A 57,671-nucleotide genomic window follows, 5' to 3' on the forward strand; every position below is an offset into this window, starting at 1 on the left:
TATTCACCGTAGCATTCTGATCTACGATTACTAGCGATTCCGACTTCATGGAGTCGAGTTGCAGACTCCAATCCGGACTACGACATACTTTATGAGGTCCGCTTGCTCTCGCGAGGTCGCTTCTCTTTGTATATGCCATTGTAGCACGTGTGTAGCCCTACTCGTAAGGGCCATGATGACTTGACGTCATCCCCACCTTCCTCCAGTTTATCACTGGCAGTCTCCTTTGAGTTCCCGGCCGAACCGCTGGCAACAAAGGATAAGGGTTGCGCTCGTTGCGGGACTTAACCCAACATTTCACAACACGAGCTGACGACAGCCATGCAGCACCTGTCTCAGAGTTCCCGAAGGCACCAATCCATCTCTGGAAAGTTCTCTGGATGTCAAGAGTAGGTAAGGTTCTTCGCGTTGCATCGAATTAAACCACATGCTCCACCGCTTGTGCGGGCCCCCGTCAATTCATTTGAGTTTTAACCTTGCGGCCGTACTCCCCAGGCGGTCGACTTAACGCGTTAGCTCCGGAAGCCACTCCTCAAGGGAACAACCTCCAAGTCGACATCGTTTACGGCGTGGACTACCAGGGTATCTAATCCTGTTTGCTCCCCACGCTTTCGCACCTGAGCGTCAGTCTTTGTCCAGGGGGCCGCCTTCGCCACCGGTATTCCTCCAGATCTCTACGCATTTCACCGCTACACCTGGAATTCTACCCCCCTCTACAAGACTCTAGCCTGCCAGTTTCGAATGCAGTTCCCAGGTTGAGCCCGGGGATTTCACATCCGACTTGACAGACCGCCTGCGTGCGCTTTACGCCCAGTAATTCCGATTAACGCTTGCACCCTCCGTATTACCGCGGCTGCTGGCACGGAGTTAGCCGGTGCTTCTTCTGCGAGTAACGTCAATCACCAAGGTTATTAACCTTAATGCCTTCCTCCTCGCTGAAAGTACTTTACAACCCGAAGGCCTTCTTCATACACGCGGCATGGCTGCATCAGGCTTGCGCCCATTGTGCAATATTCCCCACTGCTGCCTCCCGTAGGAGTCTGGACCGTGTCTCAGTTCCAGTGTGGCTGGTCATCCTCTCAGACCAGCTAGGGATCGTCGCCTAGGTGAGCCGTTACCCCACCTACTAGCTAATCCCATCTGGGCACATCTGATGGCAAGAGGCCCGAAGGTCCCCCTCTTTGGTCTTGCGACGTTATGCGGTATTAGCTACCGTTTCCAGTAGTTATCCCCCTCCATCAGGCAGTTTCCCAGACATTACTCACCCGTCCGCCGCTCGTCACCCAGGAGCAAGCTCCCTGTGTTACCGCTCGACTTGCATGTGTTAGGCCTGCCGCCAGCGTTCAATCTGAGCCATGATCAAACTCTTCAATTTAAGTTTGATGCTCGTGAATTAAACTTCGTAATGAATTACGTATGTTCACTCAGAGACTTGGTATTCATTTTTCGTCTTGCGACGTTAAGAATCCATGTCACTTTGAGTGCCCACACAGATTGTCTGATAAATTGTTAAAGAGCAGTGCCGCTTCGTTTTCGCTGCGGCGCGGGGTGTGCATATTACGCTTTCCCGCCACAGAGTCAAGCATTTATTTTCGCTTTTCTCCGGGATTCTTCAGCGGCTTTCGCCGGAGAACCCTGCTGACCCGGCGGCTTGCTTGCCGTTGTTCCGTGTCAGTGGAGGCGCATTATAGGGAGTTATTCTGAAGTGACAAGCATAAAATTCAAAAAACTTTTCGTTCGCTCACTTTTCAAACTTTGCGCTTATTTTACCTTCGAATTGACCGTTAATTGTGCGATTTCACGCGCAAAACTGGCAACCTGCGCCCAGTCGGTATAGACCACTTCTTTACGGGTATCCGTTTCACCGCCAGTCATCTTCATAATTAGACGGATCATAAAGCGGTCATACCAGCGATAACGTGGGTAACGCAGCGCACCGGCGAATACGGCACACAGATCTGGCTGCCACGGAGAGCCCAGCAAAAACTTACGCGTGTAGCTGTTCGTCTGTGGTGTGCGTTTCTCAGCTTTACGCGCAACCAGGTTTACGGAATAGAAAGCGCCCGGCAATGCATTCAGCACCGCCGTATGCTTTTTCACAAAGCTATCCAACGCAGGATGGAAATGCCCGTAACGAATAGACGCTCCAATGACCACGCGATCGTAGTCTTGCCAGCTAATCTCTTCTGTACGGTTCAGGTTCACGACATCTGCGTAAACCCCCAGCTCTTTTAATTCAGAAGCCAGATAAGAGGCAATCTCACGCGTTTGCCCGTCACGTGTGGAGAATAGAATAAGTGTTTTCAACAATGACTCCCTTACTCGCGCCAGAATGTTGGGGTAAACAGCACCAGCAGCGTAAAGACCTCAAGACGCCCGAACAACATGTTGGCAATTAAGATCCATTTTGCCACCGGGTTCATACTGGCAAAGTTATCCGCCACTACGCCCAGCCCTGGCCCCAGGTTATTAAGCGTTGCCACCACGGACGCGAATGCAGAGAAATCATCCACACCGGTTGCAATAATGGCGAGCATACTGACGATAAAGACCAGCGCATAGGCAGAGAAGAACCCCCACACCGCTTCGAGGATACGTTCCGGTAGCGCGCGGTTCCCCAGTTTGATGCTGTAAACCGCGTTCGGGTGCACCAGGCGTTTCAGCTCACGGTTCCCCTGCTTAAACAGCAGCAGGATACGAATGACCTTCAGACCACCGCCCGTAGACCCGGCACAACCACCAATAAATGCAGAACAGAGCAACAGCACAGGCAGGAACAACGGCCAGCGCGCAATGCTGTCGGTTGTGAAGCCCGCCGTTGTCGCCATCGATACAACCTGGAAGAAGGCCTGATTGAGCGTGGTGATTGCCGAGTTATAGACATCATGAAGCCACAGCACCAGGGTGCAGATGACGACCAGGGTAAGCTGGACGCCAATAAACATGCGGAATTCCGGGTCGCGCCAGTAAACCTTCAGGCTACGCCCGCTCAGTAAAGAGAAGTGCAAACCATAGTTACAACCGGAGATCAGCAGGAAGATGGCAATAATGGTGTTGATTGTCGGGCTGTCGAAGTAGCCCACACTGGCGTCATGCGTAGAGAAACCGCCAATGGCGATTGTGGCAAAGCTATGGCCAATGGCATCAAAGGCAGGCATCCCGGCAAACCACAGCGCCAGTGCGCAGGCAATCGTCAGTAAGACGTAGATAAGCCACAGCGTTTTCGCCGTTTCGGCAATACGCGGGCGCATCTTATTATCTTTCAGCGGACCAGGCATTTCGGCGCGATACAACTGCATCCCACCGACACCCAGAATCGGCAGAATGGCCACGGCCAGGACAATGATCCCCATGCCGCCGAACCATTGCAGCATTTGCCGGTAGAAGAGAATAGCGTGAGGTAATGAATCCAGCCCCACCAGCGTGGTTGCCCCGGTGGTGGTTAAGCCTGAGAACGATTCAAAGAAAGCGTCCGTGATGGTCAGATTCGGTTGCTCAGCAAAGATGAAAGGTAGCGCACCCACGCTCCCCAGCACCGTCCAGAACAAGACGACAATCAAAAACCCTTCGCGGGATTTCAGTTCACCTTTCTCACGACGGTTAGGCCACCAGAGCATCGAACCGATCATCAATGCGACAAAGAACGTCTGGGTAAACGCACGCCCCGCACCGTCCCGGTAGATAAGTGCCACCAGTCCAGGGAGAATCATCGTCCCGGAAAAGAGTATGACCAGCAGTCCAACGATTCGGGTAATGGCACGAAAATGCATCTCTGCCGCTTCCTTAGGTATTCAAAAAGTAAGGTGGGGATTATTCTTCAATCGGCAGCAATTGCAACGAACCACGACTAAAATCAGCCAGCTTTGCTGAAAAAGCATCCAGTTCTGCCTGAGGAAGCGCCACACGCAACTGTACTGTCGCCTGGTAATCACTGCGCGTAATCACGCCATTAAATTGCTTTAGCAGGGTTTCGATACCCGATAACTGAGCGTAATCGCACAGCAAAGTATATTCGGTGAGTGGCGTTTTGCGGGTTGTTATCAGCAGATGAAGTGCCTGTTGAACGCCGCCACCGTAGGCTTTAACCAGCCCACCCGTTCCGAGCAAAATGCCGCCATAGTAGCGAACCACTACAGCGGTTATCTCTCCCACACCACTTCCCATTAACTGAGAAAGCATGGGCTTACCGGCAGTGCCTGCCGGTTCACCATCATCAGAAAATCCCAGTTGCTGCGAGTCATCCGGTGGCCCGGCCACCCACGCGACACAGTGGTGACGCGCATCAGGGTGTTGTGCGCGAACGGATTCCACAAACGCCTTTGCCGCCTCTACGCCGTCGGTGTGTGCCAACAGCGTAATAAAGCGGCTTTTCTTGATTTCCTCAACAAAGGTGACCGGTTCCGCCGGTATCAGCCAGCTTTCCATCAGGCCAGTTTCAGATCTCGCGTCATGTTCTCGACACCGTTTTCGTGGATAACCACGTTATCTTCGATACGAATACCGCCAAACAGTTTCAGCGCTTCAATTTTTTCCCAGTTGAAGTGCTTGCTGAACTGGCCTTCACGCCACGGCGCCAACAGGGATTCGATAAAGTAGATACCCGGTTCAATGGTCAACACCATACGCGGCTCGATAATACGCGTGCAGCGCAGATAAGGATATTTAGACGGTGCCGCCAGATGTGTGCCCGTGTCATCCTGCATGAAGCCTGCGACATCATGAACCTGAAGACCCAGCGGGTGACCAATACCGTGCGGCATGAATGGCCCGGTCAGGTTGTTTTCCACCATCGCTTCTTCGCTCATATCCTTCACAATCTGGTGCTTACGCAGCAGTTTTGCGATGCGCTGATGGAACTGGATGTGGTAATCCACATAGCTGGTTCCCGCTTTCATGGTGCTGATAAGCGCCAGTTGCTCGTCATTTACGTCTTTGATCAGATGTGCAAAATCGGTATCACCGTTGGCGGCCCAGGTACGGGTCAGGTCAGCGGCATAGCCGTTGTACTCAGCGCCCGCATCCAGCAGGAAGCTGCGCATCTCAGACGGAACATGATGATCCAGTTTGGTGTAGTGCAGAACGGACGCGTGCTCATTCAGCGCCACGATGTTGCTGTACGGCACATCGGTATCACGATGACCGGTTGCCGTCAGGTATGCCTGGTTAATATCGAACTCGCTCATGTCAGACAGGAACGCTTCATGCGCAGCACGGTGGCCCGTCACCGCTGTTTTTTGCGCTTCACGCATACAGAAGAGTTCGTAATCAGTTTTATAAGCGCGGTAATAGTGCAGATAATCCAGAACCCCTTTCGGATTCAGTTTGTCAGCCGGAATATCCAGGCCCAGCGCACGCTCTGGCACAGGTCCAATATAGGCAATATTGCCACGCGCAGCGGGCAACTGGCTGCCAATCCCGTCGGCTTTCGGCAGCGCGATAACGTCCACTTCTTCGGTCCAGAAGGTCGTTGGCAGCGGCTCAACGTTGTGCCAGTAATCCACCGGCAGATAGAACCACAGCTTCGGCTTGTTCACGCCATCAACCAGCAACCAGCAATTTGGAACCTGTGTCACCGGCACCCAGGCTTTAAACTGCGGGTTGACCTTAAACGGATAAGCATGGTCATCAAGGAAGGTATTCATCAGTTCGCCGGAGTGGATCAGCAGGGCATCCAGCTTAAAACGAGCCAGTACATCGCGGGTACGTTCCTGTAAGGTAACGATATGATTTTTATAGAGCACAGCCAGTGAGTCCATCATTTTTCCTTTCGTTTTTTCGACCTCAAGTCTTCGCATCTTAGCACACCTGCCCTCACCTGCGTGATTTCCACCGAGCGTGATCAATGCAGCAATTTTTTAATGAGTGATTTGCATTTTATTAACATAAATTCCACACTCCGTCTCATCTGGTATGACCAGATCCAATTGCTGGATTCAGGAGACTGACATGCTCTACAAAGGCGACACCCTGTACCTCAACTGGCTGGAAGATGGCATTGCCGAACTGGTGTTCGATGCCCCCGGCTCAGTGAACAAGCTCGATACCGCGACGGTGGCCAGTCTTGGCCAGGCGCTGGATGTACTTGAAAAGCAATCTGATTTAAAAGGGCTGCTGCTGCGCTCTAACAAAGCGGCCTTTATTGTCGGTGCCGATATTACCGAATTCTTGTCTCTGTTCCTGGTGCCAGAAGAACAGCTGAGCCAGTGGCTGCATTTTGCCAACAGCGTGTTTAACCGCCTGGAAGATTTACCTGTTCCGACGATCTCCGCCGTTAACGGCTACGCGTTGGGCGGTGGCTGCGAATGTGTGCTGGCCACCGATTATCGTCTGGCGACACCTGACCTGCGTATCGGCCTGCCTGAAACTAAGCTGGGCATCATGCCGGGCTTTGGCGGCTCTGTACGTATGCCACGCATGCTGGGTGCCGATAGCGCCCTGGAAATTATTGCTGCGGGCAAAGATGTCGGCGCGGAACAAGCACAGAAAATTGGCCTGGTAGATGGCGTCGTTAAGCCAGAAAAACTGGTTGAAGGTGCTATCGCCATTCTGCGTCAGGCTATTAATGGCGATCTCGACTGGAAAGCGAAACGCCAGCCGAAGCTTGAACCCTTAAAGCTCAGCAAAATTGAAGCGGCCATGAGTTTCACCATTGCCAAAGGCATGGTGATGCAGACCGCAGGTAAACACTACCCGGCACCTATCACGGCGGTAAAAACCATTGAAGCCGCTGCCCGCTTTGGCCGGGAAGAGGCACTTAAATTAGAAAACCAGAGCTTCGTTCCGCTGGCGCATACCAACGAAGCGCGCGCTCTGGTGGGCATCTTCCTGAACGACCAGTTCGTTAAAGGAAAAGCCAAACAGCTGACCAAAAACGTCGAAACCCCGAAACACGCGGCGGTACTGGGCGCAGGCATTATGGGTGGCGGTATCGCCTGGCAGTCGGCCTGGAAAGGCGTGCCGGTAGTGATGAAAGACATCAGCGAAAAATCCCTGACGCTGGGCATGACCGAAGCGGCCAAATTGCTCAACAAGCAGCTTGAGCGCGGCAAGATTGATGGTCTGAAACTGGCGGGTGTGATCTCCACTATCCAGCCAACCCTGGAATACAGCGGTTTCGATCGCGTTGACGTGGTTGTCGAAGCCGTTGTTGAGAACCCAAAAGTTAAAAAAGCGGTCCTGGCAGAAACGGAAGATAAGGTTCGCCCGGATACAGTTCTGGCGTCGAACACCTCTACCATCCCGATTAGCGAACTGGCAAGCGTACTGAAGCGCCCGGAAAACTTCTGTGGTATGCACTTCTTTAACCCGGTTCACCGGATGCCGCTGGTTGAAGTCATTCGCGGGGAAAAAACGTCTGATGACACCCTTGCTAAAGTGGTGGCATGGGCCAGCAAAATGGGTAAAACGCCGATCGTGGTGAACGACTGCCCTGGTTTCTTTGTGAACCGCGTGCTGTTCCCTTACTTTGCCGGTTTTAGCCAGCTGCTGCGCGACGGTGCGGATTTCCGCAAAGTCGACAAAGTGATGGAAAAACAGTTCGGCTGGCCGATGGGCCCGGCGTATCTGCTGGATGTAGTCGGTATCGACACGGCGCATCACGCGCAGGCCGTCATGGCCGCGGGCTTCCCGCAGCGCATGAGCAAAGATTATCGCGATGCCATCGACGCCATGTTCGATGCCAACCGTTTTGGCCAGAAAAACGGTCTGGGCTTCTGGCGTTATAAAGAAGACAGCAAAGGTAAGCCGAAGAAAGAAGAAGATGCGGCGGTGGATAGCCTGCTGGCGGACGTCAGTGCGCCAAAACGCGACTTCACTGACGACGAGATTATCGCTCGCATGATGATCCCAATGGTGAACGAAGTGGTGCGTTGTCTGGAAGAAGGCATCATCGCAAGCCCGGCAGAAGCGGATATGGCGCTGGTCTATGGCCTCGGTTTCCCTCCGTTCCACGGCGGTGCGTTCCGCTGGCTGGATACGCTTGGCAGCGCGAAGTACCTCGATATGGCCCAGCAGTATCAGCACCTCGGCCCGCTCTATGCCGTGCCGGAAGGTCTGCGCAATAAAGCGCGCCATAACGAACCCTACTATCCAGCAGTTGAGCCTGCCCGTCCGGTTGGCGAGCTGAAAACGGCTTAAGGAGTCACAATGGAAAAGGTTGTCATTGTCGATGCAATTCGCACCCCGATGGGCCGTTCAAAAGGCGGCGCATTCCGTAACGTTCGCGCGGAAGATCTCTCCGCGCACCTGATGCGTAGCCTGCTGGCGCGTAATCCGGCGCTGGATCCCACCGCGCTGGACGATATCTACTGGGGCTGCGTGCAGCAAACCCTGGAGCAAGGTTTTAACATCGCCCGTAACGCAGCATTGCTGGCTGAAATCCCGCATTCGGTACCGGCGGTAACCGTTAACCGCCTGTGTGGCTCGTCAATGCAGGCGCTGCACGATGCTGCCCGTATGATCATGACCGGCGATGCGCAGGCTTGCATGATTGGTGGCGTGGAACATATGGGTCATGTGCCGATGAGCCATGGTGTCGATTTCCACCCGGGTATGAGCCGTAACGTGGCGAAAGCAGCGGGCATGATGGGGCTGACTGCTGAGATGCTCTCGCGAATGCACGGCATTAGCCGTGAAATGCAGGACGCCTTCGCTGCGCGCTCCCACGCCCGCGCCTGGGCCGCCACGCAGTCTGGCGCATTTAAAAACGAGATTATCCCAACCGGTGGGCATGACGCTGACGGCGTACTGAAGCAGTTCAGCTACGACGAAGTGATCCGCCCGGAAACCACAGTCGAGGCACTTTCCACACTGCGCCCGGCATTTGATCCGGTCACAGGCACGGTAACCGCCGGCACATCATCTGCCCTTTCCGACGGTGCCGCCGCGATGCTGGTGATGAGCGAAAGCCGCGCCCGCGAATTAGGCCTGACGCCACGTGCGCGTATTCGTTCAATGGCAGTGGTCGGCTGTGATCCGTCGATTATGGGTTATGGCCCGGTTCCGGCCTCGAAACTGGCGCTGAAAAAAGCGGGATTAACCGCCAGCGATATCGACCTGTTCGAGATGAACGAAGCCTTTGCCGCACAGATCTTGCCGTGCATTAAAGATCTGGGGCTGATGGACAAGATCGACGAGAAGATTAACCTCAACGGCGGCGCGATCGCACTCGGTCACCCGCTGGGTTGTTCCGGTGCACGTATCAGCACTACCCTGATTAACCTGATGGAACGCCAGGATGCCCAGTTTGGTCTGGCAACCATGTGTATCGGCTTGGGTCAGGGGATCGCGACTGTGTTTGAGAGGGTTTAAATCCAGGAAATTATCTCAAAGCCAATGACGTCAGAACAAGGCGGCAAACGAGCGAATCCCGATGAGCTTACAAGAGTAAGTGATTCGGGTGAGCGAGCGCAGCCAACGCAGTTATGGCGTCATTGGCGAAGAGAGAAGGTTTAGTTGCCGTTCTTCCCGCCTGTCAGGGGCGGGTTTTTTATTTCGTTTACTTAGATAAACGCAAATGCATCGCCGAACAGGCGGTCTTCACGCGCACCACGTTCGTTACAGAACAGGTCACGGGCAATTTTCGCCATCTCAAAACGACCCGCGATATAGATATCGTGCTCCGCCAGCGTGCCGTAATCCTGCAATACTGCCGTCAGCACCGTACCGCTGCGCCCACGCCAGCCCTCTTCCGGCTGCTCGACAACCGGCTCAATACGCAGGTTCGGGTGGTTAATGCTCAGTGCTTCCAGCTCGGACAGATCGTAGAGATGTTTCTCTTCGCGACCACCCCAGTAGATGGTGATATCACGGTCTGGATTGCGCGCGAGTGCGGTCAACAGAATAGAGCGGGCGTAAGAGAAACCGGTGCCGCCCGCAATCAGGATCAGCGGACGGTCTTCGTCTTCACGCAGCCAGGCGTCACCGTGAGGAATATCCACCAGGATTTCGCGCTCTTTCAGAATGCGATCCATCACGGCCATCGCATACAGGTTAAGCTCTGACGCACCGATATGAAGCTCGATGAATTCCTGCTCTGCTGGCGTAGAGGCCATAGAGAAAGGACGCTTATCTCGTTCATCCATCACGACCATTAAGTACTGACCAGCGCGGAAAGAGAATGCCGCTTCTGGCACTAAACGGACGCGATATACGGTGTCGGTGATAGCATCTACCGAGGTCACTTTACAGCTTAAGGTTGTCATTCGCTCTCTCTGTCGGGAAGTCTATAGGGCTTAACGGTCAGATTCGGTTTTACCGTTATTCATTATGGCCAGTTCGTCCCAGATCGCGTCAATTCGCGCGGTCACGGCAGGATCTTTTTTGATCGGGCGACCCCATTCACGGTCGGTTTCGCCAGGCCATTTGTTTGTGGCATCCAGTCCCATTTTTGAGCCAAGACCGGAAACCGGCGAGGCAAAATCCAGATAATCAATCGGGGTGTTTTCCACTAACACCGTGTCACGTGCCGGATCCATACGCGTGGTGATGGCCCAGATAACGTCATTCCAGTCGCGGGCATTGACGTCATCATCACAGACAATAACAAACTTGGTATACATAAACTGGCGCAGGAAAGACCATACGCCCATCATCACGCGTTTAGCGTGACCCGCATATTGCTTCTTCATTGTGACCACAGCCAGGCGATAAGAACACCCTTCCGGCGGCAGATAGAAATCAACAATTTCCGGGAACTGCTTTTGCAAAATAGGCACGAACACTTCGTTCAGCGCTACGCCCAGAACGGCCGGTTCATCCGGTGGACGGCCGGTATACGTCGAGTGATAAATAGCATCTTCACGCTGGGTGATGTGGGTAACGGTAAACACCGGGAAGTTATCGACTTCATTGTAATAACCCGTGTGATCGCCATATGGCCCTTCCGGTGCCATTTCACCCTGCTCAATGTAGCCTTCCAGCACAATTTCCGCACTGGCCGGTACTTCCAGGTCATTGGAAATGCACTTCACCACTTCGGTTTTGGTACCGCGCAGCAAACCTGCGAACGCGTACTCGGAAAGCGTATCAGGAACAGGCGTAACCGCACCCAGGATGGTCGCCGGATCGGCGCCCAGGGCAACAGACACCGGGAAACGCTCGCCTGGGTGTTCAGCACACCACTCCTGGAAATCCAGCGCGCCGCCGCGATGCGACAGCCAGCGCATAATCAGCTTGTTTTTACCAATCAGCTGCTGGCGATAGATGCCGAGGTTTTGCCGCTCTTTGTACGGGCCACGCGTAACGGTCAGTCCCCAGGTAATAAGCGGCGCAGCATCTTCGGGCCAGCACTGCATAATAGGGATTTTAGTCAGATCAACCGCCTCACCTTCCAGCACTTTTTGCTGGCACGGCGCACCGCGCAGACGTTTGGTTGGCATATTCAACACCTGCTTAAATTGCGGCAGTTTGTCGAACAGGTCGCGGAAGCCTTTTGGTGGCTCCGGCTCTTTCAGAAAGGCCAGCAGTTTGCCCACTTCACGTAACGCAGCCACATCCTCTTGCCCCATGCCCAACGCCACACGACGTGGTGTGCCAAACAGATTGCACAGCACCGGCATGGAGTAGCCTTTTGGGTTTTCAAATAACAGCGCAGGGCCACCGGCACGCAGGGTGCGGTCAGCAATTTCTGTCATTTCCAGATAAGGATCAACAGGAAGTGTAATGCGTTTGAGTTCGCCCTGCTTTTCCAGCAGCGCCAGGAAGTCGCGTAGATCGTGGTATTTCATGCAGTTAGTCATGGCCTCTCTGTAAGCGCTTCATTATACGGCGTAAGACTGCGTGATGCTGTAATTTTGTTAAATTAGCGTGAAGTTCCGCGTCTTACTCCACTTTCGGCCATTATAATCAACTTAGCGATCGCGCCAGGGTTTTGATATGCTTGCGCCCCGAACTAAGGGAAAGAGTGATTATGCAGGCCTGGTATTTACTGTATTGCAAACGCGGGCAGCTTCAGCGCGCGCAGGAACATCTTGAACGTCAGTCAGTGCATTGCCTGACGCCGGTGATCACGCTTGAAAAAATGCAGCGTGGGAAACGTGCGATGGTCAGCGAACCTCTTTTCCCGAACTATCTGTTTGTCGAGTTCGACCCGGAAGTGATCCACACCACCACCATCAGCGCCACGCGCGGCGTCAGCCACTTTGTGCGTTTTGGCGCGCACCCGGCAAGAGTTCCGTCAACGGTCATTCACCAGCTTTCGGTCTACCAGCAACCTGAAGATATCACCGATCCAGAAACGCCTTACACCGGTGATGACGTGGTGATCACCGAAGGCGCATTCGAAGGGTTACAGGCCATTTTCTCTGAGCCGGACGGCGAAGCACGCTCCATGCTGTTGCTCAATTTGTTGAACAAGCAGGTACTTCAGAGCGTCAAAAACACCGATTTTCGCAAAATTTAAAACTGCACGCCGAACAGGCGGCGCACGTTGTCATCCGTTTGTTCCGCCAGCCACTGTGGTTCTTCTCTACGCCAGCGCGCCACGCTTTCAACAATATGCCCCAGGAATGCCGGTTCGTTACGTCGTGAAGACGGTTTTGGCGAGAGGTCACGGGGCAAAAGATAAGGCGCGTCCGTTTCAACCAACAGCCGTTCGGCAGGAATAACAGGCAGCAACTCACGCAGCTCCAGCCCACGTCGTTCATCACAAACCCAACCCGTTACCCCCAGATATAGCCCCCGGTTCAGGCAATCCAGGGCTTCCTGTCGGGAGCCGGTAAAGCAGTGCAGTACCGCACCAGGCAGCTTATCCAGCCAGGGTTCAAGCAGCGCCAGAAAACGTTCATGGGCATCACGGCAGTGCATAAACACCGGCATCCCCAGTTCGGCTGCCAGCGCAAGCTGAGCGGTAAAGGCGTGTTCTTGTTCAGAGGGGGTGGAAAAGTTGCGGTTGAAATCCAGCCCGCATTCGCCAATCGCCACCACTTCCGGCGTGTTTGCCAGTGTATGAAGGGTTTCGGCGCTCCCTGCATTCCAGGTACTGCTGTTATGTGGATGCACACCCGCAGTTGACCAGCAGTGCGGATAATGCCGGGCAAGCAGCTGCGCCTGTTCGCTTTCATGCAGGCTGGTTCCCGTCAGCAGCAAGCCTTTCACCCCCGCGGAGAAGGCGCGAGCGACAACGTCATCGCGATCTTTGGCAAACTGAGAGCTGGTGAGGTTAAGGCCGATATCAAACATGTGGTTTCCCATGTAAAAACCGCCCTGACGGGCGGCTGGTTTTACTCTTCAGTGGTCTTGTCTGACTCGTCGTCTTCTTCGCCTTCCTGTGGGCGTCGTTTGCCGACATAGAACCGCGAGAAGAACACACCGACCTCAAACAGACAGTACATCGGTATGGCCAGAAGCGTTTGCGAGAACACATCCGGCGGCGTCAGCAGCATGCCGACCACGAATGCCCCGACCAGAATATACGGGCGTTTCTTACGCAGGTCTTCCGGCGTGGTCACGCCGACCCAGCACAGCAGCACAATCGCCACCGGGACTTCAAACGCCACGCCAAACGCCATAAACAGCGCCATGACAAAGCTGAGGTAGCTGGCGATATCCGTCGATACCTGCACTCCTTCCGGCGCAGTATGCGTCAGGAAGCCAAAGGCCAGAGGGAAGACAACGAAATAAGCAAACGCCATACCGATATAGAACAGCAGCGAACTGGACACCAGCAGCGGGATCACCAGCTTGCGTTCATGTTTGTACAACGCCGGAGCCACAAACGCCCAGACCTGGTACAAAATAACTGGTGCAGCCGCAATCAGCGATACCCAGAAGGTCAGCTTAATGGGGGTAAAGAACGGCGAAGCAACGTCCGTTGCGATCATCGTTGCACCCAGCGGCATTTGCTTAATCAGCGGCGCAGAAACCACCTGGTAGATATCGTTGGCGAAATAGACCAACCCTAAGAAAATGATGCAAACCGCAATAATGCAGTTCAGCAGGCGCTTGCGCAGTTCAATAAGGTGCGCAATAAGCGGTTGAGTATCATCTACTGCCATGTTTACGCTTTATCACTCGACGAGGGGGATGATTCGGAAACAGACGCAGCAGCTTTAGCTTCAGTCGCCGAAGTGTTAACAACGGGCTCTTCCGGCTGCACCTGTTTTTTCACTTCAGGTTCCTGCGGCGTCTGTTCAGGTGCTGCGGCCTGATGCTCTGCGCTGGCAGGGGTCACCCCCTCTCGCTGCGCTTCGCTCTCTTTTACCACCGGGTTATGGATGGTATTCGCTTCATCGCTCGCTTTTTCAGGATCGTTAACGCTGTAAGAGCGTTTCATGGATTCCGCGGCTTCACGCAGTTCATCCATCGAGGCTTTGAGCTCTGGCGTCAGGTTATCCATGCTCGCCTTCTCAACCTTTTTCAGGCTGTCCTGAAACTCCTGAAGCTTAAGCTCCTGCGCCAGCTCGTTTTGTACCGTGGTGGCAAGCGATCGAAGCGCACGCACCCAACCCGCAACCGTTTTTACCGCAACGGGTAAACGCTGCGGGCCCAGCACAATCAGGCCAATCACCAAGACCAGCAGCAGTTCACCAAAACCAATGTCGAACACGAATTACACCTGCTCATTATCGTGGCGTTTAGCGTCTTCCTTTTTGGCTTCATCTTGCTTGTCGGTAATGGATTTCGCAGTAAAGTCAGCATCCTGGCTGGATTTTTTCTGCTTATCTTCATCATCACTCATCGCTTTCTTGAAGCCTTTGATGGACGCGCCGAGGTCGGAACCGATGGAACCGAGCTTTTTGGTGCCAAACAACAGCACGACGATGACGGCAATGATCACCAATTGCCAGATACTGATACCACCCATACATGTTCCTCAGTGATAGATGATTAATTAATCAGGTCGCATTATACGTATGCAACCCGGCGATAGCGACGCAATTTCAGCGCGTTTTTCTCCAGCCCGCAAACCAGACAACCACACCGCCAGCCATCAGCCAGGCAGGCATCATCTGCCAGTCCGGGCGATTGATCAGCAGCAGCGTACCGCTCAGCAACAGTGTCGCACCAATCCCAAAGAGATAACGGGACTGTCCCTGACGAACGCGATTGGACTGAAGCTCGCGGGCGATTTTATCCATGCTGTGCTGAAGGTTCTTGCTCTGACGCAAACTGTCGTAAACCAGTTCAGGTATCTCCGGCATTTTTTCAATCCAGAACGGGGCTTTCTCTTTGAGAGAGCGCACCAGCGCCGGAATGCCGACCTGATCCTTAATCCAGGATTCGAGGAAAGGTTTCGCGGTCTTCCACAAGTCTAACTGAGGATAGAGCTGACGGCCTACGCCCTCAACGTAAAGTAATGTTTTCTGGAGTAAAACTAACTGCGGCTGAACTTCCATATTAAAGCGGCGCGCGGTGTTAAACAGGTTCAGCAAAACATGGCCGAATGAGATTTCCGCCAGCGGTTTTTCGAAAATCGGCTCACACACGGTACGGATAGCGAACTCGAACTCTTCAACGTTAGTATCTGGCGGAACCCAGCCAGAATCCACGTGCAGCTCAGCAACCTTACGATAGTCGCGATTGAAGAATGCGATAAAGTTTTCTGCGAGATAGCGCTTATCTTCTTTGTTCAGAGAGCCCACGATACCGCAGTCAATACCAATGTATTTCGGATTTTCCGGGTGGTCATAGCTGACGAAAATATTGCCCGGGTGCATATCCGCATGGAAGAAGCTGTCTCGGAACACCTGGGTGAAGAACACTTGCACTCCGCGCTCGGCCAGCAGCTTCATGTTGGTTCCCTGGTTTTCGAGAGCCACAACGTCAGATACCGGAATGCCGTAGATACGCTCCATTACCAGCATATTCTGGCTACAGTAGTCAGAGTAGATCTCAGGAACATACAGCATCGGGCTGTCTTCAAAGTTACGGCGCAACTGGATGGCGTTTGCCGCTTCACGTAGCAGGTTGAGCTCATCAATCAGCGTTTTTTCATACTCGCGCACAACTTCCATTGGACGCAGGCGTCGACCATCCGGCAGCAGACGTGGAACCCAGCGCGCAAGGCGGTAGATAAGCTTCATGTCCGCCTTGATAACCGGCAAGATGTCCGGGCGGATCACTTTAATAACGATCTCTTTGCCATTTTCTTTCAGGCGTGCAGTATGCACCTGAGCAATCGAGGCCGATGCCAGCGGCTGAATTTCAAAATCGTCAAACCAGGTTTCAACGGGGATATTCCCCATTGCTTCTTCGATTTGCTGCTTTGCTCGCGCACCGTCAAAAGGCGCTACGCGATCCTGCAATAACGCCAGCTGATCGGCGATTGTAGGCGGGAAGAGATCCCGACGGGTGGAGAGCATCTGCCCAAACTTGATCCATACCGGGCCAAGCTCCTGCAACGCCAGACGCAGGCGTTCACCCAGCGGCTGATCCTTGTGGCGATTTGGCATCCAGAACAACATCCGTCGCCAGATTCGAAGCGGCAGAGTGATACGCATTTTGGGGATAAGCTCGTCGAGCCCGTAACTCAAAAAGGTGTGGACGATAAAATAGAGGCGCCGAATTTCACCAGGCGTCATTTGCCCTCCAGTTTTTCCAGCCGTTTGGTTAGCGCGTCAACCGCACGTTCGACAGCAGCAGTTTCTTCCGCAAACCATGCCACTTCAAGCGGCCCCGGAGCCATGCGCCACTCTTCGGTCAACACTTCTGCCGCGTAGCGCTGTTGGCGCTGAACAGTTTTGCGCAGAAATGCCGAACCACCATGAATGACTTTGCTGATCCCTTCGGCGGCGATGTCGCCAATATAAGGTGCAAGCAACTCTGCCGGGTCGAACTCGGCAAGATCGCTTAACGCAACGAAGTTCTGCACGACCTGAATGTCACCTTCGACTTCCAGCTCGCCGCTACGGATAAGCGCAGTCAGCTGCTGGCGGTCGCGCAGTTTGGGCACCACGCTCATATGCGTGATGACCGAGCAGTCGGCCTCACCTTCCCACTCACCCAAAACATCAAGCTGGCGCTCACTGAACACCAGCACCAGCGGCGTAGAGAACTCTTTTAAAACAATACGTAACACCTTTCCGTTGAGCCGCTGACGCGCAGTTTTTAGCGCCGAATCACGGTACAGAAAGGCATTCAGAGCATTCTCGATGCCTGCGGTGACTAAGGGTTTAAATGGCACGGGATACCTCCACTCAGAACTTGTAACCGCGATGCAGCGCGACGACACCCGCCGTCATGTTGAAGTATTCAACGTTTTCAAAAGCGGCATCCTGCATCATTGCTTTTAAGGTGTCCTGATCCGGGTGCATTCGGATAGATTCAGCCAGATAGCGATAGCTTTCGGCATCGTTCGCCACCAACTCACCAATACGCGGCAGCACGTGGAACGAATAGGCATCGTAGGCTTTACTCAGCGGCTCGATAATCGGTTTGGAGAATTCGAGCACCAGCAGGCGTCCACCCGGCTTCAGCACGCGGTACATGGAACGCAGCGCCTTGTCTTTCTCGGTGACGTTACGCAGGCCAAACGAGATGGTGATGCAGTCAAAAGTGTTGTCCGGGAACGGCAGCGCTTCAGCGTTCGCCTGTACATATTCAACATTACCCACAACGCCGATGTTACGCAGCTTCTCACGTCCCATTTTCAGCATGGAGTCGTTAATATCTGCCAGCACCACGCGACCGGTTTCGCCAACCAGACGTGAAAACTTCGCCGTCAAGTCGCCTGTACCTCCCGCTAAATCCAGCACCGTTTGCCCACGACGCACACCGCTACAGTCGATGGTGAAGCGTTTCCACAAGCGATGAATGCCGAATGACATCAAGTCATTCATCACATCGTACTTCGCCGCCACGGAATGAAATACGTGGGCCACCATGTCAGCCTTCTGCGCTTTAGCAACAGTCTGAAAGCCAAAGTGCGTCGTGTCTTGTGAATCGTCAACCATCTCAGAGCCTGCTTATCAGTCAAATGTCCGTGAAGTGTAACAGATTGGGCGCGTTTGCCCTATGGTTCAACCACCGTGAAAGAAACGATTCGGCGGTTCAGAAGGTGACAAATCCGCGGCTAAATCGTTGTCTTCGCTGTCTGTATTTTGCACACCTGCCCCTTCCCGTAGGCGATATTCATCGTCCTGAGCGGTAGCCTGTTCAACCATTTCAGGATTAATCTCGCGCTTAACCTCCACCCCCAGGCTACGGAATGCCTCTGCTTGCGCCAGCAAGTTGCCGCGCCCGGAAGAGAGCTTTTTCATCGCCTGGCGGTAGTTATCCTGCGCGCGATCGAGGCTCTGCCCAACAGAGGACATATCGTCCACAAACAGGCGCATTTTGTCGTACAGCTTGCTGGCGCGATCGGCAATTTGCTGTGCGTTACGGCTTTGGTGCTCGTAGCGCCAGAGATTTGCAATCGTCCGCAGCGCCACCAGAAGTGTCGTGGGACTTACCAGCATAATGTTATTTTTCAATGCTTCGGTTATCAGTTCGGGCTGTCTGTCGAGCGCCAGCAGGAATGCGGGCTCAACCGGAATGAACATCAACACGTAATCCAGTGAGCGTAACCCCGGTAGCTGCTGATAGTCCTTACGGCCCAGCAGACGGATGTGGTTACGGACAGACGCGATATGCTCCTGTAACGCAGACTCGCGAATGTAATCGTCCTCGGCATTGAAGTAGCGTTCGTACGCCACCAGCGTCATTTTGGCGTCGATAACGACATCTTTGCCCTGCGGCAGGCGCACAATGACATCAGGCTGCATCCGCGAGCGGGCATCGTTTTCGATGCTGACCTGCGTTTCATACTCGTACCCTTCACGCAGGCCAGAAGCCTCCAGCACGCGGGTCAGTACTACTTCACCCCAGTTGCCCTGTGCTTTGTTGTCGCCTTTAAGCGCACGCGTCAGGTTAACCGCCTCTTGCGTCATCTGCGCGTTCAACTGCTGGAGATTACGAATTTCATGCGCCAAAGTGTGGCGTTCGCGCGCCTCCTGGCCAAAGCTGTCCTGCACCTGGCGGCGAAAACCGTCCAGCTGCTCACGCAGCGGCGTGAGCAGGTTGTTCAGGCTCTGGCGGTTTTGTTCGTCAACACGGCGGTTACTGTGCTCAAAAATGCGGTTCGCCAGGTTTTCGAACTGTTCGCTAAGGCGCTGCTCGCTGTTGATCATCTGGCGGATTTTGTCTTCCGCATGGAGCTGGGTCGATTCAAGACGGGTGGTGACTTCGCGGAGATCGGCTTCCAGCGAGGTGTTGATATCACGCAGATTGCGCAGTTCGTTATTGAGCAGCTCGCACTCGTCGCGCCAGTGCCCGCTCTGGGTAAGCTGTTGTTTCGCGGCACTGAGCTCGGCGACCATCTCTTCGCGTTCTGCCAGTTGATCGGCTTTATGCTGCGCGTGCTGATAGCTGGATATGAGCCAGCCTATTCCCACGCCCACCAGCGCAATCACTGCATAAATCAGGATTGAGATATCCACAATGCCCCCTGCATCAACGTTTTACCCGCATAAAATAGAATTGTGCTGTTTGGCATCCTCCCCGACCTAAAGGTCCGAGACCCCTACAGCGTTCAGACCGAAACCTGACTCACCTCGGTGGGTTCCTGCTTCAACGGAAGTCCTGACTTCACCATCCCTCCACAGGCAAGCACGGCATGCCCTGCCGCTAAAATATTACGCGCGCCGTTGATATCGGCGTTCGCCCTGTATCCACATATCTGACAAACAAATTTACTCTGGGACAGGCGATTTTCCTTCGAAGTATGACCACATCTGGAACATCGCTGGCTGGTATATGTCGGAGGAACGGTAATCACCAGACCACCTCGCCAGCGCTGCTTATACTCAAGCTGGCGGCGCATTTCATACCACCCCTGATCCAGTATCGCGCGATTTAAGCCTGATTTGGCTCTGACGTTTCGCCCGTGCAGCTCAGCCGTGCCTTTCGCCGACTTCGACATGCTTCTGACCTTCAGGTCCTCAATGACAATCATCGCGTGGTTTTTGCTGATTTCACTGGTGATTTTATGCAGATAGTCGCGCCGGACATTAGCAATGTGTGAGTGTAAACTCTGAAGTTTTTGTTTCTGCCTTTGCCAGTTAGCACTGAATTTAACTTTGCGACTTAACTGGCGGTGGAGCTTTACCAACTTACGCTGACTTGTTTTGTAGCTATTGACGGGTTGGTATACCGTACCATCTGAAAGCGTTGCGAGTTTAACGACTCCAGCATCCAGGCCGACAATTGACGCAGCATTATGAACGGGTTCGGCAACGTCGCACTCTGTCTGGATACTAACAAACCATTTGCCACATGACTGATTAACGGTAACGTTTTTCACTTCACCAGTGATTTTACGGCTGTTGCGGTAGCGTATCCATCCCAGCTTTGGCAACGATATACGGCTGTTGGTTTGATCAAGCTTCACACCCTGAGGGTAGCGGAACGCATCATTCTTCCCGCGTTTTTTAAAACGGGGGAATGCTGCACGTTTCTGAAAAAAATTCCTGTAGCCACGTTCCAGATCTTTCAGCGACTGCTGTAACGTCTGCGATGGAGATGCTTTAAGCCACTCTGTTCCAGGATCGGATTTCCAGGCTGTGAGCCAAAAAGCCATTTTTGTATAGGGAATGTACTTATTCCCTGTCTCATGGTTCTCATTCTGAAGCGCCAACGCGCGGTTAAAGACGAAGCGACAAGCCCCAGCGAAGCGCCACATATCTCGCTCCTGCTGACCATCGGGTCTCAACTGAAATTTGAAGGCTTGAAGTCGTTTCATTGACACTATTCTACTTTGGTCTATGGCAAATGAAACCGCTATTCGCCGTGACTATTGAGAGATTGCTCAGCACGATTACTACGAAGGCGTTCTGTGGGTTCTGGGTTATTTTACAAGTACTTGTAGCAACGCTACCGACACCGATTTGACAATACATCGAGCGGCAATAAACACCAGGTTAACCCTAAAATCGCACCCTATGTTACTGTTCTGAAGGACGAGTTTTATAACAAACCTGTATAAACGTCCAGTTTGAAAGGGTTTTCCTGCGAGGCGCTACGCAAAAAGAAAAGGCCGAACAAGTCGGCCTTTTATCGAAGAAGAGAGGACTAGATCAGGCGGCGAGCCGCTTCAACCACAATTTTCACCGCATGGCTTTCGGTCTGCTTCATGGTTTCGGCGTTCGGGATCTCCTGCTGAGTACGGTTAACGATAACACCCGCCACCATACCGGCACGCAGACCCTGGCTTGCGCACATGGTCAGCAGCGTTGCAGATTCCATTTCGTAGTTCATCACGCCCATAGACTGCCACTCTTCCATTGAGCCTTTAAAACGGCTCACTACGCGGCCAGAGAAGGTGTCGTAACGCTCCTGGCCCGGGTAGAAGGTATCGGAAGAGGCGGTAACGCCGATGTGCGTTGTTGCGCCCACAGATTTCGCGGCTTCAACCAGTGCGGTGGTGCATTCAAAATCCGCCACTGCCGGGAATTCCATTGGCGCAAAGTGCAGACTTGCACCGTCCAGACGCACAGACGCGGTCGTGACCAGCACGTCACCCACATTGATATGCGGCTGGATAGCGCCGGTGGTGCCGATACGCAGGAAAGTACGGATACCCAGCTGCGCCAGCTCTTCAACAGCAATAGAAGTAGACGGGCCGCCGATACCGGTAGAACACACGATCACCGCTTTACCATCCAGCTCCGCGCGCCAGGTGGTGAATTCACGATGGGATGCCAGCTTAACCGGCTTATCCATCAGCGCGGCGATCTTTTCCACACGCTCTGGATCGCCAGGGACGATAGCGAGCGTAGCCCCTTGTAAATCGTTTTTAGTGAGGCCGAGATGAAAAACATCAGACTTAGACATAGGTGACTCCTCTGTGGGTCGGTTTGTCAGAAGAAGTAAAACGGTACTTTACAGAAGCAGTGTGCGTAATTTCGTGACGAACCTCACCATGAATGAAAATGATTGCAGTTAATTTCCATAAATAAGTGATCAACATCACATTAACAATGTTATACCGTGGTGTGTTGCACAAAAGATAGACCGTTTAAGGCACTGTGGGTTGTTAACCTTGTGACTATATTTACCTTTGCGCTAACTCAACATTGGTACGGAGAATGCCATGACTGAAAAAACCGGTTTTGCACCTGCTGCTGCCCCTCATGCTTCAACCATTGTCACTACTCCCGAAGAAGCCATTAGTGCAGGAGAGACATCCATTCCCTCACAGGGGGATAACATGCCGGCTTACCATGCGCGCCCGAAATCGGCCGATGGCGCTCTGCCGGTCGTGATTGTGATACAAGAAATTTTCGGCGTACATGAGCATATTCGCGATGTTTGCCGTCGACTGGCGCTGGAAGGTTATCTGGCCATCGCACCAGAGCTCTATTTCCGCCAGGGCGATCCAAATGACTACAGCGATATCCCGACGCTATTCACTAATCTGGTCAGCAAAGTCCCGGACGCGCAAGTGCTGGCGGACCTGGACCATGTCGCCAGTTGGGCGGCGCGTAACGGCGGCGACCCACATCGGTTGATGGTGACCGGTTTCTGCTGGGGCGGTCGCATCAGCTGGCTGTACGCCGCGCATAATCCGCAGCTCAAGGCTGCCGTGGCGTGGTACGGCAAGCTGGTCGGCGAAAAAACGCTGAATTCACCTAAGCAACCGCTGGATATCGCCGTGGATCTTAACGCCCCGGTGCTGGGTTTGTACGGCGGCCAGGATACCGGCATTCCACTCGATACTGTGGAAACCATGCGTCACGCGCTGCGGGCGGCAAATGCGAAGGCAGATATCGTGGTTTATCCCGATGCAGGACATGCTTTTAACGCGGATTATCGGCCGAGCTATCACGAAGAATCCGCCAAAGATGGCTGGCAACGAATGCTGGCCTGGTTCCGGCAATATGGCGCTAAAAAGGGTTAAGCGGCTCACAAATTGATGCATGAAGCACCTGTGTTGTTTGACTTTTAAGCACAATCTGGCCGATATACAAAGCACAGGCGTGTAACTACGAGCCGTAGGCAAGACCTGAAGCCCCTCTCCTCTTTCGAGTGGAGAGGGGCTTCAGGTCTTTTTTTTTGCTCTGGAGACAGGGGCCAGAACATGAACCACTTGCAAACTGCGCTGGACATCATCGCCCTGGTTGGCGGTGCTGAGAATATCGAACATATCGAACATTGCTCCACCCGCTTGCGGTTGAGCCTGTATGACAACAGCAAGGTCAACGAAACGGCGCTGACAAACATCGACGGCGTGTTGGGCGTTCGCGTCAACGTGCAGTGCCAGGTGATCATCGGTCACGAAGTGGTACAGGTGTTTGATGCGGTGCGTTCTCTGGTGGGCTCGCCGCAGGCCGGTGGGCAGCACACACCTGCCAGAGTCAGCCGCGGGGCGCAGATTGTCGATTTTGTCATTAGCGTTTTTCAGCCGCTGGTGCCGGCGATTGCTGGCGGCGGGGTGCTGAAATCCCTGCTGCTGTTGCTGGATGTGATGGGCTGGCTGAGCCGCAACAGTTCAACATACAAGGTTCTGGATAACATCGGCTCTGCACCGCTCTATTTCCTGCCGATCCTCGTGGCGATCACCACCGCCATGAAGCTCAAAGTGAACGTGCTGGTTGCGGTGTCTGCCGTGTCGGTCATGGTGTTGCCTGCCATGACCAAACAGCTTGCCGAGGGAACGGCATTTATGTCGTTCGACCTGCGCAACGTGGCGTATGCCTCACAGGTGTTTCCGGCGATCCTGTGCGTGCTTTTTTACGCCCAGACCGAAAAGCTGTTTAACCGCTACTCACCCGGCGCACTGCGCATTTTCCTCTCGCCGATGCTTTCTCTGCTGGTCACCGTTCCTGTCACCCTGCTGATCCTGGGGCCACTTGGCTATGAACTGGGGGCCGGGCTGGCAACGGTCATTTTGTGGCTGTACGGAAAACTGGGCTTTGTGGCAACCGGGCTGCTTGCTGCCGTCCTGCCCTTTATGGTCGCTGCCGGGATGCACAAGCCGATGCTGCCGTACACGGTTGCCTCCATGAGCCAGTTCGGGCGTGAGATGCTCTACCTGCCTGCGTCACTGGCGCACAACATTGCCGAGTCCGGCGCGTGCCTGGCGATTGCGCTCAAAAGCAAAGATAAGGTGCTGAAATCCACCGCGTTCTCAGCCGGGATCTCCGCGCTGTTCGGCATTACCGAACCGGCGCTGTATGGCGTGACGCTGCTGAATAAAAAAGCGCTCTACAGCGTGATCCTCGGTGGCGTGGTGGGCGGTGCGTTTATCGGCTGGATGGGCATTCAGGCTTTTGCGCTTGTGGGCCCCGGCCTTGCCAGCATCTCGATGTTTGTCTCGCCAGATAACGCGATGAACATCGTCTGGGCCTTTGCCGGCGCAGGGTTGTCATTTGCCGTGGCATTTATCAGTGCATTAGTGCTCTGGCGCGACAAGGTGCCGGAAAAAACCGATACCCTGACGTTCACCCGCCCGGTAGAAGGGCAAATCATCCCGCTGGAAAACGTTAATGACGATGTTTTCTCGCGCAAAATTATGGGTGACGGGATAGCGATTGTGCCTTCTCAGGGCGTGTTGCGCGCCCCGGCAGACGGTACTGTTGCGAATGTATTTGAAAGTGGTCATGCCCTAAGTCTGCTCACCGATGCCGGTGTCGAGCTGATATTCCATATCGGGATCGACACCATCAGGCTGCAAGGCGAGGGCTTCTCGGCAAAAGTGGCCGAAGGTCAGCACGTTAAGTGCGGCGACACGCTGATTGAATTCTCACTGGACACCATTACCGCCGCCGGGCTCGATCCGGTGGTCATGATGGTGGTCACTAACGGCGAACGCTTTTCGCTGACATCAGGTAATACCGACGATAAGAATCCAAATCCTCATATCATCATGACGCTTAAGGAGTCCGTGTAATGGAGAAATCCCTCCCGTTTCCGCAAGGTTTTTTATGGGGCGGCGCGATTGCCGCAAATCAGGCCGAAGGGGCATGGAATGTGGACGGTAAAGGGCCGTCCGTGGCTGATGCCATAACCTGGAAGCCTAACCTGTCCGTGAAGGATTACAGTGGCCATATGGCGCTGACCGACGAAAACATCCGCGACGCGTTTGAAGGTAAAAATGACGCGCTGTACCCGAAACGCCGCGGCATTGATTTTTATCATCACTATAAAGATGACATCGCGCTGTTTGCCGGGATGGGCTACACCGTGTTGCGCGTGTCGATTGCCTGGTCGCGTATTTTCCCGACCGGGGAAGATGCTGCACCAAACGAGGCAGGCCTGAAATTTTACGAGGAGATGTTCCGCGAGCTTCGCCGCCATAACATTGAGCCGCTGGTCACGCTTTCTCACTACGAAATGCCGCTGGCGCTGAGCGAAAAATACAACGGCTGGGTACACCGCAATGTGGTGGATGCCTTCGTGCGTTTCAGTAATGTCTGTTTCGACCGCTACAAAGATCTCGTGCGCTACTGGCTGACGTTTAATGAGATAGACAGTATCCATCGCCACCCGTTTACCACGGCAGGTATCCGCGAAGAGAAAAGTCTGCCGGGCAAAGCGAAACAGGATATCTACCAGGGGCTGCATCACCAGTTTGTTGCCTCTGCGCTGGTCACGCGCGACTGCCACGCTAAAATTCCGGGCAGCCAGGTCGGGTGTATGCTCACCAAACTCACCACCTACCCGCACAGCTGCCGCCCGGAAGATGTGGAAGCGACGCTGAAGAAAAATCTCGAGAACTACTTCTACGCGGATGTACAGGTGTTTGGTGAATATCCGCCGCTGATCCTGCGCGATCTGGCGCGTCGGGACATTCAAATTGAGATGCAGGCCGACGATCAGCGTATTTTGAAAGAAAATACCGTCGATTTCGTCTCTTTTAGCTACTACATGTCGATGACCGAATCGACACAGCCGGACATCGAGCGTATCCCCGGTAACACGGTTCTTGGGGTGAAAAACCCGTACCTGCCTGCCTCTGAATGGGGCTGGCAGATTGACCCGGTCGGGCTGAAGATCTCCCTGCTTGAACTGTACGACCGCTACCAGAAACCGCTGTTTATCGTTGAGAACGGCCTCGGGGCGAAAGATGTGGTCGAAAACGGCGAGATCCACGACAGCTATCGCATCGACTATTTCCGCGCCCACTTCGAGCAAACTTTGGCCGCTATTAATGAAGGGGTGGATGTGATGGGATTCACCACCTGGGGATGTATCGACATTATCAGCGCGGGCACGTCGCAGATGTCCAAGCGCTATGGATTTATCTATGTCGACCAGGACGATGAAGGCAACGGCACGTTAAAACGCCTCAAGAAAGACTCTTTCTGGTGGTACAAAAAAGTGATTGCCAGCAATGGCGCTGACATGAGCTAACCGGCCCGGCCGCAGGAATAACCGTGATAACGATAAAAAAATCGCTTAATAACAGTATGCTGCTGGTCGACAACGACCAGCGGGAGATGATCCTGTTCGGCAAGGGGATCGGCTTTGGCGCAAAACCCGGCACCAGCATCGATCTCGCGCAGGTAGAGAAAGTTTTCCTGCCGCTGAGCGACCTCAAATCCCGCCATTTTTTATCGTTAACGGACACCATTCCTGCGGCATTCTTCGATATCAGTCACGACATTCTTACCCTTGCACGCAGTCAGTGCGGGGACAGGCTCAATTCGGTGCTGCTCTTCACACTCGCAGAACATCTGCACTTTGCCGTGGAACGCTGCCGCAGCGGGCACCTCATCCACAATAAGCTCAGCTGGGAAGTGAAGCGCTACTACCCGCAGGAGTATGGCGTAGGGTTGCTGGCACGTGCGCAGGTGAACGATAAGTTTGACGTTGAGTTACCGGAAGACGAAGCAGTCAATATCGCTTTTCATCTGATCAACGCCAGCGGTCAGGATGACGACAGCAGCGCCCACCAGCAGGTTGAGCTGGTGAACCGTATCGCCGAAATCGTGCGCTATAAACTCGGTCAGGCGATTGATACGCAATCGGTGAACTATATGCGCTTTATTACTCATCTGCGTTACTTTGCCGAGCGGGTTCTGGCGGGGAAGATTGCGTTGAGTGAAACCGAGGATTTTTATCAGGAACTGATGCGCCATCGCCCGGATGCGATGACCGTAGCGTGGGTGATCCGCGACTATGTGCAGGATAAATATCAGCTCACCTTACCGAAAGATGAGCTGACATGGTTAAGCATTCATATTAGCCGCCTGATGGATGGGCAGGCGTAAAACGAGCGCCGGGGTTAACCCTGACGCAGATTCTGCGCGGCCTTCACCATATTCGCCAGCGCGGCGCGGGTTTCTGGCCAGCCGCGGGTTTTGAGGCCGCAGTCCGGGTTTACCCACAGACGCTCCGCCGGAATACGCTGTGCCGCTTTCTGCAACAGCGCCTCAATCCATTCCACGCTCGGTACGTTAGGGGAGTGAATATCGTAAACGCCCGGTCCGATTTCGTTCGGGTATTCGAACTCTTCGAAGGACTCCAGCAGCTCCATGTCTGAACGTGACGTCTCAATGGTGATCACATCGGCGTCCAGCGCAGCGATGGAATCCATGATGTCGTTAAATTCGCAGTAACACATATGTGTGTGGATCTGGGTGTCGTCCTTTGCGACGGCAGCGTTAATGCGAAACGCCTCAACGCCCCACGCCAGATAAGCATCCCAGTCGCTGCGACGTAGCGGTAAACCTTCACGCAGAGCCGGTTCGTCAATCTGGATAATACCAATCCCCACCGCTTCCAGGTCCGCCACTTCATCACGCAGCGCCAGCGCAATCTGCCTGGCGATAGTTTCGCGGGTCACGTCTTCACGCGGGAAAGACCAGCAGAGAATCGTCACCGGGCCGGTCAACATGCCTTTGACAGGTTTGTCGGTCAGGGACTGGGCGTACTTCGCCCACTCAACGGTGATTGCTTCCGAGCGGCTGACATCGCCGATCACCACCGGCGGCTTCACGCAGCGGGAGCCGTAGCTCTGCACCCAGCCGTTCTGGGTAAAGACGAAACCGTCCAGGTGTTCACCAAAATATTCCACCATGTCGTTGCGCTCGGCTTCACCGTGGACCAGCACGTCCAGTCCTAAACGCTCTTGCTCCACAATCGCCTGTTTGATGTGTTCGGCAATGCCGGTGCGGTAGTTGTTCGCATCCAGGTTGCCCTTTTTGAAGTCCAGACGCAGGCCGCGAATTTCAGTGGTCTGCGGGAATGAACCGATGGTGGTTGTCGGCCAGGCTGGCAGGTTAAAACGGGCGCGCTGGGCTTCGGCACGCACTTCATAAGCGCTCTGGCGCTGGCTGTCCTGGGCGGTGATGGCGGCCAGACGTTTTTCCACAGCCGCGTTATGTACGCGAGTCGAGTGGCGACGCGCCTGAATTGGAGCACTCCATTCGGTAATGGCGGCCGTGTCACCGCTGTTCAGCGCATCACGCAGCAGCGCCAGCTCTTCACATTTTTGCAGGGCGAACGCAAACCAGCTCTTCACTTCGGCATCCAGACGCGTTTCAACACTCAGGTCAATTGGGCTGTGCAGCAGCGAACAGGAAGAGGCCACCCACAGATCACGTTTACCGACAATCGCACTAATCTGGGCATACTTTTCTGTCAAATCAGCACGCCAGACGTTACGGCCATTCACCAGACCAGCAGAAAGCAGCCAGTCAGCAGGCAGACGTTTGTGCAGCTCCGCCACATCATCTTTACCGTGGACCAGGTCAACGTGCAGGCCCTGTACCGGCAGCGCGGTAATGGTATTGAGATTCGGGGTGACCCCTTCAAAATAGGTGGTCAGCAGCAGCTTCACCTGGCCTGTGAGCGCGTCATACGCGGGTTTAAAGGCGTTCAGCCACTCCGGCGGCAGCTCCAGTACCAGCGCAGGTTCGTCGATTTGCACCCACTCGATACCGCGTTTTGCCAGCTCCGCCAGCACCTGCTGGTATACCGGCAGGATATCGTTCAGCAGGCTCAGGCGGTCAAACTGCTCGCCCTTCACTTTACCCAACCACAGGTAGGTGACCGGGCCAAGCAGCACAGGCTTCACCTTGTGGCCCAGCGCCAGCGCTTCGTCCACTTCATCCAGCAGCTGCGTCCAGGTCAGTTTGAACTGCTGGCCTTTGACAAATTCCGGCACCATGTAGTGGTAGTTCGTGTTGAACCACTTGGTCATTTCTGCTGCTGCAGCGGGCTCACCGCTCGGCGCACGGCCACGGCCGATACGGAACAGGGTGTCGAGATCGACCGATCCATCGTTGTTCTGATGACGAGCCGGCACGTTGCCAAGCAGCAGGCTGGTAGTCAGAACATGGTCGTACCAGGCGAAATCGCCCACCGGCAGCAGGTCAATGCCCGCCTGTTTTTGCTGATCCCAGTGACGGGCGCGCAGCTCGCGGCCCACGGCCAGCAGCTCTTCACGGGTGGAGTTTCCTGCCCAGTAGCTTTCTTGCGCTTTTTTCAGTTCGCGACGCAGACCAACGCGAGGGAAACCGAGTGTGTGATTGCGGATTGTCATGGTGTACCCCTTGTGAAATTCGTTATTTAGACGTCCAGATGTTTACACTTCTATAATTGGCAGGTACTGTATATTCCTCAAGCGCAAAATGTTCATGCCGAAGTGAAGGACTTTCATGATCGAGATAAAACACCTGAAAACGCTACAAGCGTTGCGGAACTGCGGTTCTCTCGCAGCGGCTGCGGCCACGCTGCACCAGACCCAGTCTGCCCTTTCACACCAGTTCAGCGATCTGGAACAACGCCTCGGTTTCCGTCTTTTTGTGCGTAAGAGTCAGCCGCTGCGCTTTACCCCGCAGGGTGAGATTTTGCTGCAACTGGCAAATCAGGTGCTGCCGCAAATTGCCAGCGCGTTGCAGTCCTGCAACGAACCGCAGCAGACAAAATTGCGCATCGCCATTGAGTGTCATAGCTGTATACAGTGGCTGACCCCCGCGCTTGAGAACTTCCGCCAGAAGTGGCCGCAGGTGGAGATGGACTTTAAATCCGGCGTGACATTTGACCCACAGCCCTCGCTCCAGCAGGGCGAGCTGGATCTGGTCATGACCTCAGACATCCTTCCGCGCAGCGGCCTGCACTACTCGCCAATGTTTGATTATGAAGTGCGCCTGGTGCTGGCACCGGATCATCCGCTGGCCGCTAAAACACGCATCACGCCGGAAGATCTGGCCACGGAAACGCTGCTGATTTACCCGGTACAACGCAGTCGCCTGGATATCTGGCGTCACTTCCTGCAACCTGCAGGCATTAACCCGCAGCTGAAAAGCGTGGATAACACCTTGCTGTTAATTCAGATGGTTGCCGCCAGAATGGGTCTTGCGGCACTGCCGCACTGGGTAGTGGAGAGTTTTGAACGCCAGGGCCTGGTGGTGACCAAAACCCTGGGTGAAGGACTGTGGAGCCGGCTGTACGCTGCCGTGCGCGATGGCGAGCAACGTCAACCGATTACAGAAGCGTTTATTCGTTCAGCGCGGAACCACGCGTGCGACCATCTTCCGTTTGTGCGGAGCGCGGAGCGACCCAACGGCGATGTACCCACAGCGAAGCCAGGATCACCGTTCCCCCAATAATAAAGCTCGGCCAGTGCGGTTGCTCCTGCCAGATAGCCAGGTTGACCAGCAAACCCGCAGGCACATGCACGTTGTTCATGATCCCCAGCGTACCGGCGTCTACCTGCGTAGCGCCGTAATTCCACATGAAGTATCCCAGCCCTGAGGCCACCACGCCCAGCCAGACCAGAACGCCCCACTGCACGGAAGTGGTCGGTAGCTTTTGCGGGTTGCCGAGCATAAACCACGCCGCCACGGCAACAATAGCCGCCCCCATATAAAACCAGGCAAAGGCGTTATGCTGCGGCATCGGACGGGTTTCCATCAGGCGTTTGTAACCCACCATGCCAATGGCGAAACTGATGTTGGCCAGCTGCACAAACATCAGACCGGTCCAGAAGTGGTCGCTCACTTTGTCGTAGCGAATGATCGCCGCACCGACAACCGCCAGCAGCGCGCTCAGCGCATAGCCCCAACGCAGGCGACGCTTACTCAGCAGATCGTAAATCAGCGTGATATAGAGCGGTGTGAACACGGTAAACAGCAGGAATTCGGATACCGACAGGTAAACGTAAGCGCGGAAGCTGAACAGATACATGATACCGAGCTGCATTGCCCCCACCAGCATGTACAGCAGAATGGTTTTCAGCGATTGGCCACGCGTACGCAGAAACGGCAGGAATACCAGCGCCGCCAGCCCCACGCGCATCAGCACTGAGAAGTAACTGTCCACCGAACCCGCAAGGTATTCGCCAATCAGGCTAAAGGAGAAGGCCCACAGAATAGTGGTGATAATGAGTAGCGCCACAATGCTTGTCTCTCTGAAAGAAGGACAGGCATTGTAGCGAACTCTTTAGTTGACAACTGAGCAATAAACAACCAAATGAAGATTATTCAAGGAACAGCTTGCGCAGATAATTCGGCACGGCGTTGTCGGCATTAGAACCGATCACTTCCAGTTCCGGGTGCAGATCCTTCAGACGCTGGTGCGCGTTCTCCATGATGCAGCCTTTACCCGCCATCGAGAGCATTTCCGCATCGTTCATGCCGTCGCCGAAGGCGATGCAGTCTTTCAGTTCAAAGCCCATACGTTGTGCCACCGCTTCCAGCGCGTGACCTTTCGAGACGCCACCGGCCATCACTTCCAGGCAGGTCAGCGTAGAGAAGCTGACGTTAACACGGTCACCCCAGCGGGCGTTGATCGCCTGCTCCAGCGGGAGCAGCTCTTCGTGGCTTTCACAGGTGAAGAACACCTTGCTGATCCCTTCCGGCTCCAGCAGGCCTGGCTCATACAGGGTGTAGTTGAACACGGCCTCTTTGAAGAAACGCATTTCGTCCGGGCGATGGCGGTTCATAAACCACTCATCATCGCGATACACGTTGGTCACGATGTCCGGGTTGTTGTGCTCCACGCCGAACAGATCGGTGGCGATATCCCGGTCAAGGTTATGCGTGAAAATCAGGTTGCCATCGGTGTCGTGTACGCGCGCACCGTTGGAGGTGATCATGTAGGCTTTGATGCCCAGGTTATCGCGGATCTGCCCCACGTCCACGTGGTGGCGACCGGTGGCAAACACGAAGTTCACGCCACGGGCAGTCAGGAGCTTCAGGGTTTCTTTCGCAAAAGGCGATAAGGTGTGATCGGGGGAAAGCAGCGTGCCATCTAAGTCAGATGCAACAACCTGGTACATAGGGAAATTTAACCTCAATAGAAAATCAGTTATGCCTGTCGAAAAATTCGACAATAGCGTTGAGCGCGACTGAGCGCATGGTGTCCTTTTCGAAAAGGATCTCATGGTACGCACCGTTTATGACCCACGGTTTACCCCCTTCACAAGGGTGACCGGCGGCGGCACGCAGTTCACAAAAGCGGTCATGCATACGGTTATCAACCACACGCTCTTCTTCCGCCTGAAGCAGTAATGTCGGCGTGCTGTCATCACCAGCACCCGCCAGCGCCTGCTCACCGGCAAGAATGCCTTCCCGCACCCAGTGATAGGTGGGGCCGCCAACGCGTAAACGCGGTTCATCGGCATAAAAACGCAGGTTACGACGGTATCGCTGTCGACTGTGGGTCAGCACGTTCATGGCATACGGCAGCGCGCGCCAGCGTCCTGTTCCGATAGCATAACCTTCCCGAATACGCTGATGGCCCTCAGCCCAGTCGAGAATATGTCGTACCATCCAGTCAGGAAAACGCATCACGATGCCAAACATGGGCGCGCTGAGCGCAATGGCATCACATTGATGCGAATGGCGCTGCAAGAACAGCGTGGCAATGGCACCACCCATTGAATGCGCGAGAATATAGCGTTTCCGCCAGGGGCCGGGCTGCACTTCCTGCTGCCAGAATGCCGCAAGGTCGTCGACATAATCACTGAAATTATCTACGTGACCACGGTGGGTGTCCGACAGCATTCGCCCGGAAAGCCCCTGCCCGCGATGGTCAATAATCAGCACGTCAAAACCACTGTGGAACAGGTCATACGCCAGTTCGGCATATTTGACGTAACTCTCTATGCGACCAGGGCAAACCACAATGACACGATCGTTTTTTTCAGCCCGAAAACGAACAAAGCGTACAGGAACATTGCCCACTCCGGTAAATCCGGCCTCTTCACGCTGACGCCAGAAGTTGGTAAGTGGGCCCATAGAGAAAGCAGCAAATGCGTTTTCTCGAGTTTCCCAATCCTTTTTCTGCTGAAACATCGGGTTTCCACCCCTGTAAGCCAAGGAATATCGTTTTTTCGTGACAGGTCACAAAATGACTCAACAATAGCGTATTGTGGCATAAAAACAGACGATTCGGGAGTTTCAAATGACCTTCGAGTGGTGGTTCGCTTACCTGCTGACATCCATCATCCTCAGCCTTTCACCAGGCTCTGGCGCGATTAACACCATGACCACTTCGATCAACCACGGCTATCGTGGTGCGGCGGCATCCATTGCCGGTTTGCAGACCGGGCTGGGCATTCACATCGTGCTGGTCGGTATCGGCCTGGGGACACTGTTTTCCCGCTCGGTGCTGGCGTTCGAAGTGCTGAAATGGGCCGGTGCGGCGTACCTGATTTGGCTCGGTATTCAGCAGTGGCGCGCGGCAGGCTCCATCAACCTGAACACCCTTGCGCAAGCGCAAACGCGTGGACGTCTGTTTAAGCGCGCAGTGTTTGTGAACCTGACGAACCCGAAAAGTATCGTCTTCCTTGCAGCCCTGTTCCCGCAGTTTATCGTGCCGCACCAGCCGCAGGTGATGCAGTACGTGGTGCTCGGAGCGACCACCATCATTGTCGATATCATTGTGATGATTGGTTACGCGACGCTGGCTCAGCGGATTGCGGCGTGGATTAAAGGGCCTAAGCAAATGAAGGCCCTGAATAAAGTGTTTGGTTCGCTGTTTATGCTGGTTGGCGCGCTGTTGGCGTCAGCGCGTCATGCTTAGCGAGAAATGATGAGATGAATGCCGAAGCCGGTGAACAACGCACCGGCAAATCCGTCTATCCACTTCGCAACGCGCTGATACCCACGGCGCATCGCCGGTAAGGCGAACAGGCTCGCAACGATAGTAAACCAGGCGAACGTCTCAACGACGATCAGCAGGAAGATACCCCAACGTGCACCTGCGCCCACGCTATCTCCCACAAACAGGGAGAACACGGAGCCGAAATAGATAATCGCTTTCGGGTTTGCCAGATTCGTCAGCAGCCCTTTCACAAAGCTGCGGCCACCGGTTGCCAGCTCGACTTTTGGCTCTTCCGGTTTTTTCTCTTCTTTCTTCAGCGCCCCGCGCAGCATCTGATAACCCATCCAGCACAGATACAGGCCACCACCGACCATAATGATGTTATGCAGCCATGCCATTTTCGCGAGGATCAGGTTCAGGCCCAGCAGCGCCACCGCCGCCCAGACCATAACGCCCATGGTAATACCGAGCACACCCATCATCGCCTCTTTGCGGGAGCGGCTGACGGCTGTTTGTGATACGAAGAAAAAGTCAGGGCCCGGGCTCATCAGCGCAACGATGTGCACTAACGCCACGGTGAGAAATAGCATTAACATAATTAACTCGCGGGGAAATAATTCAGTGTGTCACCATCCTGGCACTTTTTAGCCCGGCTGACTACTCCTCATCATCACCGTCGGCGTGAGAGCGGATAAGCGCCATAAACTCCTTACCAAAGCGCTCGAGCTTACGCGTGCCAACGCCGTTGACGCTGAGCATCTCGCTGGCGCTCAGCGGCATTTGTTCGGCCATCTCAATCAACGTCGCGTCGTTGAAGACCACGTACGGTGGGATATTCTCTTCATCCGCGATGGCTTTACGCAGCTTGCGCAGTTTGGCAAACAGCTTGCGGTCATAGTTGCCGCCGTAGGATTTCTGCATCACCCGCGGCTTGAGCGCGATAACGCGCGGAACGGCGAGCTTCAGTTCGATATCACCGCGCAGCACCGGACGCGCCGCTTCGGTAAGCTGAAGCGCAGAGTGCTGGGCAATATTCTGGGTGGCAAACCCCAGATGAATAAGCTGGCGGATAATACTGACCCAGTGCTCGTGGCTCTGCTCTTTGCCGATACCGTAAACGGGCAGCTTGTCATGGCCCATATCGCGAATGCGCTGGTTGTTCGCGCCACGCAGCACTTCCACCACGTAGCCCATCCCGAAGCGCTGATTAACGCGATAGATAGTCGAGAGCGCCTTACGCGCATCCATCAGACCATCGTACTGCTTTGGCGGATCAAGGCAGATATCGCAGTTACCGCAGGACTCCTGACGGCCTTCACCAAAATAGTTGAGCAGCACCAGACGACGACAGGTTTGCGCTTCAGCAAAGGCCCCCATCGCGTTGAGCTTGTGGCGCTCGATATCCTGCAACTGACCCTGCGGTTTCTCTTCCAGGCAGCGGCGCAGCCAGGCCATATCCGCCGGATCGTAGAACAGCATTGCTTCTGCTGGCAGGCCATCACGCCCGGCACGGCCAGTTTCCTGGTAGTAGGATTCGATATTACGCGGGATGTCGAAGTGCACCACAAAGCGCACGTTGGGTTTATTAATCCCCATCCCGAATGCTACCGTGGCGACCACGATTTGCAGGTCATCGCGCTGGAATTTCTCCTGCACGTCGGCGCGGATGTGGTTTTCTAACCCGGCATGATAGGCCGCAGCGCTAAAGCCACGGTTTTGCAGACGCGCGGCGGTATCTTCCACTTTTGCGCGGCTGTTGCAGTAAATAATGCCGGACTTACCGCGCTGCTCCTGCACGTAACGCAAGAGCTGATCCAGCGGCTTGAACTTTTCCATCAGCATGTAGCGGATGTTGGGGCGGTCGAAGCTGCTGACCTGGATAAACGGATCGTTTAGCCCCAGCAGACGAACGATATCAAGACGCGTTGTATCATCCGCCGTGGCGGTGAGCGCCATAAACGGCAGCTCAGGGAAGCGCTGACGCAGCTGACCGAGCGCGGCATATTCCGGGCGGAAATCGTGCCCCCACTGCGAGATACAGTGCGCTTCGTCTACCGCCAGCAACACCGGGTTCCAGTGCGCAAGGTGATCGAGGAAGTTATCCAGCATCAGACGCTCGGGTGCGATATACAGCAACCGAATCTGCCCGGTACGGCAACCAGCCATCACTTCCTGCTGCTGCTCGCGGGTCTGCGTAGAGTTGATACAGGCCGCTGCTACGCCGTTGGCAAGCAGTTGATCTACCTGATCTTTCATCAACGAAATAAGGGGAGAGACCACAACCGTGAGGCCATCAAGCACCAGAGCGGGCACCTGATAACAGAGCGATTTCCCGCCGCCGGTCGGCATCACCACCAGGCAATCGCGACCTTCCAGCACGGTTTCAATGATGGTTTCCTGGCCAGGGCGGAACTGCTGGTAGCCAAAGGTTTCATGCAGAACCTGTTTAGCCAGCGATTCCTGATTCAATACTTCCGCCTGCGCCACGTTAACCCCATTTGCCAGAAATAAAACAGGCGCTATTTTCAGCGCCTGAGAGAGAAACTTCAACGTTTAACGCAAAAACATTCGAGCAGCCTAGAAAATATCATTCAGCATTACGCCCACACCGACGCGGGTTTGATTGAAGTTGTAATCGATAAGCGACTCGCCGTAACCACTGTATACCTGCGTGTAAAGACGCACATGCTTGCTCACCGGATAGCTCAGGCCTACTTCCGCGCCGCCGTAGCCGGTATTCCAGTTGTACTGTCCCTTCGCGCTCAGCACCGCATCGCCTAACTGGTAACCAATTTTGAGCTGGTAGTAACCCATGTATTTGGTGATATCCGGGTTGTCGTCCGTAGCGCCCACCACGTACCACGGCTTAACTTCCACCATCCAGTTACCGTTTTGCGCCATCAGGCGGGTATAAAGGCGGTTCCAGCTGCGTGAAGTGGGGTCGGCGCGGCCGTTGGAGTCGTGGTTAAAGCCCATCTCCACGTCGCGTAGCGTCCAGCCTGCAAATTCGTAATCCGTCGCGAAACCGAGGAACAGCTGCGGTTCATAGTTGGTTTCACGAAACGGTGAGGACTCGCCGCTGTTTGAAAGCTGCCACCAGGATTTTTGCGTATAGGACGCACCCAGCACCGAGTTTGGCCCCAAAATACCGCGCCAGAACGGGAATGCCAGGCTGAGCTGGTACTTCACCTCATCTTTGCGCGCATTATCAGACCAGTTGTAAGACTTAATCGCCTCTTTGTTGATATCGCTGGTCCAGGTGTAGAGCAAATAGTTGGTGTCATACGGGTAGAGCGTGAACGGATTGTCATGCTCCTGAAGTAAGTTAGCGATAATGCTGCCGCGAACGGCTGGCGTATCGTGTACTTCATTAACAGTCGCTTCCTGCGCATATGCTGTGAGGGGCAGCGAAACCGCCGCCAGTAACCAACCCAGATACGTCCGCATCGGTGGTGTTCTCCTGCAAATATTGAGATTTCATGAATAGTTATGTGGCGGACATTCTACAGACTTCCGCACTAACTTCCGCCTCCTCGTTTCTGAAAGTGGAATTCCTTATTGTTGAGGCATAAAATCAACATTTTATTAACAATAAGGACGTCATTTCTCATGTCAGCCACGCTAACCGCCGAAGATGCTTTAAAACTCGTGGGCGAAATCTTTGTTTACCACATGCCGTTTAACCGCGCGCTGGGGCTGGAACTGGAACGCTACGAGAAAGACTTTGCCCAGCTCAGCTTCAATAATCAGCCGATGATGGTGGGTAACTGGGCGCAAAGCATTTTGCATGGCGGTGTGATTGCTTCTGCACTGGACGTAGCTGCGGGGCTGGTCTGTGTCGGCAGCACGCTGACGCGTCATGACACCATCAACGAAGACGAATTACGCCAGCGTTTATCACGCATGGGTACCATCGACTTACGTGTCGACTATCTGCGCCCTGGCCGGGGAAATCGCTTTACCTGCACCAGCAGCCTGTTGCGCGCAGGCAACAAAGTCGCCGTCGCCCGTGTCGAACTGCATAACGAAGAACAGGTCTATATCGCCAGCGCAACCGCCACTTATATGGTGGGTTGATGCCGCAAAATCGGGTAAAGTTAGTTCACTTTTTTGTAACGGATTTTCCCGATGGATGCTAAACAGACGCGGCAGGGCGTGTTACTCGCTCTGGCCGCTTATTTTATTTGGGGTGTCGCTCCGGCGTATTTCAAGCTTATCGCTTATGTACCGGCTGATGAGATCCTCACTCACCGCGTAATCTGGTCCTTCTTCTTTATGATTGCCCTGATGAGCATCAGCCGTCAGTGGTCAGGCGTCAAAACGCTGCTAAAAACCCCGAAGAAGGTCTTCCTGCTGGCGCTCTCTGCGGTGCTGATTGGTGGCAACTGGCTGCTGTTTATCTGGGCGGTGAATAACCATCATATGCTCGAAGCAAGCCTTGGGTATTTTATTAACCCGCTGGTGAACATTGTACTGGGGATGATTTTCCTCGGCGAACGCTTCCGCCGTATGCAGTGGCTGGCGGTGATTCTGGCGTTCTGCGGCGTGCTGGTGCAACTGTGGACCTTTGGGTCACTGCCGATTATCGCCCTGGGGCTGGCATTCAGCTTTGCGTTCTACGGGCTGGTGCGTAAGAAAATCGCCGTTGAAGCGCAAACAGGCATGTTGTTCGAAACCCTGTGGCTTCTGCCAGTGGCCGCAATTTATCTGTTTGGCATTGCCGACAGCGCGACCAGCCATATGGGCAACAACCCGTGGTCGCTGAATCTGATGCTGATGGCCGCCGGTGTGGTGACAACCATTCCACTGCTGTGCTTCACCGGGGCAGCAACGCGCCTGCGTCTCTCTACGCTGGGCTTCTTCCAGTATATTGGCCCAACGCTGATGTTCGTGCTGGCAGTGGTGTTTTACGGCGAAGTGCCAGGCGCGGACAAGATGGTAACCTTCGCGTTTATCTGGGTCGCACTGGCGGTATTCGTCGCAGATGCGATTTATACCCAGCGCAGGACCCGCAGAGGGATGTAGGTGTTTTGTAGGGCGGGTAAGCGCAGCGCCACCCGCCTGATTTTTACAGCCAGTTGCGACGCTTAAAGTACAGATACGGCGCAAGCCCGGCGAGGATCATAAAGATAATCGCCCCAGGATAACCAAAGCTCCATCTCAGCTCCGGCATAAACTCAAAGTTCATCCCGTAACTTGATGCCACAAGCGTAGGTGGCAGGAACACCACAGATACCACCGAGAAGATCTTGATGATGCGGTTCTGCTCGATATTGATAAAGCCCATTGCCGCCTGCATCAGGAAGTTGACCTTCTGGAACAGGGATTCGTTGTGCGGCAGCAGGGATTCGATATCGCGCAGGATCTCACGCGCCTGCTCCAGCTGCCCGCCCGGCAGACGCGCTTTACGCACCAGGAAGTTCAGCGCGCGCTGGGTATCCATCAGACACAAACGCACCTTCCAGCCGATATCTTCCAGCTCCGCCAGCGTGGAAAGGGCTTCGTCATACTCATCACCCTGATGGCCTTCCATGATCACGCGACTCAGCTTTTCCAGATCGCTGTAGATGTTTTCGATCTCATCCGCCAGCTGTTCGATTTTGGTTTCAAACAAATCGAGAAGCAGCTCGTAGGCGTTTCCGTCAACCATTGCCTGGCTACGGGCGCGCATTCGGTAGAGACGAAACGCAGGTAACTCGCGCTCACGCAGGGTAAACAGGCGACCGTCGCGGATGGTGAATGCCACGGTTGAGTTACCGGCGTGATCTTCGGCATCTTCAAAGAAGAAAAAGGAGTGAATGTGCAGGCCGTCTTCGTCTTCAAAAAAACGGGCCGATGCTTCGATGTCTTCCAGTTCTGGACGGGTTGCCAGGCTTTGCCCCAGCTCGGATTGTACGCGAAGGCGCTCATCGTCGTCCGGCTCGACCAGATCCACCCATACAGCATCAATGAGGGGCTGCGACTCTTCGGCTTCAAGCCGAGTCAGTCGGTTATTTTCGAGTTGAAATGCGCTCAACATGACCGGGACTCCCAATGCAAAAAATATCGGACAGTTCGGTGGGCACACAGAAACAAATTGGGTTTCAGACCATTAAACAGCCTGACTCAGTGCGACGGGAAATAATACAGGTCGCTGACAACCACTAAGGCCATCAGCAAGAGGAGATAGCCTTAGGAGTTGTTCCTGGTTGACAGGGAATTGAGCCAGTATCTACTGGGTGTGTCCAAGGCGAATGTCCTCTTAGCGTAATCGTGCGCGCATGTTACGCCAGCAGTAACAGTGGCGTCAACACGCAACGAAACGCTGAAGGGCATTAATTGACCTTCAACGTATAAGGCTAGCAGATTATTACAAAATAATGATATTTTTCTGAAAGTTACACAGTTTCCAGTCGGGCATAGGCGGCCACCAGCCATTTGATCCCCTGCCCCTGGAATGCCACCTGCAACCGGCTATGCTCGCCGCTGCCTTCAAGGTTCACAATGGTACCTTCACCAAATTTTGCATGACGCACGCGCTGGCCGAGCTTGTAACCGGTGTCATTTTCCGACATCGGCGTACCCAGGCGCTGATGGCTGACAGGACGGCTGACACTGGCGCGCAGGCGTACCTCTTCCACACACTCTTCCGGCAGTTCACCGATAAAGCGTGATGGACGGTGATAGACCTCTTTGCCATACAGACGGCGGGTTTCGGCGTAGGTTAACGTCAGTTTTTGCATGGCGCGGGTGACTCCCACGTATGCCAGACGGCGTTCCTCTTCCAGACGTCCACCTTCATCCAGCGACATCTGGCTCGGGAACATCCCTTCTTCCATCCCGACGATAAACACCTGCGGGAACTCCAGCCCTTTGGCGGAGTGCAGAGTCATCAGCTGCACCGCATCCTGCCAGGTATCCGCCTGCCCTTCACCGGCTTCCAGCGCGGCGTGGGAAAGGAATGCCTGGAGCGGCATCAGGTCTTCGTCTTCTTCGTTGTAGCTGAACTGGCGCGTTGCCGTGACCAGTTCCTCTAAGTTCTCAATACGGGTCTGGCCCTTCTCGCCTTTTTCCTGCTCGTACATCATCCACAGGCCGGAATCTTTGATAACCCGGTCAGTCTGAACATGCAGCGGCATGTCCGCCGTTTCCTGCGCGAGAGCGTCAATCAGTTCAAGGAAGCGCTGCAACGCGCTGGCGGCACGTCCGGCGAGGGCTTTTTCCTGCAACAGCTCACGACAAGCCTGCCAAAGCGTGAGCTGGCGATCGCGGGATGCCTGACGCACCACGTCCAGCGTTCTGTCACCAATGCCGCGCGTTGGGGTATTCACCACACGCTCGAAGGCCGCATCGTCGTTACGGTTGGCCATAAGACGCAGATACGAGAGCGCATCTTTAATTTCCTGGCGTTCAAAGAAGCGCATCCCGCCATAAATCCGGTACGGCATACTCACCTGCAACAACGCCTCTTCCAGCACGCGCGACTGGGCGTTGCTGCGATAGAGAATGGCACACTGCTCCAGCGCGCCGCCGTTGTCCTGCCAGGTTTTGATGCGGTTAACCACAAAGCGCGCTTCATCGAGTTCGTTAAAAGCGCAGTAGAGGGAGATTGGCTCGCCGTCGACGCCATCGGTCCACAGCTTTTTGCCCAGACGTCCGTTGTTGTTCTCAATCAGGGCGTTCGCCGCGCTCAGAATGTTGCTGGTTGAACGGTAGTTCTGCTCCAGACGAATGGTTTCTGCGCCAGGGAAGTCATTGAGGAAGCGCTGGATGTTTTCCACCTGCGCGCCACGCCAGCCGTAGATAGACTGGTCATCATCGCCGACGATCATCACCTTGCCGGTATCGCCAGCCAGCATCCGGATCCAGGCATACTGAATGTTGTTGGTATCCTGGAATTCGTCCACCAGGATATTGGTAAATCGTTCGCGGTAATGCTGGAGAATATGCGGCTTATTCAGCCACAACTCATGTGCTCGCAGAAGCAGTTCGGCAAAGTCCACCAGACCGGCGCGATCGCAGGCTTCCTGGTAGGCCTTATACACGTTCTGCCAGGTCTGCTCGACCGGGTTGCCAAAGCTCTGAATATGGTGCGGGCGCAGCCCTTCGTCTTTTTGACCGTTGATGTACCACATGGCCTGACGCGGCGGCCACTGTTTCTCATCGAGGTTCATCGCCTTGATCAGGCGTTTCAGTAAACGCAGCTGGTCTTCGCTGTCGAGGATCTGGAAGTCCTGCGGCAGGTTGGCGTCCATATGATGCGCGCGCAGCAAACGGTGTGCCAGACCGTGGAAGGTGCCCACCCACATACCACCCTGGCTGGTGCCCATCAGCTGCGCAATACGGTGACGCATCTCTGCCGCTGCTTTGTTGGTGAACGTCACCGCCATAATGGAATACGGTGAGCAGTTTTCAACGCTTTGCAGCCACGCGATACGGTGCACCAGAACGCGCGTCTTACCACTGCCCGCCCCAGCCAAAACCAGCAGGTTAGTACGCGATGCGGCAACCGCGTCACGCTGTTTGTCATTAAGGCTGTCGAGAAGGTAGGAAACGTCCATTGGCACCGCCAGGTAATGTCAGGCAGGCGAAGGTCATGCATTCGCCAAAACCCTGGTAATTTATACAATATTATTGGTGATTATATCAGCGTGGTGAGGGATGCCAACCGTGAAATTTCTATGTGTGGCAACAGCCGACTGTCCTGGGTCTGCATCAGATCGGCCTTTTCTGGCTTGATCCAGCAGGCCTGCATCCCACAGCGGATCGCCCCGGCAACGTCCGTGGTCAGATCATCGCCCACGTGCAGGATCTCGCCTGTCTGCAGGTCGAGTTTTTCCGCCGCCAGGTGGTACATATCGTTGAACGGCTTAGCGCGTCCGTGCGGGCCTGCACGCAGCACGAATTCAAAATAGTCGCCGAGGCCAAAGAGTTCAGGTTGCGCATTGCCGTTGGTGATCGCCACCAGCGGCCACTTTTCAGCAAGCGCTTTCAGGGTGTTGTGGGTTTCCCGCGGTACATCGATACGGCTACGCCATTTCGCGAAGTTTTCCATCGCCGCTTCGGCGCCAATGGCGGCATCGTGCGCACTCATGCCAACATTTAACATCGCCTGCTCCACCGCACGGCGACGCCACTCAGTGACATCGTGATAAATATCCGGCTCGGTTTCCCGAAGAGCCTGACGCAGACGCTGGAAGTCTTTGTTCTGCATCTCTTTCAGGGCAGGATGGTAGTTCTGCACAAACGCCAGCGACTCCTGCTCAGTGCGCAAGATAACCGGGTGGTTGTCATAAAGGGTGTCATCAAGATCAAACGTCAGGGCTGAAATCTGACCTAATGGGCGGTAAAAACGCATTATTTCCCCCGTTTGGCGCGTGGATGCGCCGCGTCGTACACCGAGGCAAGGTGTTGAAAATCAAGGTGGGTATAGATTTGAGTGGTCGATAAGTTGGCGTGACCTAACAGCTCCTGCACGCCGCGTAAATCACCGCTCGATTCAAGCATGTGGGTGGCAAATGAGTGGCGCAGCTTGTGCGGGTGAACATGGCTGTTAAGCCCTTGCTTAATGCCCCACTCCGCAAAGCGTTTCTGCACGTTTCGCGCCGAAATGCGCTTGCCGAGCTTCGACAAAAACAGGGCGTTTTCCTCTGCGCCAAACAGACCGCGCAGATCCAGCCAGTGCTCAATCCAGGACACCGCATTGCGGCCAATCGGTAAGCGGCGCTCTTTGCTGCCCTTACCCATTACCCACACTTCACCGGTATCAAGATCGAGATGTTTTAAATCGAGGTTCACCAGCTCAGAAAGACGCAGCCCGGCACCGTACATCACTTCCAGCATGGCGCGATCGCGCACGGCCAGCGGATCGTTAAGATCGATATCCAGCAGGCGGTTTACATCGTCTACATCGATATTCTTGGGCAGATGACGAGGAGCTTTTGGCGTGGCGATCCCTTTTGCCGGATTGGCTTTCAGGCCACCCTGGCTGACCAGCCAGTCGAAGAAACTGCGCAGCGCAGAAAGTCTGAGCGCAAGGCTCGCCGGGCTTAGCCCCTTGCGGCGGCTACGCACCACAAAGGCTCGCACGGTAGCAGCGTCACATTGTTGCCAGCTTTTCAGGCCGATTTCTTCGGCAATCTGCATGATGGCATCAAGCTGACGCTGATAGTTGAGCAGCGTAATCGGGCTTAGCTGACGCTCAACGCCCAGAAAACGCAAAAAGCGCGTGACGTCAGTCGAGAGCAATACGTCCGTCATACCCGTTCAATCCAGCGCTCCAGTAGCTCAGGCAACATGAGCGCCAGCTCCTGCAACAGGTGTGTCCCCTGCCCTTGCTCATAATGGTGCGCGTCACGGCTGGTGAACAACATCACGCCTAAATCGCCATCGCGCCCCATCAGCGACATCGCCACCGAACCAATGGCTTTGGCCTCTGGCAAAACCACCAGCAGCTCAGGTCCGTTCAGCGGCCCAAGATAGTGATTCTCGTGGCCAAGACGCTGAATGCGCAGCGGTTCAAACGCCTGACGGTTTAGCGCCAGATGGGTAAAGCCGGACGGCGCGCCGATGCGCCAGCGGTCGGGGAAGAGGCGGATCGTTGCGCCTGCCAGCCCCAGTTCACGCGCCCAGCGATGGAAACGACTGAGAAACTCGTCGAGGCTGTGCGCAGAGGCCAGACGCGCTTGCAGATGCAGCAAGCGATAGAACAGGCTTTCGTTGTTACTTGCCTGCTCCATCAGCAGCGTCATGTTCTCTTCGAGCTGATTGATATGGTTACGCGAGCGTGCCATGTGCCATTCGACCAGCGACACAGATTCACGCACCGGATGGGGCACGCGCATCTGTTCGACAACGCGTGCATTGCGGATAAAAAACTCAGGATTGCGCAGCAGGTAATCAATAACAGCTCTGTCGTCCAGTTCCGTTTCTGATGCCTGAAGTTCTTCCCCTGGTTGTTTCATAGATGGATAAACCCGTCATAGACATGTGCCGCCGGGCCAGTCATATAGAGTGGATGACCCGGTCCTTTCCAGGCGATATCAAGACGACCGCCTGGTAACTCCACGCGAACCTCTTCTGCCAGTAACCCCTGAGAGATACCGACCGCAACAGCCGCACAGGCACCGCTTCCGCAGGCCTGGGTTTCACCCGCGCCGCGTTCATAAACACGCAGACGGATGTGTTCGCGTTTTACCACCTGCATAAAGCCAATATTCGCACGCTCAGGGAAACGCTCGTGGCTTTCCAGCACCGGACCAAGTGTTTCAACTGCGGCGGTATCAACATTATCGACCTGAATCACGCAGTGTGGGTTGCCCAGAGAGACAACGCCGCACAATACTGTCTGCTCGGCCGCACGCATAATATAGGTCTTTTCCGCTTTGTTAGCGCGAAACGGCACGGCGGATGGCTCAAAGTTAGGCTCACCCATATTCACGCGAACCAGCTCATCGTCGGTAACGCTCAGGATCATGCGTCCGTTCGCCGTGCTCACACGAATATCACGCTTGTTGGTCAGCCCTTTCAGGCGAACAAAGCGGGCAAAGCAGCGCGCGCCGTTACCACACTGCGACACTTCACTACCGTCGGCATTGAAAATGCGGTAGTGAAAATCGAGGTCAGGATCGTAGGGTGGCTCAACCACCAGCAGTTGATCAAACCCCACGCCCAAATGTCGGTCCGCCAGACGACGGATCAGATCGGGTGAGAAAAAGACATTCTGCGTTACCGCGTCGACGACCATAAAATCGTTGCCAAGGCCATGCATTTTAGAGAACTGCATCATTTGCTCCATTGCGCGGGTACAGAACGTAATTATCAGAAATTAACCTGAGTCGGGCCGCCATTATCACCGCGATCGTTAGTCGTCGGCGAAGAGGACTCGATGGTGCTTTGTACTGGTTTCGTCGGCGGTGGCGCGGTTTTATCCGCTGGCGGGAAGTACAGTGGTCCCTTCAACCCGCAGCCGGTCAGGCTAAACAGCGTGATGAGAACGGCAAGCGTTCGGAAAACGTTTTTCATTATAAAGTTGCCCGTAAGTTCAAATCTGTTTCTATCATCGCAGGAGAAGACACAAAAGCAAGAGTTTGCCGCTTTCCTGCAACGGGAATTATTTAGCGTTATACTGCCGGCATCACGAAAAACAGGAACAAAACCATGAACGACAGTGAATTTCATCGCCTTGCCGACAACCTGTGGATGACTATCGAAGAGCGTCTTGACGACTGGGAGGGCGACAGCGATATCGATTGTGAAATCAATGGCGGTATCCTGACCCTAAGCTTCGAAAACGGCAGTAAAATTATTATTAACCGTCAGGAGCCGCTTCACCAGGTCTGGCTGGCAGCCAAGCAGGGCGGCTACCATTTCGATCTCAAAGAGGGCGAATGGGTTTGTGACCGTAGCGGTGAAACGTTCTGGGATTTGCTGGAGCAGGCGGCGACCGCGCAGGCGGGTGAAGAAGTCAGTTTCAGGTAGTTTATGGCCGGGTAAGCGTAACGCCACCCGGCGACAAGGCTCAGGAAAAATACTGCTGCAACAGCGGTGTCGTTGCGTCCTGGCTGGCTGGCACTGCTGGCGCAATGGCCTGAGTGCGGAACGGGATCACCTGTGTGCGGCCATCCACATTCACAATCTGGTAGAACTGCGGCAGGTTGAAGTTAATAAAGCTTGAGCCGTAGGTGAAGCGGTCGTGAGACGACGAGTAGAAGCGGCTGACATCGCGTACCAGCTCTTCTTTGCTGCCTTCACAGTGGTGATAAACCTCAGCGCGGTTGGTTTCATCCAGAATGTAGATGTTGAAACCGGCGTCATCACCCGACTCTTCGAAGAAGAACTGAATAATCCCTTCACTGGCAAAACCATCCACCACCTGCGGCAGTTTGACATGGTTGGTTTCGACCTGCACGGACAGGCCATGCAGCTTGTTGTGCGAAATCGCGCCGTAGAACTCGATGGCGTTTTCCAGTTTCTGTACCGACACGTTCAGGCGTTCAAAGAACAAGCCCCAGGTCTGGCCGGAGACGCGCAGTGCTTTAAAGCGCCCGGTTTCCTGGCGAGTACTGGAAAGACGCAGTTCAATACACTCAGAAACCAGCTGCTGTACACGGGTACGGATCAAACCACGAAGGTGCTGGCTGTAGCAGAACACTTCCACGCTGTCCGGTGGTGCGGCATCCTGGTGCATCTTGCCGAGAATCGTTTTCAGCGCTTCGATCATCGCCTGCTCGCCGTTGAAGTGCAGGGTACGCACTTCGTTCCACGAGTTGCGATACAGCAGGTCAACGCTGCCAACCAGGCAATTTTGCTGCTCACCAAAACTAAAGACATCCAGCTTGCGGAAATCAAAATGGACCACCTGATTGCGGAAGGCCGCCGTCGGGTCGTATTCCAGGTTGACGATAATCGCCAGATGGCGAATCTCACACGGACTGTAGAGCGCTTTCGGCGTCGGCGCAGGCAGACGCAGCGGGAAGTGGTGCGAAACGTCAGCGACCATCTCCTGCAATTTTGCTAAATCGACTACCTCGTTACCTTTAATAAACAACCGGGTGCGCGAGGTCAGCAGGCCGTTAAACCAGGCCCAGGCCACCAACTTGTTTAGATAGCGGTTATATTCCAGCGGCTGATGGCTGATTATCGAATCCATGCTTGGCGCACGATTGTACAGATACCATCCGGTGCGGTTCGCGCGGCCCGGCGGTACATAGATAAAGGTCAGATTCGGTTCAGACAGGTCAGGCGAAATCTGCGGGTTAACCAGCGTGACTTTACCCGGCAGCGCCTCAAACGCGGCGTACAGTTTACGGGTCAACACACCGATATCCTGTGGGCTGGCTGATACACTAAGGTTATTACGGCGCGCAAAGCGGATAAGATTACGGTAGCTTTGCATCATCGCATCGAGCAGTTCATTGTGCGCTTCACGCACCTGGTCGATTTTCCAGTTAGCGCGGTTGTCGAGCATGGACAGACGTTCTTCGTCCCATCCCCACTCTTTGACTAACTGACTGACCACTTCACGGCGCCAGCCAACGCAGGCGCGTTCGCGGCTAAGTTTTTCACAGACTTTAAGATAGAAACATCGACGCACCAAATCCAGACGCGTGGTGTCATCAATGGCTTTCAGGTATTCGGTGACGCGTTCCAGCATCATGCAGTAGGCATCAAGCCCGAAGGAGACAATCTCACCATCGTGCAGACGCTGTTTGATATCTTTCGCCAGCAGGCGCGGCGTTGGGTATTCCCAGGAATAGGCTTCAAGCAGCAGCGTTTTCAGCACCGCTTTGTACGGGGAATCGATACTTTTATACAGCTGCCACAGGCTCGCGCCAAAGTACTCTTCGGCCGACAGGGAGCTCAGCCCGCCCAGATCCAGCCATTCGTTTGGCGTCAGTACGCCCTGCGCATACAGCGACATGACGTAATCGTCGTAATGCTCTTCTTCTTCACACGGCACCATATTCCACAGAATACGCTTACCGGCCAGACGAACGGCAGTACGGTAGAATTCATCCAGCAACAAAATGTGCTGCGTCGAGCCGCAGTCCTCACCACCCAGACTGCCACTTTCGTTATGACGGAAACGGTTTTCATCAATCAGGAAGAAGCTCACTTCCACGCCGAGCGATGCCGCCCAGCTTTCCAGCAGGCTGCATTTACGCTGCAACAGCTGACGCTCTTCGTTATCAAGCCAGGATTGATGACAGACCCAGATATCCAGGTCAGACGAACAGCTTTGCCCTACCGATGAGGTACTGCCCATGGAGTAAACGCCGGTTATCGGCAGCTCACCTTTCGGTGATTCCTGCGGCGGCATCCCACGATAGAGTTCCAGCTCGTTCAGATAGTGCTGTTGGGTTTCATCAGGCGTGAAAAGGCAAATGCCCTGGGGAACGTTACCGTCGAGGTAACCCGGCATCAGCGGATGGTGATAGTGCAATAATGTCGGCAGCAGACTGTAAACCTGTTGGAAAGCAGGTCCCATGGCAGCAAGCGCGCGATCCACACGCAATTGATTTATGGCATCCAGTCTCTGTTTCAGAGTCTCAATATAGAGGTACAAGACGTATCGCCTGATGTTTGCAGGTGTCGCAAACCATTCATAAATCGAACAATGGCGAGCCCGCAGTATTTCAAAAAGATAACCGTTACCCTTTTTCGCCCTTATCTTTATGGTAGTAGCGACGAAAAAATGGTCTAAAACGTGATCAATTTAACACCTTGCCGATTGACCGTAAAGAAAGTTGCGCTACATACAAAGTGTAGCATCAATCTGTACGTGTAAATTCCTGAATACGGCTGCGGGTGACGATAACGCCGCCCTGTCCCTCTCTGCATCATCTACCGTAAAACTGCCATCACAGAGACAACAATGTTAGGATGGTCAACGGTTGATAATGACGGTAACAAGCATGTTAGACAATGTTTTGAGAATTGCCACACGCCAAAGCCCCCTTGCGCTCTGGCAGGCACATTATGTTAAGCAGCGCCTTGAAGCCTGCCATTCTGGTTTACGCGTCGAGCTGGTGCCAATGGTTACGCGCGGTGACGTCATTCTTGATACGCCACTGGCCAAAGTGGGCGGAAAAGGCTTGTTTGTCAAAGAGCTGGAACTGGCATTGCTTGATAACCGCGCCGATATCGCCGTACATTCGATGAAAGATGTGCCCGTTGAGTTCCCGGAAGGTTTAGGGCTGGTGACCATCTGCGAGCGCGAAGATCCGCGCGATGCATTTGTTTCAAACCAGTACGACTCGCTCGAGGCGTTGCCACAAGGCAGCGTGGTTGGCACGTCAAGTTTACGCCGCCAGTGCCAGCTGGCTGAACGCCGCCCGGATCTGGTGATTCGTTCGCTTCGCGGCAACGTGGGCACCCGCCTGAGTAAGCTGGATAACGGCGATTACGATGCGATTATCCTCGCCGTGGCAGGGCTGAAACGCCTGGGTCTGGAGTCACGCGTCCGCGTTGCGCTGCCGCCAGAACTGTCGCTGCCGGCAGTTGGCCAGGGTGCCGTTGGGATTGAGTGTCGTCTGGATGATGCGCGCACACGCGAGCTGCTTGCGCCGCTGAATCATGACGACACCGCGATTCGTGTCAAAGCCGAGCGCGCGATGAACACCCGTCTTGAAGGCGGCTGTCAGGTGCCAATTGGCAGCTATGCTGAATTAACCGGTGGCGAGCTGTGGTTGCGCGCGCTGGTTGGCGCACCGGATGGCTCACAGATGGTTCGCGGCGAACGTCGCGGCAAGCCGCAAGATGCCGAACAGCTTGGCGTTTCGCTGGCGGAAGAGTTGCTCAATAACGGCGCCCGTGAAATTCTGGCTGACGTATACAACGGAGAACCCCCTGCATGAGTATTCTTGTCACCCGCCCTTCTCCCGCAGGAGAACAATTAGTGAGCCGTCTGCGCACACTGGGGCAGGTGGCCTGGAGTTTTCCGTTGATTGAATTCTCCCCCGGTCGGGAGCTGTCTGCGCTCGCCGACCAGATGAATACCTTGCAGGAAGGCGATCTGCTTTTTGCCCTGTCGCAACATGCCGTGGAGTTTGCCCATGCTCAGCTGCAACAGGCCGGATCGCACTGGCCCACAGCACCGCGCTATTTCGCGATTGGGCGCACCACCGCGCTGGCACTGCATACCGTAAGCGGAATAGATGTTCGCTATCCGTTAGATCGGGAAATTAGCGAAGTCTTGCTACAATTACCTGAATTACAAACTATTGCCGGAAAGCGCGCGCTCATTTTACGCGGTAACGGCGGGCGTGAATTACTTGGCGAGACCTTAAGTGAACGCGGTGCTGACGTCACGTTCTGCGAATGCTATCAGCGCAATGCAAAAAATTATGATGGTGCGGAAGAAGCGATGCGCTGGCACATGCGCGGCGTCGATACCCTGGTGGTCACCAGTGGTGAGATGCTGCAACAGCTCTGGTCGCTGATACCGCTTTGGTATCGTGAAAACTGGTTACTCCGCTGTCGGCTTCTGGTCGTCAGCGAGCGTCTGGCGAACCACGCCCGGGAACTGGGCTGGCAAGATATTCGGATCGCTGATAACGCCGACAACGATGCGCTGCTGCGCGCATTACAATAACTCTCATAATGGGAAGCCATAATGACGGAACACGAAAAATCCTCCGCCGTGGTTGAAGAGACCAGGGAGACTGTGGATACCACATCACAGTCAGAAACGACTGAGAAAACCGTTGAGAAGAAAAACGGCAGCAATAAAACCAGCCTGGTGCTAAGCGCAATTGCCATCGCCATTGCTCTGGCTGCCGGTGTTGGCCTGTATGGCCTGGTGAAACAACAAGGCACCAACCAGACGGCCACCAGCGATGCGCTGGTTAATCAGCTCACCGCCCTGCAAAAAACGCAGGAAACACAAAAAGATGAGCTGGAAAGCTTTATCAAACAGCAGGCTACCGCACTTTCCGAGGCGAACAGCAAGCAAGAAGAGCTGACCAAACAGCTGAGTGAAGTGCAGCAAAAAGTCGCCACCATTTCCGGTACTGATGCCAAAACATGGTTGCTCTCGCAGGCCGATTTCCTGGTGAAACTGGCCGGGCGTAAGCTCTGGAGCGATCAGGATGTCACCACGGCCGCCGCGCTGCTGAAAAGCGCCGATGCCAGCCTTGCCGACATGAACGACCCGAGCCTTATCTCCGCACGTCGTGCCATTACCGAAGATATCGCCAGCCTGTCTGCCGTTTCGCAGGTCGACTACGACGGCATTATCCTCAAGGTCAATCAGCTCTCCAACCAGATTGATAACCTGCAACTGGCGGATAACAACGACGACGACTCCCCGATGGATTCCGACGGTACCGAGCTTTCGAGCTCGCTCGGCGAATGGCGCGTGAACCTGCAAAAAAGCTGGCAGAACTTTATGGACAGCTTTATTACCATCCGCCGTCGCGATGAAACCGCCGTACCGCTGTTAGCACCGAACCAGGACGTCTATTTGCGCGAAAACATTCGCTCTCGCCTGCTGGTTGCCGCGCAGGCGGTTCCGCGCCACCAGGAAGAGACGTACAAACAGGCGCTGGATAATGTCTCTACCTGGGTACGCGCGTACTACAACACCGATGACGCGACGACTACCGCTTTCCTCGATGATATCGACAAGCTGAGCCAGCAGAACATCACCATGAACGTTCCGGATAAGCTTGCCAGCCAGCCGATTCTGGAAAAGCTGATGCAGACGCGTGTGCGTAACTTACTGGCACAGCCAGGCGTTCCGGCAGAGTCTAACGCCGAAGCTCCTGCCTCCGCGCCAGCACCAGCGCCTGAAAACGCGCCACAGGGAGAGTAATCATGTTGAAAGTGTTATTACTCTTCTTACTGTTGATCGCCGGGATCGTCCTGGGGCCAATGCTTGCAGGTCATCAGGGTTATGTCCTGATCCAGACCGATAACTACAACATCGAAACCAGCGTGACCGGTCTGGCGATCATCCTGATCCTCGCGGTTGTTGTGTTGTTTGCCGTTGAATGGGTTCTTCGCCGCATTTTCCGTACCGGCGCACATACCCGCGGCTGGTTTGTCGGTCGTAAACGCCGCCGCGCCCGCAAGCAGACTGAGCAGGCCCTGCTTAAGCTCGCCGAAGGTGACTATCAGCAGGTTGAAAAGCTGATGTCGAAAAATGCCGATCATGCAGAGCAGCCGGTGGTGAACTACCTGCTGGCGGCAGAAGCGGCGCAGCAACGTGGTGATGAAGCCCGTGCGAATCAGCATCTTGAACGTGCTTCCGAGCTGGCTTCAAACGATCAGATCCCGGTTGAGATCACCCGCGTTCGCCTGCAACTTGCGCGTAATGAAAATCACGCAGCGCGTCATGGTATTGACCGCCTGCTGGAAATAACCCCGCGTCACCCGGAAGTGTTGCGTCTTGCCGAGCAGGCGTATATTCGTACCGGTGCATGGGGCTCGCTGCTGGATATCATCCCATCGATGGCGAAAGCAGAGGTGGGTGATGATGAACATCGTGATGAACTTCAGCGCCAGGCATGGATTGGGCTGATGGATCAGGCGCGCGCCGATCTGGGTAGCGATGGGCTGAAAACCTGGTGGAAGAATCAGAGCCGTAAAACACGCCAGCAGATCCCGCTGCAAGTGGCGATGGCTGAACATCTGATTGAGTGTGACGATCATGACACCGCCCAGGAGATCCTCCTCGACGGCCTGAAACGCCAGTATGACGACCGTCTGGTGATGGTGATCCCGCGCCTGAAAACCAACAACCCAGAGCAGCTGGAAAAAGTGCTACGCCAGCAAATCAAAACCGTGGGTGACCGCCCGCTGTTATGGAGCACGCTGGGTCAGTCGCTGATGAAGCACGGCGAATGGCAGGAGGCGAGTCTCGCCTTCCGTGCTGCGCTGAAACAACGTCCTGACGCGTTTGACTACGCCTGGCTTGCCGACACGCTGGACAAGCTCCACAAACCGGAAGAGGCGGCCGCCATGCGCCGCGACGGGCTACTGTTAACCTTGCAAAACAACGCGAATCAGCAGTAACAGAACAGGAGGCCAGTTGGCCTCCTTTTTTTATCGCTCATCTCCTGCTACATTCAATGCAACTTCACCCGGAAATGAACCCGCCAATGTAACGACATCTTTTCATTAACCTTTTTTCATACACGCGCTGATTGCCGCGTGGACTAAATCGTTTTTGAAAGGAATGTCTTCATGAACTCGCTTCTGTATGCGCTTGTTGAAGCGCTGCGTAGCCACCGCTGGCTTCGCTTACTGGCCTGCGCCTTTATCTTTACCTCACTGGGCAACGGATTAACTCAGGTTGTGGTGTTTGGCCTGCTGCTACAGTGGCAGGCACCCGCCGCCCTGTTAACCCTCGCCTATTTCTTTGCCACCGTACCCGGGTTTATCGGCAGCCTTTTCGGCGAAAGATTATGCCTGCGCTTTTCACCGATGGGTTTGCTGATGCTGACGGAACTGCTGGGGTTAATCGCCCTGCTTTTCCCTTTGCTTGGCGTGTATTACCACAGCATTCCGGCATTACTTGCCGTGCAATCCGCGGAAGCACTCCTGAGCGGAATGAGCTGGCCGGCCCTGACCTTATTGTTCAAACGTGGGCTGTCGGAATATGAGCTTCCGGCGGCAACCTGCCTTGAGAACGTGATTTTTGCCTCTCAGGTGCTGTTAGGCACAGGGCTGGGTGTGGTGTTGTTTCAGCGGATCCCCATTCAGCCGTTGCTGGCAATAGATGCGGCGAGCTTTGTGGGTTCGATAATGATGCTGTTTCTGGCAGGGAAGGCTTTTGTCTCCCGGACAACACCGAAACCCGCAGATGAGCAGCCACCCGTTTCGTTACGCTGGCAGCATCTCACGGTACGGCAAAAGCGTAGCCTGCTGCTGTTGCCCGCGCTGGCGGCTGTAGGCTCTCCTGCCATGGCGCTGCTCCCGGCCCTGGTGCAGCAGATCCATCCTGCGGATGCGGTTAGCCTCGCCCTGCCCCTGCTCTTCGCCAGAAGCATGGGCCAGCTGTGTGGCCCTATGCTGCTAAAGAGAGACAGCCTGGCGCGATACGCGGCGAAAAACCGCCTGCTGCTGACCTGTATGAGCGTATTTCTGCTGGCATATGGCGTGATACCGTTTGTATCAGGGGGTGCGGTGATGGCTCTGGGAATGGTTTTTATCGCCCACCTGGCATCAAACATTGTTTTTGCGGCAGGAACGTTTGGCGTGCTGAGTAGCTTTCATGCCATGCAGATCGCTTCGGCCAGCGGTAAAGCCTGGCGATGGCAAACGATCAGTGCCTCACTCTTTACCGGTATTGCTGCTCTGGCAACGACATCGCTTGGCGCAATTCAGACGCTGTATGTGGTCTCTGCCAGCGCACTGCTGCTGGTTGCCCTTATCATGGCGAATTTCCGGGAATAATGCATAAAAAAACGCCTGCTAAAAAGCAGGCGTTAAAACAGGTCTGTAAGACAACATATTGGTGCTTCACTCAACGTTGTGTCCATGGTGTTTGATGAGGCCGAAGCGACATCTGTCAGTGGACGATAAGCACCGTAAACGGCTCTGCATCATTCCGGGGTTTATGAGGCACAAAGGCGAACATAAGAGATGGAATGAGCATCTACACGTATATTATTGCACGTTACATGCCAGAGTTGCACCAGAGAGTGTTATCCCGCGCAACATTTTAAGATAAAAGGCTTTTTCGTTATTCTGGCAACGGTTGTGCCCTGGAAAGCACAGGCAAAGCGATCAAAGTGTTGCCTGGAAGCGACAGCAAAAGCGCCAGACAGACAAATGATTATATTTCAGTGGATTAGGTGTCGCTGAATCACGACAAAGATACTGAGCGTTGTCGGGGAATGACAACAGCAGTGAAGAACGACAGAAAACAAAAAACCCCGCCGAAGCGGGGTTCAAAATTGGTCGGCGAGAGAGGATTCGAACCTCCGACCCACTGGTCCCAAACCAGTTGCGCTACCAAGCTGCGCTACTCGCCGATGTACTGCTTTTTTTGAATTTTTAGTTCAATTCATTTAAAAAGTCGTGGTGCGAGGGGGGGGACTCGAACCCCCACATCCAAAGGACACTAACACCTGAAGCTAGCGCGTCTACCAATTCCGCCACCTTCGCAATTCACAACTCTTTCAAATAATGGGGTGGCTAATGGGATTCGAACCCACGACAACTGGAATCACAATCCAGGGCTCTACCAACTGAGCTATAGCCACCACTGATAATACTTTCACGCGGTACTGACTACTTCTCAGACCACCGCAGCTCCAGCACCGGGTTAATGGTGCGCCCGACAGGATTCGAACCTGAGACCTCTGCCTCCGGAGGGCAGCGCTCTATCCAGCTGAGCTACGGGCGCTTAGCGCCGTTGCGGGGCTGGATATTACGTACCTCCGTCCCCGCTGTCTAGTGCTTTTTTTAAAAAAATGCGCGTTTGGTTATGCTTTGCACACTTTGCCGCTTATTCCTCCACTTTCTGCGTGGAGGCACGGCGGCCAAGGCCAAACAACTTGTACCCTGCAGTCACGGCGGCCAGGAAGATCATCCCGACAAACAGCGACATGCGAGTATCGTCATTAAAGTACATACCGATTAAAACGCAAATCAGGAACGCCATCGTTAAATAGTTCGCCCACGGGAACAGAATTGAGCGGAACGGATGGCTGGCAATGGCCTTCTTGTGCGCCTGACGGAAACGCAACTGGCTAATCAGGATCACAAACCACGGGATCATCCCTGGCAGCACGCTGGCGCTATACACATAGACAAACACGCGCTGTGGATTCGGGATGATGTAGTTCAGGCATGAACCAATCAGCAGGATTGCAATCGATACCGCCACGCCCGCAACCGGAACGCCCGTACGAGAAACTTTCCCCATTGCCACTGGCAACTGGTTGTTTTTGGAAAGCGCATACAGCATCCGGCCACAGCTGTACATTCCGCTGTTACAACCAGACAGCGCAGCCGTCAGTACCACAAAGTTGATGATCCCTGCCGCCGCGGTGATACCAATTTTCGCGAAGGTTAAAACAAACGGGCTACCGGTCGTGCCGATTTCATTCCATGGGAAGATAGTCACGATGACGAAGATCGCGCCCACATAGAAAATCAGGATGCGCCACAGCACTTTGCCTACCGCACTACGCAGCGTAACCTGCGGGTTTTTCGCTTCACCGGCGGTAATACCAATCAGTTCAACACCCTGATAAGAGGCCACGACGATACACAGCGCTGTCAGGAGGCCCTTCCAGCCACCAGCGAAGAAGCCGCCGTTCTCGGTCAGGTTACCAAAGCCGATGGCGTGTCCACCGTTGCCAATACCGAAGAAGATAACGCCCAGGCCGACCACAATCATCACAATGATGGTGGTGACTTTGATCATCGCGAACCAGAATTCAATCTCACCGTACAGACGCACGGCGGCAAGGTTGGCCAGTGCGACCAGCCCCACGGCGATAAGCGCAGGTATCCACTGCACCATATCCGGGAACCAGAACTGCACGTAGACCCCTATCGCGGTGATTTCCGAGATACCAACGGCCATCCACATAAACCAGTACGACCAGGCTGTCAGATAGCCAAAGAACGGGCTCATATAACGGTGTGCGTATACGGCGAATGAACCGGCCACCGGCTCCAGGAAGAGCATTTCGCCCATCGAACGCATGATGAAGAAAACGAACAGCCCGGCGATGATATACGCCAGTAATACAGACGGGCCTGCCCACTTGAGCGTACTTGCGGAGCCCATAAACAGGCCAACGCCGATAGTGCCGCCCAGCGCTATCAATTCAATATGTCGAGCCTCCAGCCCACGCTGAAGCTCTGGTTTTTTCTCTGCCATAAATCCTCGGTTGTGTTTGCCGTTTCCCGGTTTTTACCGGTTATATTTTTTGGGGTACTGAAATATGCGGGGGAATGGTTTCTTAAATTCTGCCAAATGGCAAACGATGCATTAAAAAAATGAATGTATTGCACAGATACGCAGCAGTTTTGCAGGGGAGTTGCAGCGCGAACAGCATATCGCGCTACATTTTGATTACATTTTTCCGGTGTAGTGCCAGGTGAGATACCGCAGCAGACGGATCTGCCGTTTGATACGTGTAGGCTGAGATAAAAGACGATACAGCCATTCCAGCCCCAGGCGCTGCCACACCTTCGGTGCACGTTTAACATGGCCGGTAAAGACATCGTAAGTGCCGCCAACCCCCATGTAGAGC

General features: G+C 54.5%; 51 protein-coding genes, 4 tRNA genes and 1 rRNA gene (2 of these 56 running past the window's edge). 17 read left to right on the forward strand and 39 right to left on the reverse strand.

What is annotated here, in order from left to right; genetic code table 11:
* The 5 genes from HV107_RS08975 to pepQ form a co-directional block, all read right to left on the reverse strand.
* Positions 1-1,375 (reverse strand): 16S ribosomal RNA (locus HV107_RS08975); it reaches 165 nt to the left of the window's first position.
* Positions 1,376-1,761: 386 nt separating this feature from the next.
* Positions 1,762-2,307, reverse strand: a complete 546-nt coding sequence (hemG, locus tag HV107_RS08980) for a menaquinone-dependent protoporphyrinogen IX dehydrogenase (RefSeq protein WP_182062909.1) — start codon at positions 2,305-2,307, stop codon at positions 1,762-1,764.
* An 11-nt stretch (positions 2,308-2,318) separates the two neighbouring features.
* A complete protein-coding gene (gene trkH, locus HV107_RS08985; protein WP_182062910.1) occupies positions 2,319-3,770 on the reverse strand; it encodes a Trk system potassium transporter TrkH in 1,452 nt (483 codons plus the stop codon).
* Between the two features lie 40 nt (positions 3,771-3,810).
* Positions 3,811-4,425, reverse strand: coding sequence for an IMPACT family protein (locus HV107_RS08990; protein WP_182062911.1), 615 nt, complete (start codon positions 4,423-4,425; stop codon positions 3,811-3,813).
* Positions 4,425-5,756, reverse strand: coding sequence for a Xaa-Pro dipeptidase (gene pepQ / locus HV107_RS08995; RefSeq protein ID WP_182063490.1), 1,332 nt, complete (start codon positions 5,754-5,756; stop codon positions 4,425-4,427). Before pepQ ends, HV107_RS08990 begins: the two co-directional genes overlap by 1 nt.
* A gap of 190 nt (positions 5,757-5,946) precedes the next feature.
* Between pepQ and fadB the strand changes: the two genes are divergently transcribed.
* Together fadB and fadA are read left to right on the forward strand one after the other, a co-directional pair.
* Complete coding sequence (gene fadB, locus HV107_RS09000; RefSeq protein WP_182062912.1) at positions 5,947-8,136, forward strand: fatty acid oxidation complex subunit alpha FadB; 2,190 nt, start codon at positions 5,947-5,949, stop codon at positions 8,134-8,136.
* A gap of 9 nt (positions 8,137-8,145) precedes the next feature.
* Positions 8,146-9,309 carry an acetyl-CoA C-acyltransferase FadA gene (fadA, locus tag HV107_RS09005; RefSeq protein WP_182062913.1) on the forward strand — a complete coding sequence of 388 codons (1,164 nt, stop codon included), beginning with the start codon at positions 8,146-8,148 and terminating at the stop codon, positions 9,307-9,309.
* A 191-nt stretch (positions 9,310-9,500) separates the two neighbouring features.
* Here fadA and fre read toward each other — a convergent pair whose 3' ends face one another.
* Positions 9,501-10,202, reverse strand: coding sequence for an NAD(P)H-flavin reductase (gene fre, locus HV107_RS09010; protein ID WP_014072244.1), 702 nt, complete (start codon positions 10,200-10,202; stop codon positions 9,501-9,503).
* A gap of 30 nt (positions 10,203-10,232) precedes the next feature.
* Positions 10,233-11,738 carry a 4-hydroxy-3-polyprenylbenzoate decarboxylase gene (gene ubiD, locus HV107_RS09015; RefSeq protein WP_182062914.1) on the reverse strand — a complete coding sequence of 502 codons (1,506 nt, stop codon included), beginning with the start codon at positions 11,736-11,738 and terminating at the stop codon, positions 10,233-10,235.
* A 170-nt stretch (positions 11,739-11,908) separates the two neighbouring features.
* Between ubiD and rfaH the strand changes: the two genes are divergently transcribed.
* Positions 11,909-12,400 (forward strand): transcription/translation regulatory transformer protein RfaH, encoded by a 492-nt coding sequence (rfaH, locus tag HV107_RS09020; RefSeq protein WP_182062915.1) that lies wholly within the window; start codon positions 11,909-11,911, stop codon positions 12,398-12,400.
* Here rfaH and tatD read toward each other — a convergent pair.
* The 10 genes from tatD to udp all read right to left on the reverse strand — a co-directional run bounded on the left by tatD (position 12,397) and on the right by udp (position 21,807).
* Positions 12,397-13,179 (reverse strand): 3'-5' ssDNA/RNA exonuclease TatD, encoded by a 783-nt coding sequence (gene tatD / locus HV107_RS09025; RefSeq protein WP_182062916.1) that lies wholly within the window; start codon positions 13,177-13,179, stop codon positions 12,397-12,399. The genes rfaH and tatD overlap by 4 nt on opposite strands.
* A gap of 41 nt (positions 13,180-13,220) precedes the next feature.
* Positions 13,221-13,994: a Sec-independent protein translocase subunit TatC gene (gene tatC / locus HV107_RS09030; RefSeq protein WP_182062917.1), complete on the reverse strand. Its 774-nt coding sequence runs from the start codon at positions 13,992-13,994 to the stop codon at positions 13,221-13,223.
* Between the two features lie 2 nt (positions 13,995-13,996).
* On the reverse strand, positions 13,997-14,545 hold the full coding sequence (gene tatB / locus HV107_RS09035) for a Sec-independent protein translocase protein TatB (RefSeq protein WP_182062918.1): 549 nt from the start codon (positions 14,543-14,545) through the stop codon (positions 13,997-13,999).
* 3 nt (positions 14,546-14,548) lie between these two features.
* The gene (gene tatA / locus HV107_RS09040) at positions 14,549-14,803 is read right to left on the reverse strand and encodes a Sec-independent protein translocase subunit TatA (protein WP_182062919.1); all 255 of its coding nucleotides are present in this window, start codon (positions 14,801-14,803) and stop codon (positions 14,549-14,551) included.
* Between the two features lie 76 nt (positions 14,804-14,879).
* Positions 14,880-16,520, reverse strand: a complete 1,641-nt coding sequence (gene ubiB / locus HV107_RS09045) for a ubiquinone biosynthesis regulatory protein kinase UbiB (protein ID WP_182062920.1) — start codon at positions 16,518-16,520, stop codon at positions 14,880-14,882.
* Positions 16,517-17,122, reverse strand: coding sequence for a ubiquinone biosynthesis protein UbiJ (ubiJ, locus tag HV107_RS09050; protein WP_182062921.1), 606 nt, complete (start codon positions 17,120-17,122; stop codon positions 16,517-16,519). The genes ubiB and ubiJ overlap by 4 nt, the downstream gene beginning before the upstream one ends.
* A 13-nt stretch (positions 17,123-17,135) precedes the next feature.
* Positions 17,136-17,891, reverse strand: a complete 756-nt coding sequence (gene ubiE, locus HV107_RS09055; protein ID WP_182062922.1) for a bifunctional demethylmenaquinone methyltransferase/2-methoxy-6-polyprenyl-1,4-benzoquinol methylase UbiE — start codon at positions 17,889-17,891, stop codon at positions 17,136-17,138.
* A 66-nt stretch (positions 17,892-17,957) separates the two neighbouring features.
* Positions 17,958-19,415, reverse strand: coding sequence for a DNA recombination protein RmuC (gene rmuC, locus HV107_RS09060; RefSeq protein ID WP_182062923.1), 1,458 nt, complete (start codon positions 19,413-19,415; stop codon positions 17,958-17,960).
* 92 nt (positions 19,416-19,507) lie between these two features.
* Positions 19,508-20,716, reverse strand: a complete 1,209-nt coding sequence (locus HV107_RS09065) for an RNA-guided endonuclease TnpB family protein (protein ID WP_182062924.1) — start codon at positions 20,714-20,716, stop codon at positions 19,508-19,510.
* A gap of 329 nt (positions 20,717-21,045) precedes the next feature.
* Entirely contained in the window at positions 21,046-21,807 is a 762-nt protein-coding gene (udp, locus tag HV107_RS09070; RefSeq protein WP_014072255.1) for a uridine phosphorylase, read from the reverse strand.
* 259 nt (positions 21,808-22,066) lie between these two features.
* Here udp and HV107_RS09075 point away from each other — a divergent pair, with 259 nt between their 5' ends.
* From HV107_RS09075 to HV107_RS09090, 4 genes are all read left to right on the forward strand, one after another.
* Complete coding sequence (locus tag HV107_RS09075; protein WP_182062925.1) at positions 22,067-22,873, forward strand: dienelactone hydrolase family protein; 807 nt, start codon at positions 22,067-22,069, stop codon at positions 22,871-22,873.
* A 180-nt stretch (positions 22,874-23,053) separates the two neighbouring features.
* Positions 23,054-24,865, forward strand: a complete 1,812-nt coding sequence (locus HV107_RS09080) for a beta-glucoside-specific PTS transporter subunit IIABC (RefSeq protein WP_182062926.1) — start codon at positions 23,054-23,056, stop codon at positions 24,863-24,865.
* Positions 24,865-26,328, forward strand: a complete 1,464-nt coding sequence (locus HV107_RS09085; protein WP_182062927.1) for a glycoside hydrolase family 1 protein — start codon at positions 24,865-24,867, stop codon at positions 26,326-26,328. The genes HV107_RS09080 and HV107_RS09085 overlap by 1 nt, the downstream gene beginning before the upstream one ends.
* A 23-nt stretch (positions 26,329-26,351) precedes the next feature.
* On the forward strand, positions 26,352-27,188 hold the full coding sequence (locus tag HV107_RS09090; protein ID WP_182062928.1) for a PRD domain-containing protein: 837 nt from the start codon (positions 26,352-26,354) through the stop codon (positions 27,186-27,188).
* A 14-nt stretch (positions 27,189-27,202) separates the two neighbouring features.
* On the opposite strand, the gene metE is transcribed toward HV107_RS09090, so the two are convergent.
* Complete coding sequence (gene metE, locus HV107_RS09095; RefSeq protein WP_182062929.1) at positions 27,203-29,464, reverse strand: 5-methyltetrahydropteroyltriglutamate--homocysteine S-methyltransferase; 2,262 nt, start codon at positions 29,462-29,464, stop codon at positions 27,203-27,205.
* Positions 29,465-29,579: 115 nt separating this feature from the next.
* Between metE and metR the strand changes: the two genes are divergently transcribed.
* Positions 29,580-30,533 (forward strand): HTH-type transcriptional regulator MetR, encoded by a 954-nt coding sequence (gene metR, locus HV107_RS09100; protein WP_182062930.1) that lies wholly within the window; start codon positions 29,580-29,582, stop codon positions 30,531-30,533.
* Here metR and HV107_RS09105 read toward each other — a convergent pair.
* The 3 genes from HV107_RS09105 to pldB all read right to left on the reverse strand — a co-directional run bounded on the left by HV107_RS09105 (position 30,421) and on the right by pldB (position 33,221).
* Positions 30,421-31,320, reverse strand: coding sequence for a carboxylate/amino acid/amine transporter (locus tag HV107_RS09105; RefSeq protein WP_182062931.1), 900 nt, complete (start codon positions 31,318-31,320; stop codon positions 30,421-30,423). The genes metR and HV107_RS09105 overlap by 113 nt on opposite strands.
* 82 nt (positions 31,321-31,402) lie before the next feature.
* On the reverse strand, positions 31,403-32,203 hold the full coding sequence (gene yigL / locus HV107_RS09110; RefSeq protein ID WP_182062932.1) for a sugar/pyridoxal phosphate phosphatase YigL: 801 nt from the start codon (positions 32,201-32,203) through the stop codon (positions 31,403-31,405).
* A 25-nt stretch (positions 32,204-32,228) separates the two neighbouring features.
* Positions 32,229-33,221 (reverse strand): lysophospholipase L2, encoded by a 993-nt coding sequence (pldB, locus tag HV107_RS09115; RefSeq protein ID WP_182062933.1) that lies wholly within the window; start codon positions 33,219-33,221, stop codon positions 32,229-32,231.
* A gap of 109 nt (positions 33,222-33,330) precedes the next feature.
* Here pldB and rhtB point away from each other — a divergent pair, with 109 nt between their 5' ends.
* The gene (gene rhtB / locus HV107_RS09120) at positions 33,331-33,951 is read left to right on the forward strand and encodes a homoserine/homoserine lactone efflux protein (RefSeq protein ID WP_166718565.1); all 621 of its coding nucleotides are present in this window, start codon (positions 33,331-33,333) and stop codon (positions 33,949-33,951) included.
* Here the strand turns inward: rhtB and rhtC are convergent.
* The 3 genes from rhtC to pldA all read right to left on the reverse strand — a co-directional run bounded on the left by rhtC (position 33,948) and on the right by pldA (position 37,419).
* Complete coding sequence (rhtC, locus tag HV107_RS09125; protein WP_014072266.1) at positions 33,948-34,568, reverse strand: threonine export protein RhtC; 621 nt, start codon at positions 34,566-34,568, stop codon at positions 33,948-33,950. The two genes, rhtB and rhtC, sit on opposite strands and share 4 nt — an antisense overlap.
* Positions 34,569-34,629: 61 nt before the next feature.
* Positions 34,630-36,459, reverse strand: a complete 1,830-nt coding sequence (gene recQ / locus HV107_RS09130) for an ATP-dependent DNA helicase RecQ (protein WP_182063491.1) — start codon at positions 36,457-36,459, stop codon at positions 34,630-34,632.
* A gap of 90 nt (positions 36,460-36,549) precedes the next feature.
* Positions 36,550-37,419 carry a phospholipase A gene (gene pldA / locus HV107_RS09135; RefSeq protein WP_182062934.1) on the reverse strand — a complete coding sequence of 290 codons (870 nt, stop codon included), beginning with the start codon at positions 37,417-37,419 and terminating at the stop codon, positions 36,550-36,552.
* 162 nt (positions 37,420-37,581) lie between these two features.
* On the opposite strand from pldA, the gene yigI reads away from it, so the two are divergent.
* Together yigI and rarD are read left to right on the forward strand one after the other, a co-directional pair.
* Complete coding sequence (gene yigI / locus HV107_RS09140; RefSeq protein WP_182062935.1) at positions 37,582-38,049, forward strand: acyl-CoA thioesterase YigI; 468 nt, start codon at positions 37,582-37,584, stop codon at positions 38,047-38,049.
* Positions 38,050-38,100: 51 nt separating this feature from the next.
* Entirely contained in the window at positions 38,101-38,997 is an 897-nt protein-coding gene (rarD, locus tag HV107_RS09145; RefSeq protein ID WP_182062936.1) for an EamA family transporter RarD, read from the forward strand.
* Between the two features lie 43 nt (positions 38,998-39,040).
* Here the strand turns inward: rarD and corA are convergent, their stop codons facing one another.
* The 8 genes from corA to lptM form a co-directional block, all read right to left on the reverse strand.
* The gene (gene corA / locus HV107_RS09150) at positions 39,041-39,991 is read right to left on the reverse strand and encodes a magnesium/cobalt transporter CorA (RefSeq protein WP_014072271.1); all 951 of its coding nucleotides are present in this window, start codon (positions 39,989-39,991) and stop codon (positions 39,041-39,043) included.
* A 152-nt stretch (positions 39,992-40,143) separates the two neighbouring features.
* The gene (gene ysgD / locus HV107_RS27505; RefSeq protein ID WP_409050272.1) at positions 40,144-40,389 is read right to left on the reverse strand and encodes a YsgD/CorL family protein; all 246 of its coding nucleotides are present in this window, start codon (positions 40,387-40,389) and stop codon (positions 40,144-40,146) included.
* Positions 40,350-42,512 carry a DNA helicase II gene (gene uvrD / locus HV107_RS09155; protein ID WP_182062937.1) on the reverse strand — a complete coding sequence of 721 codons (2,163 nt, stop codon included), beginning with the start codon at positions 42,510-42,512 and terminating at the stop codon, positions 40,350-40,352. Before uvrD ends, ysgD begins: the two co-directional genes overlap by 40 nt.
* Positions 42,513-42,592: 80 nt before the next feature.
* A complete protein-coding gene (gene yigB / locus HV107_RS09160; protein ID WP_182062938.1) occupies positions 42,593-43,309 on the reverse strand; it encodes a 5-amino-6-(5-phospho-D-ribitylamino)uracil phosphatase YigB in 717 nt (238 codons plus the stop codon).
* Positions 43,309-44,211, reverse strand: a complete 903-nt coding sequence (gene xerC / locus HV107_RS09165) for a tyrosine recombinase XerC (protein ID WP_182062939.1) — start codon at positions 44,209-44,211, stop codon at positions 43,309-43,311. Before xerC ends, yigB begins: the two co-directional genes overlap by 1 nt.
* Positions 44,208-44,915: a DUF484 domain-containing protein gene (locus HV107_RS09170; RefSeq protein ID WP_182062940.1), complete on the reverse strand. Its 708-nt coding sequence runs from the start codon at positions 44,913-44,915 to the stop codon at positions 44,208-44,210. Before HV107_RS09170 ends, xerC begins: the two co-directional genes overlap by 4 nt.
* Complete coding sequence (dapF, locus tag HV107_RS09175) at positions 44,912-45,736, reverse strand: diaminopimelate epimerase (protein WP_182063492.1); 825 nt, start codon at positions 45,734-45,736, stop codon at positions 44,912-44,914. Before dapF ends, HV107_RS09170 begins: the two co-directional genes overlap by 4 nt.
* A 35-nt stretch (positions 45,737-45,771) precedes the next feature.
* Positions 45,772-45,975 carry an LPS translocon maturation chaperone LptM gene (lptM, locus tag HV107_RS09180; protein WP_182062941.1) on the reverse strand — a complete coding sequence of 68 codons (204 nt, stop codon included), beginning with the start codon at positions 45,973-45,975 and terminating at the stop codon, positions 45,772-45,774.
* A gap of 135 nt (positions 45,976-46,110) precedes the next feature.
* Here lptM and cyaY point away from each other — a divergent pair, with 135 nt between their 5' ends.
* Positions 46,111-46,431 carry an iron donor protein CyaY gene (gene cyaY, locus HV107_RS09185; RefSeq protein ID WP_166718561.1) on the forward strand — a complete coding sequence of 107 codons (321 nt, stop codon included), beginning with the start codon at positions 46,111-46,113 and terminating at the stop codon, positions 46,429-46,431.
* A gap of 40 nt (positions 46,432-46,471) precedes the next feature.
* On the opposite strand, the gene cyaA is transcribed toward cyaY, so the two are convergent.
* Positions 46,472-49,018 (reverse strand): class I adenylate cyclase, encoded by a 2,547-nt coding sequence (cyaA, locus tag HV107_RS09190; protein WP_182062942.1) that lies wholly within the window; start codon positions 49,016-49,018, stop codon positions 46,472-46,474.
* A gap of 349 nt (positions 49,019-49,367) precedes the next feature.
* Between cyaA and hemC the strand changes: the two genes are divergently transcribed.
* The 5 genes from hemC to HV107_RS09215 all read left to right on the forward strand — a co-directional run bounded on the left by hemC (position 49,368) and on the right by HV107_RS09215 (position 54,852).
* Complete coding sequence (gene hemC / locus HV107_RS09195; protein ID WP_182062943.1) at positions 49,368-50,309, forward strand: hydroxymethylbilane synthase; 942 nt, start codon at positions 49,368-49,370, stop codon at positions 50,307-50,309.
* A complete protein-coding gene (gene hemD, locus HV107_RS09200; protein ID WP_182062944.1) occupies positions 50,306-51,046 on the forward strand; it encodes a uroporphyrinogen-III synthase in 741 nt (246 codons plus the stop codon). The genes hemC and hemD overlap by 4 nt, the downstream gene beginning before the upstream one ends.
* 21 nt (positions 51,047-51,067) lie before the next feature.
* Positions 51,068-52,267: a uroporphyrinogen-III C-methyltransferase gene (gene hemX, locus HV107_RS09205; protein WP_182062945.1), complete on the forward strand. Its 1,200-nt coding sequence runs from the start codon at positions 51,068-51,070 to the stop codon at positions 52,265-52,267.
* A 2-nt stretch (positions 52,268-52,269) separates the two neighbouring features.
* On the forward strand, positions 52,270-53,469 hold the full coding sequence (hemY, locus tag HV107_RS09210; protein WP_182062946.1) for a protoheme IX biogenesis protein HemY: 1,200 nt from the start codon (positions 52,270-52,272) through the stop codon (positions 53,467-53,469).
* A 171-nt stretch (positions 53,470-53,640) separates the two neighbouring features.
* Positions 53,641-54,852: an MFS transporter gene (locus HV107_RS09215; protein WP_182062947.1), complete on the forward strand. Its 1,212-nt coding sequence runs from the start codon at positions 53,641-53,643 to the stop codon at positions 54,850-54,852.
* A 504-nt stretch (positions 54,853-55,356) separates the two neighbouring features.
* Here the strand turns inward: HV107_RS09215 and HV107_RS09220 are convergent.
* From HV107_RS09220 to wecG, 6 genes are all read right to left on the reverse strand, one after another.
* Positions 55,357-55,433, reverse strand: a tRNA-Pro gene (locus HV107_RS09220).
* Between the two features lie 47 nt (positions 55,434-55,480).
* Positions 55,481-55,566, reverse strand: a tRNA-Leu gene (locus HV107_RS09225).
* A 22-nt stretch (positions 55,567-55,588) separates the two neighbouring features.
* Positions 55,589-55,664, reverse strand: a tRNA-His gene (locus tag HV107_RS09230).
* A 66-nt stretch (positions 55,665-55,730) separates the two neighbouring features.
* Positions 55,731-55,807, reverse strand: a tRNA-Arg gene (locus HV107_RS09235).
* Between the two features lie 102 nt (positions 55,808-55,909).
* Entirely contained in the window at positions 55,910-57,295 is a 1,386-nt protein-coding gene (gene thrP / locus HV107_RS09240) for a bifunctional threonine/serine APC transporter ThrP (RefSeq protein ID WP_182062948.1), read from the reverse strand.
* A gap of 195 nt (positions 57,296-57,490) precedes the next feature.
* Positions 57,491-57,671 carry the end of a lipopolysaccharide N-acetylmannosaminouronosyltransferase gene (gene wecG, locus HV107_RS09245; protein ID WP_182062949.1) on the reverse strand. The gene runs 560 nt beyond the window's last position, so only the last 181 of its 741 coding nucleotides appear in the window; its start codon lies beyond the right edge, outside the window — the gene reads right to left on this strand; its stop codon occupies positions 57,491-57,493.

It is taken from the genome of Enterobacter sp. RHBSTW-00175, from assembly GCF_013927005.1.
Classification (GTDB): domain Bacteria; phylum Pseudomonadota; class Gammaproteobacteria; order Enterobacterales; family Enterobacteriaceae; genus Enterobacter.

Bases quoted from the DNA above. Each gene is read 5' to 3' on its own strand.
- trkH (WP_182062910.1), bottom strand. From the start codon at position 3,770: ATGCATTTTCGTGCCATTACCCGAATCGTTGGACTGCTGGTCATACTC.
- HV107_RS08990 (WP_182062911.1), bottom strand. From the start codon at position 4,425: ATGGAAAGCTGGCTGATACCGGCGGAACCGGTCACCTTTGTTGAGGAA.
- pepQ (WP_182063490.1), bottom strand. From the start codon at position 5,756: ATGGACTCACTGGCTGTGCTCTATAAAAATCATATCGTTACCTTACAG.
- fadB (WP_182062912.1), top strand. From the start codon at position 5,947: ATGCTCTACAAAGGCGACACCCTGTACCTCAACTGGCTGGAAGATGGC.
- fadA (WP_182062913.1), top strand. From the start codon at position 8,146: ATGGAAAAGGTTGTCATTGTCGATGCAATTCGCACCCCGATGGGCCGT.
- fre (WP_014072244.1), bottom strand. From the start codon at position 10,202: ATGACAACCTTAAGCTGTAAAGTGACCTCGGTAGATGCTATCACCGAC.
- ubiD (WP_182062914.1), bottom strand. From the start codon at position 11,738: ATGACTAACTGCATGAAATACCACGATCTACGCGACTTCCTGGCGCTG.
- rfaH (WP_182062915.1), top strand. From the start codon at position 11,909: ATGCAGGCCTGGTATTTACTGTATTGCAAACGCGGGCAGCTTCAGCGC.
- tatD (WP_182062916.1), bottom strand. From the start codon at position 13,179: ATGTTTGATATCGGCCTTAACCTCACCAGCTCTCAGTTTGCCAAAGAT.
- tatC (WP_182062917.1), bottom strand. From the start codon at position 13,994: ATGGCAGTAGATGATACTCAACCGCTTATTGCGCACCTTATTGAACTG.
- tatA (WP_182062919.1), bottom strand. From the start codon at position 14,803: ATGGGTGGTATCAGTATCTGGCAATTGGTGATCATTGCCGTCATCGTC.
- ubiB (WP_182062920.1), bottom strand. From the start codon at position 16,520: ATGACGCCTGGTGAAATTCGGCGCCTCTATTTTATCGTCCACACCTTT.
- ubiE (WP_182062922.1), bottom strand. From the start codon at position 17,891: ATGGTTGACGATTCACAAGACACGACGCACTTTGGCTTTCAGACTGTT.
- HV107_RS09065 (WP_182062924.1), bottom strand. From the start codon at position 20,716: ATGAAACGACTTCAAGCCTTCAAATTTCAGTTGAGACCCGATGGTCAG.
- udp (WP_014072255.1), bottom strand. From the start codon at position 21,807: ATGTCTAAGTCTGATGTTTTTCATCTCGGCCTCACTAAAAACGATTTA.
- HV107_RS09075 (WP_182062925.1), top strand. From the start codon at position 22,067: ATGACTGAAAAAACCGGTTTTGCACCTGCTGCTGCCCCTCATGCTTCA.
- HV107_RS09080 (WP_182062926.1), top strand. From the start codon at position 23,054: ATGAACCACTTGCAAACTGCGCTGGACATCATCGCCCTGGTTGGCGGT.
- HV107_RS09085 (WP_182062927.1), top strand. From the start codon at position 24,865: ATGGAGAAATCCCTCCCGTTTCCGCAAGGTTTTTTATGGGGCGGCGCG.
- metE (WP_182062929.1), bottom strand. From the start codon at position 29,464: ATGACAATCCGCAATCACACACTCGGTTTCCCTCGCGTTGGTCTGCGT.
- metR (WP_182062930.1), top strand. From the start codon at position 29,580: ATGATCGAGATAAAACACCTGAAAACGCTACAAGCGTTGCGGAACTGC.
- yigL (WP_182062932.1), bottom strand. From the start codon at position 32,203: ATGTACCAGGTTGTTGCATCTGACTTAGATGGCACGCTGCTTTCCCCC.
- pldB (WP_182062933.1), bottom strand. From the start codon at position 33,221: ATGTTTCAGCAGAAAAAGGATTGGGAAACTCGAGAAAACGCATTTGCT.
- rhtB (WP_166718565.1), top strand. From the start codon at position 33,331: ATGACCTTCGAGTGGTGGTTCGCTTACCTGCTGACATCCATCATCCTC.
- rhtC (WP_014072266.1), bottom strand. From the start codon at position 34,568: ATGTTAATGCTATTTCTCACCGTGGCGTTAGTGCACATCGTTGCGCTG.
- pldA (WP_182062934.1), bottom strand. From the start codon at position 37,419: ATGCGGACGTATCTGGGTTGGTTACTGGCGGCGGTTTCGCTGCCCCTC.
- yigI (WP_182062935.1), top strand. From the start codon at position 37,582: ATGTCAGCCACGCTAACCGCCGAAGATGCTTTAAAACTCGTGGGCGAA.
- rarD (WP_182062936.1), top strand. From the start codon at position 38,101: ATGGATGCTAAACAGACGCGGCAGGGCGTGTTACTCGCTCTGGCCGCT.
- corA (WP_014072271.1), bottom strand. From the start codon at position 39,991: ATGTTGAGCGCATTTCAACTCGAAAATAACCGACTGACTCGGCTTGAA.
- ysgD (WP_409050272.1), bottom strand. From the start codon at position 40,389: ATGGCTGGTGGCCGCCTATGCCCGACTGGAAACTGTGTAACTTTCAGA.
- uvrD (WP_182062937.1), bottom strand. From the start codon at position 42,512: ATGGACGTTTCCTACCTTCTCGACAGCCTTAATGACAAACAGCGTGAC.
- yigB (WP_182062938.1), bottom strand. From the start codon at position 43,309: ATGCGTTTTTACCGCCCATTAGGTCAGATTTCAGCCCTGACGTTTGAT.
- xerC (WP_182062939.1), bottom strand. From the start codon at position 44,211: ATGACGGACGTATTGCTCTCGACTGACGTCACGCGCTTTTTGCGTTTT.
- HV107_RS09170 (WP_182062940.1), bottom strand. From the start codon at position 44,915: ATGAAACAACCAGGGGAAGAACTTCAGGCATCAGAAACGGAACTGGAC.
- dapF (WP_182063492.1), bottom strand. From the start codon at position 45,736: ATGCAGTTCTCTAAAATGCATGGCCTTGGCAACGATTTTATGGTCGTC.
- lptM (WP_182062941.1), bottom strand. From the start codon at position 45,975: ATGAAAAACGTTTTCCGAACGCTTGCCGTTCTCATCACGCTGTTTAGC.
- cyaY (WP_166718561.1), top strand. From the start codon at position 46,111: ATGAACGACAGTGAATTTCATCGCCTTGCCGACAACCTGTGGATGACT.
- hemC (WP_182062943.1), top strand. From the start codon at position 49,368: ATGTTAGACAATGTTTTGAGAATTGCCACACGCCAAAGCCCCCTTGCG.
- hemD (WP_182062944.1), top strand. From the start codon at position 50,306: ATGAGTATTCTTGTCACCCGCCCTTCTCCCGCAGGAGAACAATTAGTG.
- hemX (WP_182062945.1), top strand. From the start codon at position 51,068: ATGACGGAACACGAAAAATCCTCCGCCGTGGTTGAAGAGACCAGGGAG.
- hemY (WP_182062946.1), top strand. From the start codon at position 52,270: ATGTTGAAAGTGTTATTACTCTTCTTACTGTTGATCGCCGGGATCGTC.
- HV107_RS09215 (WP_182062947.1), top strand. From the start codon at position 53,641: ATGAACTCGCTTCTGTATGCGCTTGTTGAAGCGCTGCGTAGCCACCGC.
- thrP (WP_182062948.1), bottom strand. From the start codon at position 57,295: ATGGCAGAGAAAAAACCAGAGCTTCAGCGTGGGCTGGAGGCTCGACAT.